The sequence below is a fragment of the Flavobacterium sp. Arc2 genome, assembly GCF_041431385.1.
GTDB lineage: Bacteria > Bacteroidota > Bacteroidia > Flavobacteriales > Flavobacteriaceae > Flavobacterium.
In genome coordinates this window covers 1-57,240 of the sequence record NZ_JASMRH010000027.1, presented here as the reverse complement: position 1 = coordinate 57,240, position 57,240 = coordinate 1, and the positions used below count along the sequence as shown (strand labels likewise).

40 protein-coding genes, 1 tRNA gene and 2 pseudogenes are annotated in these 57,240 nt (G+C 33.9%); 30 read left to right on the top strand and 13 right to left on the bottom strand.

Features of this window, described 5'->3' with window-relative positions; all coding sequences use genetic code 11:
* Positions 1–780: 780 nt before the first annotated feature.
* Both QO182_RS16440 and QO182_RS16435 read right to left on the bottom strand, forming a co-directional pair.
* Entirely contained in the window at positions 781–1,389 is a 609-nt protein-coding gene (locus QO182_RS16440) for a superoxide dismutase (RefSeq protein WP_371562845.1), read from the bottom strand.
* A gap of 299 nt (positions 1,390–1,688) precedes the next feature.
* Positions 1,689–2,372 carry a ComF family protein gene (locus QO182_RS16435; RefSeq protein WP_371562844.1) on the bottom strand — a complete coding sequence of 228 codons (684 nt, stop codon included), beginning with the start codon at positions 2,370–2,372 and terminating at the stop codon, positions 1,689–1,691.
* A gap of 94 nt (positions 2,373–2,466) precedes the next feature.
* Between QO182_RS16435 and QO182_RS16430 the strand changes: the two genes are divergently transcribed.
* The 5 genes from QO182_RS16430 (at position 2,467) to QO182_RS16410 (ending at position 8,516) form a co-directional block, all read left to right on the top strand.
* Positions 2,467–4,008: a glycine--tRNA ligase gene (locus QO182_RS16430; protein ID WP_371562841.1), complete on the top strand. Its 1,542-nt coding sequence runs from the start codon at positions 2,467–2,469 to the stop codon at positions 4,006–4,008.
* Positions 4,009–4,359: 351 nt separating this feature from the next.
* Positions 4,360–5,172, top strand: a complete 813-nt coding sequence (locus tag QO182_RS16425; RefSeq protein WP_371562838.1) for a LytR/AlgR family response regulator transcription factor — start codon at positions 4,360–4,362, stop codon at positions 5,170–5,172.
* 183 nt (positions 5,173–5,355) lie between these two features.
* Complete coding sequence (locus QO182_RS16420; protein WP_371562836.1) at positions 5,356–5,664, top strand: 3-oxoacyl-ACP reductase; 309 nt, start codon at positions 5,356–5,358, stop codon at positions 5,662–5,664.
* A 108-nt stretch (positions 5,665–5,772) separates the two neighbouring features.
* Positions 5,773–7,821 (top strand): sensor histidine kinase, encoded by a 2,049-nt coding sequence (locus QO182_RS16415; RefSeq protein ID WP_371562833.1) that lies wholly within the window; start codon positions 5,773–5,775, stop codon positions 7,819–7,821.
* Between the two features lie 2 nt (positions 7,822–7,823).
* Positions 7,824–8,516, top strand: coding sequence for a response regulator (locus QO182_RS16410; protein WP_371562830.1), 693 nt, complete (start codon positions 7,824–7,826; stop codon positions 8,514–8,516).
* A gap of 60 nt (positions 8,517–8,576) precedes the next feature.
* Here the strand turns inward: QO182_RS16410 and thiL are convergent, their stop codons facing one another.
* On the bottom strand, positions 8,577–9,623 hold the full coding sequence (gene thiL, locus QO182_RS16405; protein WP_371537807.1) for a thiamine-phosphate kinase: 1,047 nt from the start codon (positions 9,621–9,623) through the stop codon (positions 8,577–8,579).
* Positions 9,624–9,758: 135 nt separating this feature from the next.
* Between thiL and QO182_RS16400 the strand changes: the two genes are divergently transcribed.
* The 3 genes from QO182_RS16400 to QO182_RS16390 all read left to right on the top strand — a co-directional run bounded on the left by QO182_RS16400 (position 9,759) and on the right by QO182_RS16390 (position 15,335).
* The gene (locus QO182_RS16400; protein WP_371562828.1) at positions 9,759–10,637 is read left to right on the top strand and encodes an ABC transporter ATP-binding protein; all 879 of its coding nucleotides are present in this window, start codon (positions 9,759–9,761) and stop codon (positions 10,635–10,637) included.
* Positions 10,637–14,287: a M1 family aminopeptidase gene (locus tag QO182_RS16395; RefSeq protein ID WP_371562850.1), complete on the top strand. Its 3,651-nt coding sequence runs from the start codon at positions 10,637–10,639 to the stop codon at positions 14,285–14,287. The genes QO182_RS16400 and QO182_RS16395 overlap by 1 nt, the downstream gene beginning before the upstream one ends.
* 115 nt (positions 14,288–14,402) lie before the next feature.
* A complete protein-coding gene (locus QO182_RS16390) occupies positions 14,403–15,335 on the top strand; it encodes a 1-phosphofructokinase family hexose kinase (protein WP_371562825.1) in 933 nt (310 codons plus the stop codon).
* 128 nt (positions 15,336–15,463) lie between these two features.
* Here QO182_RS16390 and lepA read toward each other — a convergent pair whose 3' ends face one another.
* The gene (gene lepA, locus QO182_RS16385) at positions 15,464–17,260 is read right to left on the bottom strand and encodes a translation elongation factor 4 (protein ID WP_371537492.1); all 1,797 of its coding nucleotides are present in this window, start codon (positions 17,258–17,260) and stop codon (positions 15,464–15,466) included.
* A gap of 273 nt (positions 17,261–17,533) precedes the next feature.
* On the opposite strand from lepA, the gene dusB reads away from it, so the two are divergent.
* Positions 17,534–18,526, top strand: coding sequence for a tRNA dihydrouridine synthase DusB (dusB, locus tag QO182_RS16380; RefSeq protein ID WP_371562823.1), 993 nt, complete (start codon positions 17,534–17,536; stop codon positions 18,524–18,526).
* 73 nt (positions 18,527–18,599) lie between these two features.
* Here the strand turns inward: dusB and QO182_RS16375 are convergent, their stop codons facing one another.
* Complete coding sequence (locus QO182_RS16375) at positions 18,600–19,799, bottom strand: ABC transporter permease (protein WP_371537488.1); 1,200 nt, start codon at positions 19,797–19,799, stop codon at positions 18,600–18,602.
* Position 19,800: 1 nt separating this feature from the next.
* Positions 19,801–20,193 carry a 30S ribosome-binding factor RbfA gene (gene rbfA / locus QO182_RS16370; protein WP_371537486.1) on the bottom strand — a complete coding sequence of 131 codons (393 nt, stop codon included), beginning with the start codon at positions 20,191–20,193 and terminating at the stop codon, positions 19,801–19,803.
* A gap of 204 nt (positions 20,194–20,397) precedes the next feature.
* Between rbfA and QO182_RS16365 the strand changes: the two genes are divergently transcribed.
* The 5 genes from QO182_RS16365 to QO182_RS16345 all read left to right on the top strand — a co-directional run bounded on the left by QO182_RS16365 (position 20,398) and on the right by QO182_RS16345 (position 30,633).
* Entirely contained in the window at positions 20,398–20,994 is a 597-nt protein-coding gene (locus QO182_RS16365; protein ID WP_371537483.1) for a hypothetical protein, read from the top strand.
* A gap of 204 nt (positions 20,995–21,198) precedes the next feature.
* The gene (locus tag QO182_RS16360) at positions 21,199–24,906 is read left to right on the top strand and encodes a UvrD-helicase domain-containing protein (protein ID WP_371562847.1); all 3,708 of its coding nucleotides are present in this window, start codon (positions 21,199–21,201) and stop codon (positions 24,904–24,906) included.
* A 139-nt stretch (positions 24,907–25,045) separates the two neighbouring features.
* Positions 25,046–26,239, top strand: coding sequence for a glycine C-acetyltransferase (kbl, locus tag QO182_RS16355; RefSeq protein ID WP_371562820.1), 1,194 nt, complete (start codon positions 25,046–25,048; stop codon positions 26,237–26,239).
* Positions 26,240–26,372: 133 nt separating this feature from the next.
* Positions 26,373–27,806: an OmpA family protein gene (locus QO182_RS16350; RefSeq protein WP_371537477.1), complete on the top strand. Its 1,434-nt coding sequence runs from the start codon at positions 26,373–26,375 to the stop codon at positions 27,804–27,806.
* A gap of 64 nt (positions 27,807–27,870) precedes the next feature.
* On the top strand, positions 27,871–30,633 hold the full coding sequence (locus QO182_RS16345; protein WP_371562817.1) for a PD-(D/E)XK nuclease family protein: 2,763 nt from the start codon (positions 27,871–27,873) through the stop codon (positions 30,631–30,633).
* A 162-nt stretch (positions 30,634–30,795) separates the two neighbouring features.
* Here QO182_RS16345 and QO182_RS16340 read toward each other — a convergent pair whose 3' ends face one another.
* Positions 30,796–31,194 carry a hypothetical protein gene (locus QO182_RS16340; protein ID WP_371537472.1) on the bottom strand — a complete coding sequence of 133 codons (399 nt, stop codon included), beginning with the start codon at positions 31,192–31,194 and terminating at the stop codon, positions 30,796–30,798.
* A 402-nt stretch (positions 31,195–31,596) separates the two neighbouring features.
* On the opposite strand from QO182_RS16340, the gene QO182_RS16335 reads away from it, so the two are divergent.
* The 7 genes from QO182_RS16335 to QO182_RS16305 are packed head-to-tail and all read left to right on the top strand — an operon-like array spanning position 31,597 to position 39,726.
* Positions 31,597–32,640: a glycosyltransferase family 2 protein gene (locus QO182_RS16335; RefSeq protein WP_371562815.1), complete on the top strand. Its 1,044-nt coding sequence runs from the start codon at positions 31,597–31,599 to the stop codon at positions 32,638–32,640.
* Positions 32,641–32,642: 2 nt separating this feature from the next.
* The gene (locus tag QO182_RS16330; RefSeq protein WP_371562813.1) at positions 32,643–33,509 is read left to right on the top strand and encodes an ABC transporter permease; all 867 of its coding nucleotides are present in this window, start codon (positions 32,643–32,645) and stop codon (positions 33,507–33,509) included.
* Between the two features lie 9 nt (positions 33,510–33,518).
* Entirely contained in the window at positions 33,519–34,802 is a 1,284-nt protein-coding gene (locus QO182_RS16325) for an ABC transporter ATP-binding protein (RefSeq protein ID WP_371562810.1), read from the top strand.
* Between the two features lie 2 nt (positions 34,803–34,804).
* Positions 34,805–35,809, top strand: a complete 1,005-nt coding sequence (locus tag QO182_RS16320) for a glycosyltransferase family 2 protein (RefSeq protein WP_371562807.1) — start codon at positions 34,805–34,807, stop codon at positions 35,807–35,809.
* Positions 35,810–35,818: 9 nt separating this feature from the next.
* Positions 35,819–37,075 (top strand): glycosyltransferase family 2 protein, encoded by a 1,257-nt coding sequence (locus QO182_RS16315; RefSeq protein ID WP_371562804.1) that lies wholly within the window; start codon positions 35,819–35,821, stop codon positions 37,073–37,075.
* 7 nt (positions 37,076–37,082) lie between these two features.
* Positions 37,083–38,714 carry a glycosyltransferase gene (locus QO182_RS16310; protein WP_371562802.1) on the top strand — a complete coding sequence of 544 codons (1,632 nt, stop codon included), beginning with the start codon at positions 37,083–37,085 and terminating at the stop codon, positions 38,712–38,714.
* Positions 38,715–38,721: 7 nt separating this feature from the next.
* A complete protein-coding gene (locus QO182_RS16305) occupies positions 38,722–39,726 on the top strand; it encodes a polysaccharide deacetylase family protein (protein ID WP_371562799.1) in 1,005 nt (334 codons plus the stop codon).
* A 26-nt stretch (positions 39,727–39,752) separates the two neighbouring features.
* Here QO182_RS16305 and QO182_RS16300 read toward each other — a convergent pair.
* Positions 39,753–40,115: pseudogene (locus tag QO182_RS16300) on the bottom strand (bacteriorhodopsin); the annotation flags it as partial.
* A 178-nt stretch (positions 40,116–40,293) separates the two neighbouring features.
* On the opposite strand from QO182_RS16300, the pseudogene QO182_RS16295 reads away from it, so the two are divergent.
* Positions 40,294–41,178 (top strand): annotated as a pseudogene (locus QO182_RS16295) (PD-(D/E)XK nuclease family protein); the annotation flags it as partial.
* Positions 41,179–41,235: 57 nt separating this feature from the next.
* On the opposite strand, the gene QO182_RS16290 reads toward QO182_RS16295, so the two are convergent.
* From QO182_RS16290 to QO182_RS16280, 3 genes are all read right to left on the bottom strand, one after another.
* The gene (locus QO182_RS16290; RefSeq protein ID WP_371562798.1) at positions 41,236–42,018 is read right to left on the bottom strand and encodes an alpha/beta fold hydrolase; all 783 of its coding nucleotides are present in this window, start codon (positions 42,016–42,018) and stop codon (positions 41,236–41,238) included.
* Positions 42,019–42,388: 370 nt separating this feature from the next.
* Positions 42,389–43,189 carry a TIGR00266 family protein gene (locus tag QO182_RS16285; protein WP_371562796.1) on the bottom strand — a complete coding sequence of 267 codons (801 nt, stop codon included), beginning with the start codon at positions 43,187–43,189 and terminating at the stop codon, positions 42,389–42,391.
* A gap of 518 nt (positions 43,190–43,707) precedes the next feature.
* Positions 43,708–45,000 (bottom strand): aminopeptidase P family protein, encoded by a 1,293-nt coding sequence (locus QO182_RS16280; protein ID WP_371537444.1) that lies wholly within the window; start codon positions 44,998–45,000, stop codon positions 43,708–43,710.
* Positions 45,001–45,476: 476 nt separating this feature from the next.
* Between QO182_RS16280 and QO182_RS16275 the strand changes: the two genes are divergently transcribed.
* The 4 genes from QO182_RS16275 (at position 45,477) to QO182_RS16260 (ending at position 50,808) form a co-directional block, all read left to right on the top strand.
* Positions 45,477–46,958, top strand: coding sequence for a helix-turn-helix domain-containing protein (locus tag QO182_RS16275; protein ID WP_371562794.1), 1,482 nt, complete (start codon positions 45,477–45,479; stop codon positions 46,956–46,958).
* Between the two features lie 338 nt (positions 46,959–47,296).
* Positions 47,297–47,965, top strand: a complete 669-nt coding sequence (locus QO182_RS16270; RefSeq protein ID WP_371537438.1) for a succinate dehydrogenase cytochrome b subunit — start codon at positions 47,297–47,299, stop codon at positions 47,963–47,965.
* Between the two features lie 12 nt (positions 47,966–47,977).
* Positions 47,978–49,978, top strand: a complete 2,001-nt coding sequence (locus QO182_RS16265) for a fumarate reductase/succinate dehydrogenase flavoprotein subunit (protein WP_371562792.1) — start codon at positions 47,978–47,980, stop codon at positions 49,976–49,978.
* Positions 49,979–50,061: 83 nt separating this feature from the next.
* Complete coding sequence (locus QO182_RS16260; RefSeq protein WP_371537432.1) at positions 50,062–50,808, top strand: succinate dehydrogenase/fumarate reductase iron-sulfur subunit; 747 nt, start codon at positions 50,062–50,064, stop codon at positions 50,806–50,808.
* A gap of 249 nt (positions 50,809–51,057) precedes the next feature.
* Here the strand turns inward: QO182_RS16260 and QO182_RS16255 are convergent, their stop codons facing one another.
* Positions 51,058–52,506: an IS1182 family transposase gene (locus QO182_RS16255; RefSeq protein WP_371562789.1), complete on the bottom strand. Its 1,449-nt coding sequence runs from the start codon at positions 52,504–52,506 to the stop codon at positions 51,058–51,060.
* Positions 52,507–53,017: 511 nt separating this feature from the next.
* Between QO182_RS16255 and QO182_RS16250 the strand changes: the two genes are divergently transcribed.
* Together QO182_RS16250 and QO182_RS16245 are read left to right on the top strand one after the other, a co-directional pair.
* Entirely contained in the window at positions 53,018–53,527 is a 510-nt protein-coding gene (locus tag QO182_RS16250; protein ID WP_371562788.1) for a hypothetical protein, read from the top strand.
* Positions 53,528–53,689: 162 nt separating this feature from the next.
* A complete protein-coding gene (locus tag QO182_RS16245) occupies positions 53,690–54,460 on the top strand; it encodes an amidohydrolase (RefSeq protein ID WP_371537426.1) in 771 nt (256 codons plus the stop codon).
* A gap of 5 nt (positions 54,461–54,465) precedes the next feature.
* Here the strand turns inward: QO182_RS16245 and QO182_RS16240 are convergent, their stop codons facing one another.
* Positions 54,466–56,145 carry an Ig-like domain-containing protein gene (locus QO182_RS16240; protein ID WP_371562786.1) on the bottom strand — a complete coding sequence of 560 codons (1,680 nt, stop codon included), beginning with the start codon at positions 56,143–56,145 and terminating at the stop codon, positions 54,466–54,468.
* Positions 56,146–56,468: 323 nt separating this feature from the next.
* Between QO182_RS16240 and mce the strand changes: the two genes are divergently transcribed.
* Both mce and QO182_RS16230 read left to right on the top strand, forming a co-directional pair.
* Complete coding sequence (gene mce, locus QO182_RS16235; RefSeq protein WP_371562783.1) at positions 56,469–56,870, top strand: methylmalonyl-CoA epimerase; 402 nt, start codon at positions 56,469–56,471, stop codon at positions 56,868–56,870.
* Between the two features lie 143 nt (positions 56,871–57,013).
* Positions 57,014–57,087: transfer RNA gene (locus QO182_RS16230), tRNA-Ile, on the top strand.
* Positions 57,088–57,240: the final 153 nt, after the last annotated feature.

Sequence of the window (57,240 nt, the reverse complement as noted above, 5' to 3'; positions counted from 1 at the left end):
TAAGAAAAAGCCTTGCGTTTCATAAGTTGAAATGCGAGGCTTTTTGATTTAGTTGTAAGAGCGCTATTGTATTCTGGTAGCTAACATTAAAAATGAAGTATTTAGGATGTTATTTGTCTTAATTCAGAGGGTAAGAGTCTAATTTTTAGCATTTTATCGTTTTTATAGGTTGTTGGTCTTAAATAGTTGCAGACGGTGTTTTTTTGGATTAAGTTTATATCACTATAGAATTAGTAGGTTAAGTTTATGGTAGATTTGGGGCAAAAAAGGTGGAAGTAATTCCATCTTTTTTATTGGAATAAAATGAAGTAAGAAAAAGCCTTGCGTTTCATAAGTTGAAATGCGAGGCTTTTTGATTTAGTTGTAAGAGCGCTATTGTATTCTGGCAGCTAACATTAAAAACGAAGTATTTAGTATGTTATTTGTCTTAATTTAGAGAGTAAGAGTCTAATTTTTAGCATTTTATCGTTTTTATATGTTGTTGGTCTTAAATAGTTGCAGACGGTGTTTTTTTGGATTAAGTTTATATCACCATAAAATTAGTAGGTTAAGTTTATGGTAGATTTGGGGCAAAAAAGGTGGAAGCAATTCCGCCTTTTTTATGTAATAAACCTATGAAAAGGTTAGAAAGGTGAATTGGGAAGTAAAAGAAATAAAAACAAATAAAAAAGACGGATGAACTTAGTAAGTTCATCCGTCTTCTTGTATACTATTTGATGGAGTATTTAGGAATTAACTTTAACTTCAATCCTTCCATCTCGTACTTCTAACCTTTTTTTACTATTTCTCAGATGCAAATCTTCGAGATACTTCTGTCCAGTTAATTACATTAAAGAAAGCTTCAATATAATCAGGTCTTCTATTTTGGTAATGTAAATAATATGCATGTTCCCAAACGTCCATTCCTAAGATTGGAGTTCCACCACATCCTATTCCAGGCATTAATGGATTGTCTTGATTTGGAGTTCCACAAACATCAAGTTTACCACCTTTATGAACACATAGCCAAGCCCAACCTGAACCAAATTGAGTAGCACCCGCTTTGCTGAATTTTGCTTTAAATTCTTCAAAAGATCCAAAAGCAGTTTCAATTGCAGTTAATAAATCTCCTGTTGGAAGTCCGCCTCCGTTTGGAGTCATTACATTCCAATAAAGATTGTGATTGTAAAAACCTCCACCGTTATTACGAACAGCAGTATTTTTCATGTCAAGGTTAATCAAAATGTTTTCGATTGTCTTGCCTTCCATATCTGTACCTGCAATTGCTGCATTAAGATTAGTAGTATAGGCGTTATGATGCTTCGTGTAATGAATCTCCATCGTACGTGCATCAATATGAGGTTCTAATGCGTCGTACGCATAAGGTAATTGAGGTAATTCAAAAGCCATGATATATTTGTTTAATGATTTATAAAAATTTTATTCAAATTTAAACATTTAACTTTGGAATTGGAAATTCTATTTAGCTATTATAACATTTATTTAATTGATAGTGTTCTTATTTCTTCTGATTATCGCCCTTTTAGCGAGATGAAATGTAATTTATTATAAAATATGAATGGTTTAAAATTTCATTTCGAGCTTTGTCTCGACCATTTTACGTCCTGATTTTCTAATTCTTTTTCTAAATTAAAATACCAATCAAAATAGGATATGTTATTTTCATGCTTTCGATTAAAATGCGAATATTAGGACTGTGCCATGGCCATACAAACAATACTAATTCTTGCTCCTGGAATTTTCAACAAAGCTCTGGAGCAGGCTTCTAAGGTTGCGCCTGTTGTGATTACGTCGTCAACAAGAAGATAGTGTTTGTTATGGTCTTTTTCATTAAAGGAAACATCAAAAACGGTTTCAATTCCCTCTGTTCTACCTAATAGATTTTTTTTCGATTGTGTTTTTGAATAAACGGTTCGAAACAATAGAGAGTCATTATAAGGTATTCTTAATTCATCTGAAAGAGCTAATCCAAAACTAGTTACCTGATTATAGCCTCTTTCTTTAAATTTCTTTTTATGCAAAGGAACCGGGATGATAATATCTGCTGTTTTTAGGGCCATATTCTCCTTTAGATCTTCTGCGTACCAGTTTCCTAAAATAGTTCCTATTTCTTCATGCCCTTTATATTTCAATTTATGGATAAGTTCTTGAACGATTCCTTTTTTATGAAAATAAAGAAAAGCAGAAGCATATTCTAAATGAATTCTGCCGTAAAATTTTTTGAAAGCTTCATTTTCTGGAATTAAATGATGATTTGTTAAAGGAATATGATGTCTGCACAACGTACATATTACTTTTTCATTTGTCAGTAAAAATGAGTTGCATCCACTGCATACGGGAGGAAAGAATAGATTTAAAAGATATTTAACCATTTAATTGCTAATTTATTTATAAAAATATGAAAATGAATGCTTCAAACTTCTGCTATTTTTCTTTTTTTTAGTTCACTTTTTATATTTTTGCAGTATGGCAAAACAAGAAGACATATTTAAGAATGTAATTTCGCATGCAAAAGAGTACGGATTTATTTTTCCGTCAAGCGAAATATACGATGGTTTAAGTGCGGTATATGATTATGCGCAAAACGGAGTAGAGTTAAAAAAGAACATCCGTGAGTACTGGTGGAAAGCAATGGTCCAGTTGAATGATAATATTGTAGGTCTTGATGCCTCGATATTAATGCATCCAACAACTTGGAAAGCTTCGGGCCACGTAGATGCCTTTAATGACCCATTAATTGATAATAAAGATTCGAAAAGAAGATATAGAGCCGATGTTTTAATTGAAGATTATGCTGAAAAGCTTAATATTAAAGCAATTAAAGAGGTTGAAAAGGCAAAAGTACGTTTTGGCGATGCTTTTGATGAAGCTGAATTTGTATCTACTAACACTAGAGTTGTTGAGTACAAGGCTAGGGAAAGAGAAATCCTAGAGCGTTTAGGGCGTTCTTTAGGAAATGAAGATTTAGAAGATGTAAAAGCATTAATTGAAGAGTTAGAAATAGCTTGTCCTGAAACGGGTTCTCGTAACTGGACAGAAGTAAGACAGTTTAACTTGATGTTTGGAACAAAATTAGGGGCATCCGCAGATACTGCAATGGATTTATATTTGCGTCCTGAAACTGCTCAAGGTATTTTTGTAAATTTTCTGAATGTTCAAAAATCGGGAAGAATGAAAGTTCCTTTTGGTATTGCTCAAACCGGTAAGGCTTTTAGAAATGAAATTGTTGCTAGACAGTTTATCTTCCGTATGCGTGAATTTGAACAAATGGAAATGCAATTTTTTGTTCGTCCTGGAGATGAAATGAGACATTATGAATTCTGGAAAGAAGCGCGATTGAAATGGCATTTATCTCTTGGTTTAGGGAAAGAAAATTATCGTTTTCATGACCATGAAAAACTAGCCCATTATGCTAATGCAGCGGCAGATATAGAATTTAATTTTCCTTTTGGATTTAAAGAATTAGAAGGAATTCACTCTCGTACTGATTTTGATTTAAAAGCACACGAAAAATTCTCAGGTAGAAAATTACAATATTTTGATGCAGAGTTGAATCAGAATTATGTGCCTTACGTAGTGGAAACATCTGTTGGATTAGACAGAATGTTCTTGGCTGTTTTTGCGACTTCATTAAAAGAAGAAACTTTAGAAGATGGTTCAACAAGAACAGTACTGAAATTACCGTCGGTATTAGCGCCTACGAAAGCAGTAGTATTACCATTAGTTAAAAAAGATGGTTTACCTGAAATAGCCCATAAAATTGTTGAAGATTTAAAATGGGATTTCAATGTGGGCTATGATGAGAAAGATGCGGTAGGTCGTCGCTATAGAAGACAAGATGCATTAGGAACTCCGTTTTGTATTACAGTAGATCATCAAACTATAGAGGATCAAACAGTAACGATTCGTCATCGTGATACGATGAAACAAGATCGAGTTAAAATATCCGAATTGAATTCGATAATTGAAAATGAAGTGTCGATGAAAAATTGGTTAATGAAAATGTAATCAGTTACTTTATAATGTATACAAAGGCTTTCCAAATTTGGAAAGCCTTTTGTTTTTTAGTAGTTAAATATGTATAGTGTTTAAAATGAGGTCATTTCGGGTCGCGACAATTGCGTACTTAATCGGATTTATATGCATTTCATCATAATCTATGAACATTTGTTAACAACATATTAACAACACACATGAATACTCAATGAATCATGTATTTTTATTTTGTTAAAAAATGAAAAATAATTGATTTTTTTACTTAAAGAGTTTCCCAAAACTACCATAGATTTTGCTATTATTTGAAGTGTAAGCTGGGTTATACCGCAAATAATACGCCTAACAATTTAGGAACAGCCATAAATGAACTATTCGTACATTATTATTGATGATGATCAAGAAAGTGTTTTGAAAACAAAGGCCATGGCTGATAGTTTTTCGGAGCTAGCCTTCGTCGCTTCGGCAAATAGTTATGAAGAAGGTTTGAACCTTATATTAGAACATACTCCCCAATTAATTTTTCTCGAGATTGATCCTTCAAATAAAAAGAGCAAGCTATCATTGTTGCTTATCAATGAACTGCACCGCTATTTGAAAATAATTCCTAAAATTATTGTTACCACTTCTAAGAAGGATTTAGCCTATGAAGCAATTCAATATAATGTTACAGATTATATTTTGAAGCCTTTGGCGCGCATCGATTTTGTAAAATCAATCTTAAAGTTGAATAAATTCAACGCTGATAGTGGCACTGTTATAGATCAATCATATGTTTTAGATGAGAGACCAACAGTTGTAGTGCAGCATGAGACTATTGCGACTGACAAACCTCTAATATTGTGTATAAAATCGTATGGTGATCATAGGTATATTGATGCCAGAGATATTTGTTATTTACAGGCCGACAACAATTCTACAGATATTCACCTAAATGGTGGCGAAATGATTACTGCGTTCAAAACATTAAAACACTTTGAAGCTATCTTATCGTATCCTTTTGTCCGGATTCATAATAGTTATATTGTTAATGCGCGTTATATTTCAAGGATTCATACGGGGAATGCCGTGTGTTTTATCAAAAACAATGCGACGAAAATTCCTTTTTCGAAGTCATATAAGGCTAACATCGACCTTATAATTTCTGAAATTTCCAACGGAAATTACTTAGAAATTTAAAAAAACAGCCATCTACCAAGATTTGGGTACCGTTCACTATCAAACGAGTACATCCTACCATTTACTCTTTTTCTTGTAGGAAATAGCGAAAGCTCTTGTGTACTTTTACATTGTAATGACAGAGAAATCAGGTCGTTATATAAATGTAAAAACAAACAAATAACATAAAAAATCCCCACAATTATGAAAAAATCTATCTTAACAATCGGACTGTTCTCTTTAGTAATGACTCTAACATCTTTTACTACGTCTGAAACTAATAGTATTATAGGACAAGGTTCAACTTCTGCAGGAAATATGAAATTAGACATTATAGGACAAGGTTCAACTTCTGCGGGAAATATGAAATTAGATATTATAGGACAAGGTTCAACTTCTGCAGGAAATATGAAATTAGATATTATAGGACAAGGTTCAACTTCTGCAGGAAATATGAAATTAGATATTATAGGGCAAGGTTCAACTTCTGCAGGAAATATGAAATTAGACTGATTTTAATCTAATTTTCACGAATAATTCTTAGGCTATCAATTAATTGATAGCCTTTTTTTATGACAATAGTTTTATTTTAGTATTTTTGATAAAAATCACAAACTACTATTGAAAAATAAATACTCTATATATCTTTTTGTACTATTGTTTGTTTTTTTTGGTTGTTCCCAAAAAAAAGCAGAAAAAACAGCTGTTAATTCTACAGCCGATAGTCTTTCTACTTATTTTTTATTGGCTAATAATTTAAATTTAACAAGAGAAGAAAGACAGATATATACTGAAAAATCTTTTGAAATAGTTATAAATCAGGAAGACGATTCTTTAAATCGTGTGAATTTATTCAAAGTAGCCAATCGATATTATAATTTAAGTGATTGGAAAGGCTTTAATAAAACAGTTCAACTTGTTTTAAAAAAATCAGATTTTGCTAAAGACACTTTACATTTAACAAAAGCGTACACCTATTTAGGCGATTATTATGATTCTCAAGCAATTTCAGATAGTGCTTTTATGTTTTATAATAAAGCAGCAAAGTTGTATGTAAAGACTACTGACAATATTGTTTTAAGCAAAATCTTAATTAACAAAGCAAATTTACAGTATAAAATCGGGGCTTTTTTAGGGGCTCAGAATACAGTTTTTAATGTCTTAAGAAAAATTAAAGGTGTAAAAAACGCGAATAATGTTTTGTATGATGCTTTTAATCTTTTAGGATTAATATACAACGAGCTTGGAGAGTATGACAATGCATTGATTTATTCTAATAAAGCATTGTTAATTAGTGATGATCAATCAATCCCTGAGGAATATCAATCAAAAGCTAGTTCGTTTAATAATATTGGTTTTTTATATTTAAACGCTAAAAAGTATTCATTGGCTAAAAGTTATTTTCAACAAGGATTAGATCAAAATAACTTACTTAAACATAAACCAACTTTATTTGCTGTTCTATCGGATAATCTGGCCTATGCCAAATTTAAATTAAATGAAACCGATGGTCTTCCTGAATTGTTTTACAGTTCATTGAAACTGAGTGAGAATTTAAAGCTGACTTCTGGTATATTTGTCAATAAAATTCATTTGTCGGAGTACTTTGCGTCAAAAAAGGATACTGTGAGTGCATTGAAATATTCAAATGAAGCTTTGTTGTTAGCTAAATCGAGCAATGTTTCTCGAGATGTTTTAGTAGCTTTAAAGCAATTATCAATTGTCGAGCCCGAAAAGGCAGCAGTTTATAATAGGGAATACATTCATATCAATGAGGAGTTACAAAACGCTGAGCGTAAAATGGGAGATAAATTCTCTCGTATCGAGTATGAAACGGATGTGATCAGAGGTGAGAATTCAGATTTAACAATTCAAAACAGAAATTTAGTATATACTTTTAGTTTTATTGCGATTTTAGGGTTGCTTACCTATATTATTAAGGACCAGAAAACAAGAAATAGGGTGCTTTTGTATAAGCAACAACAACAGAAAGCTAATGAGGATATTTATAATTTAATGATATCTCAGCAAAATACAATAGAAACGAATAGAGTTGAAGAGAAAAGAAGAGTCGCGCAGGAACTACATGATGGTGTTTTAGGGAGGATGTTTGGTGTCCGTATGAATTTAGATGGTCTAAATGGATTCCAAGATGAGATGGCGGTCAGCCAAAGAAGTGCTTACTTATCCGAGTTAAAGAATATAGAACAAGATATTCGTGAAATTTCACATGATTTAAATAGGGAAAAATCAGAATTAATTAATAACTTCGTTGCCATCGTCGACAATCTGTTTGAAGAACAAAGAAAAACATATCCGTCTAAACTGATTTCAAATATTGATAGCACTATAAAATGGGAGTTATTAGTTAACTCGGTAAAGATTAATTTGTACCGTATCATGCAAGAGTCGCTTCAAAATATTAATAAGTATGCCAATGCGAGTACTATTAAAATTGAATTGAAAAAGAAGGATAATAATTTATCGTTAATAATCAGCGATAACGGAATTGGATTTAATGCAACAGTGAAAAAGAAAGGTATAGGTATTCAAAATATGCTTTCTCGAACGAAAGAATGTCACGGAGAATTTCATATAAAATCAAAAAAAGGAGACGGTACAATTATTACCATTATAATTCCAATCGAACAAAAACAAATACCTACATAGAAATGACAATCGATTCAGCTGCCCCAACAACTGCAAAAAGTAACATACTAATTGTGGATGATCATCCGTTTATTATACAAGGATATAAGAATGCAATTACAAGATATAATCCAACGCATCATGAGTTTTTTATAACAGAAGCAAAGGATTGTGAATCAGCATATGATGTTATCACAAACCCAAAATCTCAAGCTTTTGATATTGCTTTTTTGGACATAAGTATGCCTCCTTATGAAGATAAGGGTATTTATTCAGGTGAAGATGTGGCCAAATTGATTTTGGAACATATGCCGAATTGCAAAATCATTTTACTTACAATGTTCACGGAGTTTTTAAAGATAAAAACAATCATAAAAAATATAAATCCGAATGGATTGGTTATAAAAAATGATTTAACATTTGATGAGCTACTATTTGCCTTTGATAAAGTGATAAAGAACGAAACATATTACAGCCAATCGGTTATTAAAATGTTAGAGTCACAAAATCATAGTATTGAAATTGATTTGTTTGATAAGCAGATTTTATTTCATTTGTCTAAAGGAACAAAAGCCAAAGAGATGCCTCAATACATACCAATATCTTTAAATGCAATCGAAGTTAGAAAGTTAAATCTTAAAGAATTGTTGAATGTAATTGATGGAAGTGACGTCGATCTAGTTCGTGAAGCAAGAAATATTGGATTGTTATTTTAACGATCTAACAAGTATAAAAAAAACGGCATTTATAAATTTATAAATGCCGTTTTTGGTTTTTTATTCAGTCATAGCGTCCCAGCCACGTGCTTTTAGAGGAATTTTAGTATCCGCTCTGGTGATTAAATGTATTCCTTCGCTTTCTTGGGTCATGTGGCCAATGATAGAGAAATTAGGGTTTCCTTTAATTTTTTCAAAATCTTCCATGGCAATGGTGAAAAGCAATTCATAATCTTCACCACCGTTTATGGCTACTGTAGTAGAATCAATATCAAATTCCTCACATACATTTATCAACTGCGGGTCAAGTGGTAGTTTATCTTCGTATAAATTACAGCCTACATTTGACTGCTTGCATAAATGCATGATTTCCGAGGATAATCCATCTGAAATGTCAATCATTGATGTTGGTTTTATTTCTAAGGCATGCAATAAGGTACGAACGTCTTTTCTAGCTTCCGGTTTTAGTTGGCGCTCAATCAAATAAGTATAAGCATCTAAATCAGGTTGTGAGTTTGGATTTACTTGAAAAACTTGCTTCTCACGCTCTAAAACTTGTAGTCCCATATAAGCTGCTCCAATGTCACCTGTAACTACTAATAAGTCGGTTTGTTTAGCGCCATTTCTATAGACAATCTCTTCTTCATCTGCTTCGCCAATTACGGTTATGCTGATGATTAATCCTTTTTGTGACGAAGTAGTATCTCCACCAATAACGTCAACTTTATATTCATTTGAAGCATGTGTGATTCCTGCAAATAATTCGTCTAATGCTTCTAGAGGGAAACGATTAGAAACTGCAATAGAAACTGTTATTTGCGTAGCCTTTGCATTCATTGCGCAAATATCAGAAATATTTGTAGTCACCGCTTTATAGCCTAAATGTTTTAAGGGCATGTAAGCCAAATCAAAATGGACTCCTTCAACTAATATATCTGTAGAAATAACGACTTTCTTGTCCTTAAAGTCCAGTACTGCTGCATCATCACCAATTCCTTTTAAAGTCGAAGGCTGGATGATTTCAAAGTTTTTTGTTAAGTGATCAATTAATGCAAATTCTCCTAATTGAGCAATACTTGTACGTTGTGGGGTTTTATCTTCAATCATCATGTTTATTTTAAAAGACAAAGGTACGAAGATAATTAGGTTGTAAATTTTGATCTTTATAAAGTTTTATAATTTATTATTGTAACGTTTTTAACAAGGTGATACTTATTATATAAACCATAAAAACCTTTTAGAATGAAGCTTAAAATAACTAATCTTAGTAAGACGTATAAAAACGGTGTAAAAGCCTTGGATAATTTGAATCTCGAAATAGGAACTGGGATGTTTGGGCTTTTGGGTCCTAACGGGGCTGGGAAATCATCTTTAATGCGTACAATATCTACATTACAAAAACCGGATTCTGGTACAATTGAATTTGAGGGTATTAATGTATTGGAAGATCAAATGGGTTTACGCAAGGTCTTAGGTTATTTGCCTCAAGAATTTGGAGTCTATCCTAATATGTCTGCCGAAAAATTGTTAGACTATTTTGCTCAGTTAAAAGGAATTGCTTCAAAAGTAGATAGAGTTGCAATTGTAAAGCAAGTTTTGGAAGTTACCAATTTATATGAAGTTCGAATGAAAGATGTAAATGGTTATTCAGGTGGGATGAAGCAACGCTTTGGAATTGCGCAATTGTTGTTAAATAATCCGAAACTAATTATTGTCGATGAACCAACGGCTGGTTTAGACCCTGCCGAAAGACATCGTTTTTTAAATGTATTACGTGAAATAGGAACAAATCACACTGTAATTTTTTCCACACACATTGTAGATGATGTAAAAGAACTTTGCAATGAAATGGCAATTTTAAATGGGGGAAAAATTTTAACTCAGGGAACGCCAAAAGCGGTTACAGATGCGCTAAGTGGTAAAATTTGGACCAAAATCATAGAACGGGAGACATTAGAAGAAAATGAAAATGAGTTCAATGTTATTTCTTCTAATTACAACGAGGATAATACTCTAAACATTAGAGTTCACAGTTCAAATAAACCAAATGAAAGTTTTGCTTCTTCTCTGCCTCAACTTGAAGATGTATATTTTGTTGCACTAAAAAATGATTCAATATGATGTTAGGAACTATATTTACTTTTGAGTTAAAAAGGTGGTTCAAAAATCCATCTTTCTACATATATATTGCTATTTTCTTTATTCTTTCGATGTTGATGATGGCGAGTAGTTTGGGTGTTTTTGACAATGTTACTGTCACAACATCCTCCAATGCTTTAGCTAATTCGCCAATAGCATTGAACGAAATTATCAACGTACTCTCTGTGTTTACTTATTTCCTGTTGCCTTCGATAATCGGGGCATCAGTATACAGGGATTTTAAGTATAACATGCATACGATTCTGTTTTCTTATCCATTTACAAAAACGGATTATTTATTAGGGAAGTTTTTGAGTTCGTTGACAGTAGTAATATTAATCGTTTTGGCTATCGGTTTGGGGGCTTTTTGTGCAAGTTTTCTACCATATGTAAATCAAGATTTGTTAGGGCCAGTTAATATTATGGCTTATTTGCAGATTTATTTTATTTTCGTAATTCCGAATTTATTTTTTTACGGTGTAATTGTCTTTGCAGTTGTAACTATCACCAGAAATATTTCCGTTGGGTTTATAACCGTGATTTTATTATTGTTTGTTCAAAGTATGGTTAGTAGTTTTACAAATGATGCTGACAATCGTTTTATTGCAGGACTTCTAAATCCTTTTGGTGGTGATGCATTGCGATACTATACTCAGTATTGGACCGTTTCAGAAAAAAACGTAAACTTACTTCCTTTTGAAGGAGTAGTCATATATAATAGAATGATTTGGCTGGGGGTTTCACTTCTGATTTTTGGTTTTTTGTATCGTTATTTTTCGTTTACCCAAAATGCCTTAACCATTGGAAGAAGTAAAAAAGAAGAGCGAATTACAAAAAATAATTTTGGAGGAATTACAAGAATCAATTTACCCCAGGTAAAGCTCAATTTTTCGACTAAACAAAATTTAAAAACCGCCTGGAATTTATCCAAAGTGGATTTTAAATTCATTGTGAAAAACTGGATTTTTATTAGCATTGTACTAGTTGGATTAATGTTTATTTTAATTGTATCATTGACTGCGGGTGAAATTTTTGGGACACAAACCTATCCTGTGACCTGGCAAATGCTATTGATCCCTGGAAGTACATTTAGTCTTTTTATAAATGTTTTGACTTTTCTTTTTGCTGGAATTTTAATTCATCGTGGTGTAGCTGCCAGAATGAACCATTTGATTGACGTAACTCCAATTCCGAACTGGGTTTTGTTATTTTCCAAATTTCTGGCATTATTTAAAATGCAAATGGTGCTTTTGGCGGTCATAATGATTGGCGGAATAGCAATTCAATGTTATAAGGGGTATTTTAATTTTGAAATCGGACACTATCTATTTGAACTGTATGCGGTGAAACTAGTAGACTTTGTGATTTGGGCTTTTTTGGCGCTTTTTATTCAAACATTGTTCAAAAATTACCTGCTTGGGTTTTTTGTGCTGCTTATTCTTGTCATAGGTTTGGTTTTTCTTCCGAAAATTGGAGTAGAACAAAGGATTTACCGATTCAATAGCGACACAGGGTTTCAATATTCTGACATGAATGGATATGGAAGCAATTTAGCATTGTATTATTTGTACAAAGGATATTGGTTGCTGCTGGGGCTTGTTCTTTTTGGGATAACACTTCTGTTCTGGACAAGAGGAATAGGACAGTCGGCAATGGCACGGTTTTCAGATGCTAAAGCAAGATGGAATAGAAATACCGCAATTTTAGTAGTTCTTCCATTAATTGGGTTTTTTGCTCTTGGTAGTATAATTTACTATCAGGATAACATTGTAAACGAATACAGGACAAACCAAGAGTCTGAAAATTTGGCGGTCGCTTGGGAAAAGAAGTATAAAAAGTATCAAAATTACGCACAGCCTAGAATCACCGATATTAAAGTTGCTATGGATTTATTTCCGGAAGAGAGAAATTTTACAGCTAAAGGAACTTATTTGTTGAAGAATAAAAGCAAAGAAAACATCGATTCTGTTTTTGTGAATTATAACGACTATGAAACGCAGATTACGTTTTCAAAACGGGTAGAGCTGGTATCTAAAGACACTGTTTTTAATTTCAACATCTATAAGTTGGTTAAAGCCATAGCTCCCGGAGATTCTATTGAGATGTCTTTTGAAGTAAAAAATAAAGCAAATAGTTTATTTAAGAATAATTCGCCAGTGATTTATAACGGAACCTTTATTAACAACAGTTCTTTTCCGTCTATTGGTTATAGTGAAAACGGAGAACTGAGTGACGATGATGTTAGAAAGAAACACGGCTTGAAGGCAAAAGAAAGAATGGCCAGTCCAATGGATTCAATTGCAAGGAAAAACAACTACATCAGCAGTGATGCTGACTGGGTTACTTTTGAAACTACTGTAAGTACTTCTGGTGACCAGACGGCAATTGCTCCAGGTTATTTGCAAAAGCAATGGAACAAGGACGGAAGGAATTATTTTCATTACAAAATGGACCAAAAAATGCTTAATTTCTATGCTTATAATTCGGCTAAATATGAAGTTAAACGTGATAAGTGGAAAAATGTAAATATTGAAATTTATTACCATAAAGGACATGAATACAATTTGGACAGAATGGTTTCTGGGATAAAAAAATCCTTTGACTATTATACTGCTAATTTTAGTCCATACCAGCACAAGCAAGTTCGAATTATGGAATATCCTAGGACGGTAGGAACTTTTGCGCAGTCTTATGCTAATACAATTCCTTTTTCTGAAGCCATAGGTTTTATAGCAGCTGTGAATGATGATGATAAAGTTGCGGTAGATTATCCATTTGCAGTAACATCTCACGAAGTAGCTCATCAATGGTGGGCACACCAGGTTATTGGGGCAAATGTTCAAGGTGCTACCATGTTATCCGAAAGTTTATCTGAATACAGTTCTTTAAAGGTTTTAGAACATAAATATGGTAAATCGCAAATGCGAAAATTCTTGAAAGTATCTCTAGACAATTATTTAAGGGGAAGAACGATGGAGAAGAAAAAGGAGAAACCATTGATGTATAATGAAAATCAACAATACATTCATTATGAAAAAGGTTCTCATGTGTTTTATGCTTTAAGTGATTTTATAGGAGAAGAAAAATTAAATGGAGTTTTGAAATCATACATTCAAAAAGTAGGTTGTCAAGAGGCTCCATATACCAATTCTGTGGAACTTGTCGAGCTTTTAAAACAAGCCACTCCAGATTCTTTAAAATATGTAATTAATGACATGTTTGAAACAATTACCTTATATGACAACAGAATTAAAAAAGCGACTTCGAAAAAATTAGCCAATGGAAAATACCAAGTAGATATTGAGTTTGAAGTTGTAAAATACCGAGCTGATGATCAAGGGAAGCGAATTTTTAAAGATGCAAAGGGAAAAACTTTATCTTACAAGAAAAAGGGCGATAGAATCGCAACAACATCCTTTCCTCTAAAGGATTATATTGAGATTGGTGTTTTTAACGAAGAGCAGGTTAAAGGTAAAAGTGCCGAAAAGGAATTGCATTTAAAGAAATATAAAATCGATAAAATTGATAATAAAATAACCATAGTTGTTAATGAAAAACCCTCGGAAGTAGGAGTTGATCCCTACAATAAATTAATTGATGCGAATTCAGATGATAACCGAAAGAAATTGTAATTTATTAAATTAACCCAAAGGCGAAGATTTAAATCTTCGCCTTTTTATTTTTTAGAATTTTTAAATATCAGAGGTAAGTAGGAGAACTTATTTCATTTATCATTAAATTTATAGAATGAAAAAACACGAAATCATAACCCTAACTGTAAATCCTGCACTTGATAAAAGTGCTCATTTTTCTGGACTAGTGCCAGAGCAGAAGATTAGATGTGAAGCTCCCTTGTATGATGCGGGCGGAGGAGGAATTAACGTCTCTAAAGCAATATCTCGCCTTGAAGGAACATCATTAGCGGTGATGGCTTCTGGCGGACCATCAGGCGAAATGATAAAAGAAATTTTAAATAAGGAATCAATTTCATTTCAGAGCATTGAAACTAAAAACTGGACTCGAGAAAGTTTTGTAGCTGTTGATGACAATACCAATTCGCAATACCGTTTCAATTTTCCAGGAACTTCAATTACGGATGCTGAAAAAAACGAAATTATTAAAACTGTTGAAAGTATTGATTCGAAATTTATCGTTGTAAGCGGGAGTTTAAGGGAAGGATTGCCTGTACATTTTTATCAGGAGATTGCCGAAATAGCAAAAAATTCAAATTCAAAACTGATTGTTGACACTTCGGGAGAAGCGTTAAAAAAAGTTTTAGAGATAGGAGTGTATTTAATTAAACCTAATGTAGGTGAATTGGCCAAACTAATTGGTGTCGAACGTCTGGAAATGGAAGAGGTAAATGCTGCTGCTAAGCAAATCATTGCAAAGGGTGGAGCTAAAATTGTGGTTGTTTCTCTTGGGCCTCAAGGTGCAGTATTAGTTACTGAAGGTTCCTATGACTATGTTCCTGCACCAAATGTCGCTAAAAAAAGTACCGTAGGTGCTGGAGATAGCATGGTAGGAGGAATGGTTTGGGCTCTTTCACAAAATAAAACGCTGAAAGAAGTAATCCGTTGGGGAGTGGCTTGTGGATCGGCAGCAACGATGAATGAAGGTACTCAGCTATTTAAATTGGAAGATGCTAAAAGACTTTTCGAATGGTTGAAGGATAAATAAGATTCGCCACACGAGAGTAAGCGAACCGACGAAGTAAAAGCAAGCTTGAAAAGCATAAAAAACCCTGATGATTTTTACATCATCAGGGTTCTTAATATTGTAGTTCCCCCTTGGGGGGTTAGGGGGCTTTAGTCATTCAACTTCAAAACAGCCATAAAAGCTTCTTGAGGGATCTCTACATTTCCAACTTGTCTCATACGTTTCTTTCCTTTTTTCTGTTTTTCCAATAATTTACGTTTACGGGAAATATCACCACCATAACATTTTGCGGTAACGTCCTTACGTAACGCTTTAATGGTTTCACGGGAAATCACTTTCACACCAATAGCGGCCTGAATCGGAATATCAAACTGCTGACGCGGAATTAATTCTTTTAATTTTTCACACATTTTTTTACCAATGTGGTAAGCATTGTCTACGTGAATTAATAAGGATAAGGCATCTACGATAGTTGCATTTAATAATATGTCAACTTTCACTAAGTTTGAAGTTCGCATTCCAATAGGAGCATAATCAAAAGAAGCATATCCTTTAGAAACGGTTTTTAAACGGTCATAAAAATCAAATACAATCTCAGCGAGTGGCATATCAAAAGTCAATTCAACACGATCCGTAGTTAAATAGGTTTGATTCGTAATCAAGCCTCTTTTTTCGATACATAATGACATTACGTTACCCACAAAATCAGATTTCGTAATAATGGTTGCTTTTATGAAAGGTTCTTCTACGTGATCCAATTTAGAAGGCTCCGGTAAATCAGTTGGATTGTTTACTACTAATGCAGTTTCAGGATTTTTTTTGGTGTAAGCAAAATACGAAACGTTGGGAACTGTAGTAATTACAGTCATGTTGAACTCACGTTCTAAACGTTCCTGGATAATTTCCATGTGTAACATTCCTAAGAATCCACAACGGAAACCAAATCCTAAAGCGGCGGAACTTTCAGGTAAAAAGACAAGTGAAGCATCGTTCAATTGTAGTTTTTCCATAGAGTTTCTAAGGTCTTCATAATCTTCGGTGTCAACAGGATATATCCCTGCAAATACCATTGGTTTAACATCTTCAAAACCTTTAACCATCTTGGTCGTTGGTGTTTTTGCGTCTGTAACTGTATCTCCAACTTTTACTTCTTTGGCCTCTTTAATTCCTGAAATTAAATAACCAACATCACCAGTGGAAATAACTTTTTTCGGAACTTGGTTCAGTTTTAATGTTCCAATTTCGTCTGCGAAATATTCATTTCCAGTAGCCATGAATTTAATCTTCTGACCCTTTTTAATTTCTCCATTTATAACACGGAAAATAACTTCAATTCCTCGAAATGGGTTGTAATGAGAGTCAAAAATCAAAGCTTGTAACGGCTCATCAACATTTCCTTTTGGAGGTGGAATTCTTTCGATAATAGCAGCCAAGATGTTTTCTACTCCTAAACCGGTTTTCCCAGAGGCGTGAATAATTTCTTCGAGTCTACAGCCCAATAAATCAACAATATCATCACTTACTTCTTCGGGATTGGCACTTGGTAAATCTACTTTATTCAGAATAGGAATAATTTCCAAGTCATTTTCTAAAGCTAAGTATAGATTTGAAATGGTTTGAGCTTGTATACTTTGCGCTGCATCCACAATCAAAAGCGCCCCTTCACAGGCAGCAATAGATCGGGAAACTTCATAAGAAAAATCTACGTGCCCAGGAGTATCAATCAGATTCAAGATGTATTCTTCGCCTTTATACGTATACTCCATCTGGATCGCATGACTTTTTATCGTGATACCACGTTCTCGTTCCAAGTCCATGCTGTCAAGTAATTGTGCTTTCTCTTCACGTGCCGTAACGGTTTGGGTAGCGGCAAGTAAACGGTCGGCAAGTGTGCTTTTACCGTGATCAATATGTGCAATAATGCAAAAATTCCTTATATGTTTCATATTCTGTTTGTGTCAATTTTATTAAGGGCTTGTTCGCCGCGACGAACGGGCTTTTTATTGTAATCTTATCACTGCAATCTCACAACCACAAGTGTTTTTGCTGCAACCCCTGACGCAATCTGCTAAAGTGCGACCATTAATCTGCAAATATAGTTTAAATTCAACAGTTTCAAAGTCCCAAATCGCAAACTAATGAGTTAAGTAATAAGTCTTTCATCGTCGCTATTTCATCCTTTGATCAAAAAAGCGTAATTTTGCACAAAATTTAAGCAGATGATTAAGATTGGCAACATAGAATTACCGGATTTTCCTTTACTTCTTGCTCCTATGGAGGACGTGAGCGACCCACCTTTTCGCAGGTTGTGTAAGATGCACGGAGCCGATATGATGTACTCAGAATTTATTTCTTCCGAAGGACTAATTCGTGATGCCATTAAAAGCCGAATGAAATTAGATATCTTCGATTATGAAAGACCTGTTGGTATTCAGATTTTTGGAGGTGACGAAGAGGCAATGGCCTTGTCTTCTAAAATTGTTTCTACAGTAAATCCAGATATCATTGATATTAACTTTGGTTGTCCTGTAAAAAAAGTAGTTTGTAAAGGTGCGGGTGCTGGAGTATTAAAAGATGTTGACTTAATGATTCGCTTAACGCAAGCTGTTATTGATAGTACCCATTTACCTGTAACGGTAAAAACCCGTTTGGGTTGGGATGATAATTCCATTAATATTGATGAGGTTGCAGAGCGTCTTCAAGATATTGGAGTTGCTGCCTTGAGTATTCACGCCAGAACGCGTGCGCAAATGTATAAAGGTCATTCAGACTGGTCGCACATAGCCCGAGTAAAAAATAACCCAAGAATTACGATGCCTATTTTTGGTAACGGAGATATCGACAGCCCTGAAAAAGCATTGCAATATAAAAATGAATATGGTATCGACGGAATAATGATTGGTCGTGCCGCGATAGGATATCCTTGGATTTTTAACGAAATCAAACATTTCTTTGAAACGGGTGAGCATTTGGCTAAACCTACAGTTGTCGATAGAGTAGAAGCGGTGTGCAATCACTTAGCATGGGCAATGGAATGGAAAGGAGAGCGATTAGGAATTGTGGAAACTCGTCCTCATTATACTAACTATTTTAAAGGAATTCATTCGTTTAAACCGTTCAAACAAAAATTAGTTACCCAAGATAATCCTGTTGAATTGTTTGCTATTTTAAACGAAATAGAACAAGCATACGCAGGTTATGAGGTAGTATAGATAAGTCGTAAAACACAAACCCCACTAATTTAGAAATATTAATTAGTGGGTTTTGTGTTTTATTTTTAGAAATTTAATCTAATAACTTCTTACTTACTCGGCTACTCGCTATCAATGAAGCGATGAAACCTAAAGTAACAATCGTTCCCATAACAATCAATACGTTTTCAAGTGTGAAAACCACTGGATAGGCAAGTGTTGGGGTAATCATTACCAGTTGAAAATGCTGTTGCAGTAACACAATTGCAATTCCTAAAAGAAGTCCAATAATTCCGCCAAAGATACTCAGTAGCGTTCCTTGAAGTAAAAATATTTTACGTAAATCCTTGATTTCTGTTCCCAGATTAAAAAGTGTTTTTAAGTTTCCTTTTTTGTCCAGAATCATCATAATCAATGCCCCGATGAGGTTGAAAAGGGCCACGACTATCACCAAGGTAAATATTAAATACACGGCAATATTCTCCGTGTTCAGCATTTTGTATAGTGCTTCATTGAGCTGAGCCCTGTTTTTTACAGTGATTTTGTTTTTGAAAATGGTTTGCAGTTTCTGGATGATTGCAGCTTCATCAGCGTCCTTTTTTTCTTTGATTTCAATTCCTGAAATCTGATTGGTTTTATATTCCAATAATTGTTGGGCCAGACCTAAATCTGCAAAAACGTATTTAGAGTCAAGGTCTTCGCTGATGGCATAAATACCTACGGGGAAAACATCGGTTTTGTTAAAAGCTTGTTCGGGGTTTGTAATTGCTCCTCTTCCAGGTTTAGGAACTAGAACTTCCAGCTGTTTAGTAAAATCCAGTAATCCCATTGAGAATTTCTGAGCAATTCCATAGCCCACAACAACCTGATAGGTGTCAGGTTCAATCCACTGTCCGTTGTACAATGTTTTCTTAATGTCGTTCACTTTACTGAAGTTGGTGTCAACTCCTTTCAAATACGTAACGACCTGCTTATCATCAAAAACAAATAAAACGCGTTCCTCTATAATTTTGCTGTAGGAAGCCACGCCGTCAATTTTCTTTATTTGTTGTTCTTGCGATGGAGAAACGAGAAATGATTTTCCTAAAGTGCTGCTTATTTTTATGTCGGGATCAATATCGTTCGTGAATGAAAGGCTAAAAACTTTCAATCCGCTAAAAACAGATAATACCACAAATAAAGCCATGGCGCCAACAATGATTCCCATACTCGCAATGCGATTGATGATATTTATGGCATTGTTTTTACTGTTACTTAAAATGTAACGTTTGGCTATGTAAAGGGGGAAATTCAAATTATATCAGCTTGCGTTTCTCTAGAAGATCTCTGTTTTCAATAGGATTATCTTTACTGGCTAAAGCATTGTCAATTTTTTCAATGTAGTCTAAAGAGTCATCAATAAAGAAAACCAAATTAGGTACTTTTCTCAATTGCAAACGTACTCTTTGTGATAAATCATGTTTTATTGTTTTAGCATTCGACTTAACAGCCTCTAAAATCTCTTTTGCTTTATCCTGAGGAAAAACACTTAAATGAACCGTCGCCACAGATAAATCTGAAGTTACAACAACCTTGGATACCGAAATAATTAAATTACTTACTCCGTTTTTTCTCACTTCACCTTGTAGGATATCAACCAAATCTTTTTGGATCACCCCACCTATTTTTTTCTGTCTATTTGTTTCCATAGTGCAAAAATACTACTTTTAAACATTAAACAAACAATTTTTAAAAGCAACCTATTATTAAAGCTGTTTTTTAGAAGCTTTTTCCTGCTGTACACTATATCTTTCCTGTCAAACCCTGGCAAGAAAGGATGCCGTTTCCATCAGGGCTAGGGATTTTTTTACCTAAGAATGTTACGTTTAAATCAAGAATCTAAATCCAATTTTATGAATAGAGTGTTGATTTTTCTTCTGCTATTTTTTTTAAGTTGTTCGCCAAGTGGTAGTGGGGTAAGGTCAATTGAAATTATGTCTTACAGGTATATTTCATCATATGAGAATTATGGATTACAAATTTATCCTCTACTGTATGCTAATGTTGATAAATTCGGCAATGTTCAAATGGAAAAAAATAGTAACAAACTCACATATTATAATTTTAGTATAGAAAAAGAGTACTTAAAGAATATTGAAGATGACACAAAAAATCCTTCGGTAGAAACATATCAAAAAAATCCAGATTCCGTAAAAATGTGTGTATGCGACTACCCTGTAATTAGAATTAAAATTGATTATGAGAACGGACGGTCGCTCTCTTTTAATTTTGACGAAAATACTCTTTCTGAAAAATTTAAATCATCAAAGTATTTATCCAATGAATTATTACGAAAGAGTAAAAGTCATGATAATACCACAAAGGAAATTAAAAATGTTGTCGACAAAAGAAAAGCGTTTGTAAATTACACAATGAATAAGGATACTTTAGAATTACCTTTACCAGTAAGACCAAAAAAATCTGATAAAATAAAATTTATAAAGCCATAAATTCAATAATTATATTTGAACTTAGGTTCACTTTCAAGAAAAGAGGATTTTAGTATTCAACATAAAAAAAATAGTAGCTACGATAATGAAAAGCATTTTTGCTAAAAAAAGCTTTTCAGACACAAGATCACCATGGAAAATAATAGCAATTCAAAACATACAGTAAATCCAGTTTCGGCTCCCTTCCCTCCGGGGAGGGTTGGGGTGGGGCGCCCTTCCTTCTCCATATACGACGCTTCTGCAGGTTCTGGAAAAACCTACGCGCTTGTCAAAGAATACTTAAAAATTATTCTTACAGCGCATAAAAATGATGCCTATAGAAATATTCTGGCCATTACGTTTACCAATAAAGCGGTGCACGAAATGAAAAGCCGAATCGTAGGAAGTTTGTCTGAATTTGCCAAAGACGAGCCTTCTAAAAAAGCATTCGATTTGATGCAGGATTTAGCCACGGATACGGGACTTTCGATTATCGCAATCAAAAGTAAATCGCAACAAATTATCAAGCATATTATTCATAACTATGCCGCTTTCGATATTTCGACCATTGATAAGTTTACCCATAAAGTAATTCGTGCCTTTGCCCACGATTTAAAGTTGCCTATGACTTTTGAGGTGACCTTGGATACAGAAAATTTATTAATAGAGGCGGTAGACGCCATCATCGCGCAAGCTGGGGAGGATGAAACGCTGACTAAGTTATTGATCGATTTCACTATGGAAAAAACCGATGATGATAAATCTTGGGACATCTCGCGTGAAATTCTGGATACGGGTCGCTTGGTTCTCAATGAAAATCACCGGAATGAAATCACCCATTTTCATGATAAGTCCATTGCCGATTTTGTCGAAATCAAAAAGAAATTAATTGAGTCCTGTAAAGTCTTAGAAAAAGACAACGCCGAATTTGCGCAAGCGGCTTTGACACTGATAGAAAATAACGGAATAGACCTGAAATCGTTTTCTAGAGGAACGTTTCCGAATCATTTAATCAGCATTCGAGACGGAAAATTTAATCCGAAAAACAAAACCTTTCACGAGTTTGATGATATTGCCATCAATAAAACCGCCAAAGACCGTGCTTTAATAGAAAATCTGATTCCGGAGTTAATTCAGATTTTGGCAACGATTTATAAAAATTTCGAAAAAAGAGATTTCTATAAAGCCTTCCTTAAAAACATCACGCCGCTATCTTTACTGAATACGGTCAGCAATGAATTAGCTAAGATTCAAGAAGAGCAAAATGTGCTTTCGATTACCGAATTCAACTCGCTTATTCATCGCGAAATCCAAAATCAACCGGCACCATTTATATATGAACGATTAGGAGAACGTTACCGTCATTTCTTTATTGACGAATTTCAGGATACGTCAGAGATGCAATGGCAAAACTTAATTCCGTTGATTGATAATGCGCTTGCTGGTCAAGACGATTATGGAGAGAAAGGAACTTTAATGATTGTGGGCGATCCCAAACAATCTATTTACCGCTGGCGCGGAGGTAAAGCCGAGCAGTTTATTGAGTTGAGTAAAGACAATAATCCGTTTAATAATCCAGATAAAAAATTAGAGCATTTAGATAAAAATTACCGTTCTTATTCGCAGGTAATTGAGTTTAATAATGAATTTTTCAAGCTGTTGTCATCAGAGTTTGAACAGCCTGATTACAAAGATTTATATGAAAATCACAGCCACCAGAAATCAAATGATAAAACGGGTGGTTACGTTAATATTTCCTTTATTCCAAAGGTGGAAAGCACAGAAGAGGACGAAGACGCTCTTGATAAAAGCGAGTTGTTTGTTTTAGCAACTTTGAGTACGATTCAAAAAGTACTTCAAGAAGGATTTGAATACAAAGACATCGTTATTTTAACGCGTAAAAGAAGTCAAGGAATTGCGATTGCTAATTATTTGACAGAACAAAATATTCCACTCTTGTCTTCAGAAACGTTGATGATTCAGAACGCAACCGAAGTCAGACTGATTATTCACCTTCTAAAATACCTGAAAAACAATGCCGATTTAGAGGCGAAAGCTCATTTTCTCCACTATATCGCCGAAAATATTCAGGATCAGTTGTCGGTTCATGATTTCATTGCAAAAGGAATGGAACAAAAACTAGAAGCCGATTTTGAGAAATGGCTAATGAGTTATGATATTTCGCTGTCTTTTCAAAATATTAGGAAAAAATCATTGTATGAGGCGGTTGAAGTGATAGTGTCGAAATTTATCCTCCCCCCAGCCCCCTCCAAAAGAGGGGGAGACAGTGTTGATATGCTGACTGTTGAAAGTTTGGGTAGAAAAGATGCGGTTCTTGAGTCAAATAAAAAGGGTTACAAGACTGGTGGTAATTATTCTCATCTGTTATTAGAAAAAGCAATAGGACATCGAAAACAACCTACTGTTGCCGAAAAAATACTTTGGGATGAACTTAAAACTCAATCTTTGGGGAGTAAATTTAGGCAACAACATTTAATCGATAATTACATTGTTGATTTTGTTTCTTTGTCAAAAAAACTTATAGTTGAGGTGGATGGTGGCTACCATTTTACGCCGGAGCAAATTGCATTAGATGAAGAACGAACTAAAGTTTTAACCGAATTAGGTTATAAAGTAATTCGCTTTCGAAATGAAGAGGTAGTAGGTTCGATTTCGCAAGTTTTAAATGCGATCAAAGGTGCATTGAAAAATCAAGAACAAATGTTAGAATTAAATAATGACAAATTATTTAATTCGGCTAATGAATCAAAAGACAATGTAGCCAGTAAGTCTCCCTCCCTCTCGGGGAGGGCTGGGGTGGGGAATGCGTACGTTCAATATTTTCTTGATATTGTTCTCGAACGGGATGTGCGAAATCAAGCAGGAATATCCGACTTCTTGAATTTTTGGGATAAAAATGCAGAGAAGTTTAGTATTCCGTCACCAGAAGGAAATAATGCGGTTCGTATTATGACTATTCACAAGTCCAAAGGATTGGAATTTCCTGTGGTAATCATGCCTTTCGCCGAAGAAGATTACAATAGGAAGCCAAAAGATAAATTATGGCTTGACGGCGAAGAGATGGGTTTTGGTCTGCCAAAGGTGTTAGTGGATAACAGTAGTGCGGTAGAAGGTTTTGGTGTTGAAGCAAAATCCGTCTATGATCAAAAGAAGCAAGAAGAGTTATTAGATAATGTAAATGTTTTATATGTGGCATTAACTCGAGCCGAGGAACAACTGTATGTTATTTCGAATATGAATTTGTCTAGTAAAGGAGAAGTTCCTAAAAACAATATGTGTACTTTTTTTATTAATTATTTAACGAGCAAAGGAGTTTTTGACGAAAATATATTGGAGTATGAATTTGGGGGCGCTACAAAACTATCAAACAAGGCAAAGCATATTGATACTTCAAAAGCAATCCGCGTAGTTGCTGAAGTTTTAAATCCAAAGAATATTAAAATAGCCCAGCGAGAAGCTTTAATGTGGGGAACGCATCAGCAAGAGTCTATAGAGTATGGGAATGTGGTACACGAAATTTTATCTTTTGTAAAGACAAAAAATGACATTGATTTAGCGGTCACTAAGTCTATTGAAAGCGGATTGATTACTTTCAATCAAAAGGAATTGGTACACAAGACAATTCAAGATATTGTAAATCATGAAGAGTTGGAATTCTTTTTTTCTGAAGAGCATGAAGTGCTGAATGAACAGACCATAATTCAAAAGGAAGGGAAAACGATAAAACCAGATAGAATGGTTGTGACAAAAAACAAAGAAGTTTATTTATTGGATTATAAAACAGGAGTTCACAATGCTAAATATCAGAAGCAATTAGAGAATTATCAATCTGCAATTGAATTAATGGGTTATAAAGTCGTAAAAAAAGCGCTGATTTATATCGGAAAAGAAATCGATGTAGTAAATTTGTAGCGTAAAAATGAATTATTCGCAAAATTGAGTTCTAGAACTAAATAGAGTTTAATGATAAACGAATGCTTATTTTAATGCTGTTATTTTATTCAGAATAACTTGAAACAATTTAAACTTTAAACAAAATACACCATAAATTATGTACGGAAAAATAAAAGAACATCTTCAAAACGAATTGCAAACAATAGAAGATAACGGAATTTTTAAAAAAGAAAGAATCATCACTTCGCCACAAGATGCTGAAATTACGATTTCGACAGGAGAAACAGTTTTGAATTTTTGTGCTAATAATTATTTGGGATTGTCATCGCACCCAGAGGTTATTCAAGCGGCAAAAGACACAATGGATACACATGGTTTCGGAATGTCATCGGTGCGTTTTATTTGTGGGACACAAGATATTCATAAAACATTAGAAAGAAAAATTTCTGAGTTTTACGGAACGGAAGATACTATTTTATATGCAGCGGCTTTTGATGCTAACGGAGGTGTTTTCGAACCTTTATTTGGAGAAGGAGATGCTATAATTTCAGACAGTTTGAATCATGCTTCTATTATTGATGGGGTTCGTTTGTGTAAAGCAGCACGTTACCGTTATGCAAATAGCGACATGGCTGATTTAGAACAACAATTAATCAAAGCAAATGAAGCGGGAAGCCGTTTTAAAATTATTGTGACGGATGGTGTTTTTTCGATGGATGGGGTTGTAGCGCCTTTAGATAAAATTTGTGACCTAGCTGATAAATATGACGCTATGGTAATGGTAGACGAATGCCACGCAGCTGGTTTTATTGGAGCAACAGGAAAAGGTACGCTTGAGGCTAAAGGAGTAATGGGAAGAGTGGATATCATTACTGGAACTCTTGGGAAAGCCTTGGGTGGAGCTATGGGTGGATATACAACTGCCAAAAAAGAAATTATTGAATTGCTACGTCAGCGTTCAAGACCCTATTTGTTTTCTAACTCTTTAGCGCCTGCAATTGTGGGAGCATCGATTAAAGTTTTTGAACTATTAGAAAAAGACACTACGTTAAGAGATAAACTGGAATGGAATACTAATTATTTCAAAGCAGGAATGAAAAAAGCGGGATTTGATATCGTTGATGGAGATTCGGCTATTGTACCAGTAATGTTATATGATGCCAAATTATCACAAACTATGGCGGATAAATTGTTAAAAAAAGGCATTTATGTAATAGGTTTTTTCTTCCCAGTTGTACCAAAAGATAAGGCGAGAATAAGGGTTCAACTCTCTGCAGCGCATACAAAAGAGCATTTAGATAAAGCAATTTCAGCATTTATTGAGGTTGGTAAGGCTTTAAAAGTTGTGTAATTATAATCTAAAGTTATATAATTGCCATTTTTTCTGATTTTAATAGGTTTTTTTTAACATTTCCTTTTGTGGTTCGAGATTTACGTGTTACTTTTGTTTGTAATTAACTAAATTGTAATTAAAAAAAATAAGTATGAAACATCTTAACAAAATTTTTGTTGCTGCGATGATGGTGATGGGGTTAACCTCTCACGCACAAGACAGTAATAATCCATGGGCTATCTCTTTTGGAGTTAATGCCGTAGACACTAGAACTAGTGCAGATGGTGGAAATGGTTGGTTAGACCAACATTTTTCTCAACCATTCGCTGTAAAAGATAATTGGAATATTCTTCCTTCTGTATCTTACATCAGTGTATCTAAATATTTAGGAGATAATTTCTCTTTTGGAGTGCAAGGTTCTGTAAACAAAATCGATAATTATGTAAAATTTGCTCCAACAGCAACTGGACATGATTCAAGAGGAATGGTAGTTTCTAACCCTGGAGACTTGATGTATTACGGTATTGATGCTAGTGTAAAATATAGCTTCATGACTCTTATTAATTCAAAAGTAATTGATCCTTCATTACATGTTGGTGGTGGTTATACTTTCTTTGGAGATAGTAGTTATGGTACATTAAACCCAGGTGCAGGATTGACATTTTGGTTTACTGATCAAGTTGGTTTCTCTCTTGAGACTTCTTACAAAAAATCTTTTGGAGATAGAGAAGATGCTTCAGGAACTCCTGATGCTCCATCTCATTTCCAACATACTGCTGGTCTTACTTTCAAATTTGGAGGAAAAGATACTGACGGAGACGGAATCTATGATAAAGATGATGCGTGTCCAGATGTTGCAGGTTTAAAAGAATTTAATGGTTGTCCTGATACTGATGGAGATGGAATCCAAGATAGTGCTGATGCTTGTCCAGATGTATTTGGTTTAGCTGCATTAAACGGTTGTCCTGATACTGATGGAGATGGTATTGCTGATAAAGATGATGCTTGTCCAGATGTATTTGGTTTAGCTGCATTGAAAGGTTGTCCTGATGCTGATGGAGATGGAGTAGCTGATAAAGATGACAAATGTCCTACTGTTGCAGGACCAAAAGAAAATGCTGGTTGTCCTTGGCCTGATACTGACGGAGACGGAGTTTTAGACAAAGATGACAAATGTCCAGAAGTAAAAGGTACTGTTGCTAACAAAGGTTGTCCTGAAGTATCAGAAGCTGTTATGATGAAATTGAATGAGTATAGTAGAACTATCTTGTTTGATTCTGGAAAAGCGTCTTTCAAAAAACAAACTTACCCAACTTTAGTATCAATCACTGAAATCTTAAAAGAATATCCTTATTCAAGATTCTTAGTTGAAGGTCATACTGATAGCGATGGAAGTAACGAAATGAACCAAACTTTATCTGAAAACAGATCTGCAGCGGTTAAAAATTACTTAATCGAAAATGGTATCAAAGCAGATAGATTGAACTCTACTGGTTTCGGTGAAACTAAACCAATGGATACTAACAAAACTGCTGCAGGAAAAGCACACAACAGAAGAGTTGAAATTTCTTTAATCAAAGAATAAATTTTTCTAAAATATTTATTGAAAACGCCTCGATTTATCGGGGCGTTTTTTTTATTTTTATGAAATGATAAACACTTCTTTTTTAGATAAAATTGCACAAGTTTTAATAGAAAATTACTCGGATAAACTACCTAATACAATAGTGGTTTTGCCAAATAAGAGAGCTAAGATTTTCCTTATTGAAGCCCTGAAAAAGCAAGTCGAAGGTAACATACTTTCTCCTGAAATAATTAGTATCGAGGATTTTATCCAAGATATTGCCGGAATTCGTACTGTGGATCCCATCGAATTGTTATTTGAATTTTATGATGTGTATTTATCAGTTACTGAAAAAACAAACCAACAGTCATTTGAATTGTTTGCAAATTGGGCTAAAACGCTCTTGCAAGATTTTAATGAAATTGATCGTTATCTGTTAGACCCTTCTTATGTTTTGTCTTACTTAAAGGACATTGAAGATATTAAGAAATGGGGAATCGAAGTCGAAAATAAAACACAACTGCTCGAAAATTACATCGACTTTTGGAAATTATTGCCTAATTACTACCAAACATTATATGCACATCTACTTAAAAAAGGGATTGGTTACCAAGGATTAATTTACCGGGAAGCGGTAGGGAATCTGAATCAGTTTTCGAAGTCAATTACTGATAAGAAGTATCTTTTTGCAGGTTTTAATGCTTTAAATGCCTCCGAAGAAAAAATCATCCAACACCTCATAGCTTCTGATAAGGCCAAAATATACTGGGATGCTGACCAAACTTTTCTCAACGATCCCTATCATGACGCAGGCTTGTTTGTAAGGCGGTTTAAAAAAGGATGGAAGGAGTACAAGTCAGATCCTTTTGAATGGATTGTAGATGATTTTTCGCAAACAAAAAACATTCAAGTTATAGGTACTCCAAAGACAATTGGTCAGGCGAAAATTGCCGGAGGAATTATTGAAAATATAATTAAAGAAAATCCCAATACAACATTAGATAAAGTTGCTGTAGTTCTTGGTGAAGAAAACCTTTTAGTGCCGCTTTTATATTCGTTGCCCAGCACTGTTGGCGCTTTAAATATCACAATGGGGTATCCTAGTAAAAATAATCCTGCCCAAATTTTGATCGCCAAGTTGTTCAAGATGCATACCAATGCATTGGCCAGAAATGCTAAAAATTATGTGATCTATTATAAAGATGTACTAGATATTTTAACACATCCGTTGGTCGAGCCTTATGCACAAACAGGTCCATTAGTTAATCTTATCAATAAAAATAATTACACTTTTATTACCCATCATAAATTGATGGAATTGAATGCGAATTCTACTGATTTATTTCTGCTGTTGTTCCAAAAATGGGAAAACGGTTCGATTGTCGTTTTGGAAACCGTGTCCAAGTTGTTGCTTACCATTAAAAATAATTTAAGCAATGACAGTGAAGAGGAAAAAATCACAAAAGCTTTTGTTTTTTCTATTTTTAAAGTGATCAATAAGTTGATTAACTATTACTCCCAACACCAACACATTGATAAGATAGAGACGCTTTATGCCATATACAAACAAGTGATTGATCTTGCTTCCGTTTCTTTTGAAGGAGAGCCGCTTAATGGATTACAAATTATGGGTGTTTTAGAAAGTCGCGTACTTGATTTTGATACCGTTATTGTGACTTCCATGAATGAAGGGAAGTTTCCTGCTGGAAAATCGCAGAATTCATTTATTCCGTATGATGTGAAGCGAGAATTAGGTTTACCTACATTTAAAGAGAAAGATGCTATTTATACCTATCATTTTTATCATTTATTACAACGTGCAAAAAATATCTATTTGCTTTATAATACAGAAAGTGATGGACTAGACGCTGGTGAAAAAAGTAGGTTTATCACTCAATTAGAAGTCGAAAAACAGCCAAAGCATACTTTGACGCATGAGATTTATAATGCCGTCTTACCGGAAACAGCATATACACCAATGGTTATTGAGAAATCGGAATCGGTGATGAGTAGATTAAAGGAAATTGCCGAAAAAGGTTTTTCACCCTCGGCGTTGACGAGTTATATTCGCAATCCAATTCAATTTTATTTTCAAAAGATATTACGAATCAGGGAAGTGGAAGAGGTAGAAGAGAATATCGCGTTGAACACTTTGGGAACGATTATTCATGAGACCTTGAAATCTCTGTATGACCCATTTGTTGGAAGATTTGTTTCAGAATCCGACATTCAGAACTGCTTTAAGCAAATCGATGATGAAGTTCTCAAACAGTTCAAAGTGGTGTATAAAGAAGGCGAAATTAAGAAAGGTCGTAATTTATTGGCGTTTGAAGTAGCCAAGCGTAATGTGTCAAACTTCTTAAAGGTAGAGTTAGAAAGTATAAAAGGAGGCGATGCAATCAAAATTATTGCATTAGAGCAAACATTTGAACGTGTTTTAAATCACCCAACTTTACCGTTTCCGGTATTGATAAAAGGAAATGTCGATAGAATCGAAGAACGCAACGGAACCATCCGAATTATCGATTATAAAACGGGTAAGGTAGAGAAAGCAAGTGTGACTTTGAAAACCTGGAAAGGACTGATAGAAGAGATCAAGAATGATAAAATTATTCAGGTTTTGGCTTATGCTTTCATGTACGAAGAAAACGCAAAATCAAAGCCCATTGAAGCTGGAATTATTTCTTTCAAAAACTTAAAATCGGGGTTCTTGCCCTTTAATTTTAAAGAAGAGAAAGAAGCAAACATGATTATTAATGAGGAGGTAATGACTAATTATCTCGAGCAAATTGTTTTGCTTTTAAATGAGATTTTGGATGTTAGTGTTCCGTTTGAAGAGAAAGTATGAAATTTTTATCCGCAAAGTACGCAGAGGAATTTTCGCAAAGAGCGCAAAGTAATTTAATTAAACCTTCTTAAAAAACTGTAATAATATTTTAGTCAATGCTTCTTGATTTTCAATATGACTCATATGACCTTCAGGAAACGTAACTAACTGCACTTATGTGTTTTAAATTTGTTCTTTTGTTTCTTCGAATGGTAAAATGGGATCTTTTTCTCCAAGAACTAGTAATTTTAGGAAATCCGTTAAATGCAGTAATACTTCACGATCATTTCTGATTTTCATTCCTTCTAGTGAAGCGACAACGCCTTGCAAGGGAGTTTTCAACGCTTCGATTTTCACTTTTTCGATTTCGTCTATTAATCGTTGGCGATTGTCTGGACTAAAAAGATTGCCAATAGAAAGTCGAATAAAAGTAGTGTAATCTTTCTTCACGGCTTTGATGGCGCGATCCCGATTGTGTTTTCGTTCTTCGCTGTCAGCTTTGGAAGTTGAATTCATCAAAACCAAAGTTCTCACATTTTCAGAATACAATTCGTCGAAAGCCAAAGCCACATAACCGCCCATGGAATGCCCGACGAAAACCGCTTTTCGGATGCGTAATTCAAAGCAGGAATACAAGCTGCAATACCACTTTTCATACCTTCCTTTACCATGGCGGTATTCGATACTAAAAACATGGGTGCTTAAATAATTGGGTGCTTTATATTTAAAAGTTGTGTGAGTTTGGTTTCCCTTGATGTTATTATAGATGCCGCTCACTTACATATAATCTAAATTATTTTAAATTTAAAAATACATTTTTATGGTGTCATCAATTTCCGAAAGATTTAAGGATATATATATATATATATATATATATAAATTACACTTTATTAGTAAAATGTTTAATTTTAAACATAATATTATTTATATTTGATTGTAAAGTTAAACTATTTAAAATTGTTTAATTCTAATCTCTACTGTTTAATGTTAAACAAAACACCTGACAACCCTCCGAAAATAAAACCTTACAATGGTAACGACTTTATTTCATGGTCAGTAATGATACCCGTTTACAATTGTTTTAATTACATTGAAATCACATTGAACAGCGTTCTTCAACAAGCTCCTAGTAGCGAATTAATGCAAATCGAAGTAGTTGATGATTGCAGTACAGATGGTGACGTTGAAAAACTAGTTAATGAGGTTGGAAAAAGTCGAGTTACATATTACAGGCAACAAAAAAATGTTGGGAGTTTAAGGAATTTTGAAACGTGTATAAATCGTTCCAAAGGAAAATATATACACCTTTTACATGGGGACGATAAAATAGATTTTGGGTTCTATAATGAAATAGAAATTTTATTTCACAATTTCCCACAAGCTGGGGCTGCTTTTACTAATTTTAAATATATTGATAGCAAGAATAATTTAGTTGGCATTGAAAACAAAAAAATTCTTGATTCTCCAGGTGAGATACTTAATTTTATTGATATGATTGCTTTACAACAATTAATACAACCACCAGCAATTGTTGTGAAGCGCACTACATACGAGACTTTAGGCAGTTTTTTTGCCGTTCATTTTGGTGAAGATTGGGAAATGTGGACTAGAATAGCATCAAAATTTCCAATAGCTTACTCACCTAAATATCTAGCTTTTTATAGAGTATGTCACGGTATAGGAATAAGCCATAACAGTTTTATTACTGGCCAAAATATTTTGGATATGAAAAAGGTTATCAACATAATACAAAACTATATACCAGTTAATAAACAATCCAAAATAAAAAAAGCATCCTTAGAATATTATGCAATATATTGTGCTAAAGTTGCTAATAGTTTATTACTTGATAACAAAGATGCTGCATTTAGGCAAATTAGGGGAGCTTGGAGTCTAAGTAAGGATTATAAAACGCTTTTTTTGATAGTTCGATTTTATTCTATGTACATTTTAAGATATAAGCAAATTGAAAATTTATGGTACAGCACTAAAAAGAATGCATCTAAGATAAAATTAAATAATTTTTGATAATGAGTAAAAAAGAAATTGATCATGAACTATTAAATTGGGAATGGGAAATTAAGCCCGAGACATCTTGGTGGAATATAAGCTTAAGTGAACTTTATTCCTATAAGGATTTAATATTGCAATTAACAAGAAAAGAATTTTTAGGACTATATCAACAAACGCTTTTGGGTCCATTTTGGGTTTTATTACAACCTCTGCTTACTGTACTTGTTTATGTATTTGTGTTTAACAATGTTATTGGTATTTCCACGGGGAGCGTGCCACCCTTTTTATTTAACCTTATTGGAATTACATTGTGGAGCCTTTTTTCAGAAACATTTCTGCAGACCTCAAAAGCATTTTCTCAAAACGCTGATATCTTTAATAAAGTATATTTTCCCAGAATTATAGTTGCCATTTCTACTCTTTGGCTTCAATTGATATTATTTAGTATTCAACTTCTTTTATTGTTTGCTACATATTTGTACTTTTCTATAATAGGTGATTTACATTTCGATATTTCTAGAATCTTTTTAATTTTCCCTATAATAATAATAACAACAGGTATTGGGTTTGGTGGCGGTTTAATTTTCTCGGTACTTACAGCAAAATACAGAGATCTTACAGCTTTAATCCAACTTATTATACGATTGCTAATGTTTGTGTGCCCAATATTTTACACATTAAGTATGGTGCCTGAAAACATGCAATGGTTGGTAATTATTAATCCGTTGTCATCACTCTTTGAATATTTTAGATTTGCATTTTTAGGAACTGGTACTTTAGACACATTCTTACTAATGTATAGTGCCGTTTTTATGGTAATTATTGTATGTTTTGGAATTATGCTATTTAATAAAATGAGTGATAAATTAATAGATATTTTATAAAAAAAATATATGTCGGATATTGTAATACAGGCTGAAAATATTTCAAAAATGTACCAACTTGGAAGCATAGGTTCAGGGTCTTTACGACGTGATATGCAATATTGGTGGGAACGCGAAATTCTTAAAAAGGAAAATCCAAATCAATATATCAATGGAAGTAAGAAGATTGATAACGCAGATATGATCTGGGCACTCAAAAATATTAATTTTGAATTAAAACAAGGTGAAGCATTAGGAATCATTGGAAGCAATGGGGCTGGAAAATCGACCTTATTAAAAGTGCTATCTAGAATTGTTAAACCTACTGAAGGTATTGTTCGTGGTCGTGGTCGTATAAGTAGCCTATTGGAGGTGGGAACCGGTTTTCATGCTGAACTTACTGGTAGAGAGAATATTTTTATTAGCGGTCATATATTGGGAATGAAAAAAACTGAAATACTTGCTAAGTTTGATGAAATAGTTGATTTTTCGGGTGTTGAAGCATTTATTGATACACCCGTAAAAAGATATTCATCTGGTATGTATGTTCGTTTAGCCTTTGCTGTCGCAGCACATTTAGAGCCAGATATTCTCATTGTTGATGAAGTTTTGGCTGTTGGAGATGCTGATTTTCAGAAGAAATGTCTAGGTAAAATGAATGATGCCTCAAATAAAAGTGGGCGTACTATTATATTTGTAAGTCATAATTTGCAGGCTGTAAACAATCTTTGTACAAATGCGTTATGGCTAGAAAAAGGTAGTGTTCGTTCAATAGGAAATACAAAATCAGTTGTCAATGAATATTTAAGCACCCTACACAAAAAAAGTTCGATAAAAGAATTTTCTACACTTAACGAAGCGCCGGGTAATGATTTTATTAGGGTGATGTATATAGAACTTATTCCTGATCTTTTAGACCCAAATGAGGTCCTAGATATTAGAACTCCACTAACTGTGAAGTTTAGATTTTATAATGCCAGTGATGATATAGTGATATCTACCGATTTATTACTTTTTACATTAGCTGGTGAGTGTATTTTTGATATCCCTTCAAAGCCTGCCAAATATAAAAAAGGATTTATTGAAGGTGAATGTAAAATTCCAGGGAATTTTCTAAATGATGGCTCTTATACATTTACGCTACATTTTGCAAAAGATACTTCTTCTGAGTTATTTTCATATGAAGAATGTTTAATGTTTGATATAGCAGATTATCGTGAAAATAGTAATTGGTATGACAAGTGGTGGGGGTATGTTCGCCCAGATTTTCCTTTGTTATTAACACCGACAGGAAATAACCTAAAAAGTTTATAACATTGAGAATACCAAAATCACCCCCAATTATATACCCCCTAGATGATGATTTACACCGTCCTCTGTGGTCGGTAATGATTCCCACTTACAATTGTTCAAACTATTTAATTGAGACTATAAAAAGTGTTTTACTTCAGGATATTGGGGAAGATAACATGCAGATTGAAGTTGTAGATGATTGTAGCACAGACGCCAATGTACAAGAACTTATTCAAAAAATTGGGCAAGGAAGAGTTAAGTATTATAGGCAGAAACAAAATGTTGGCAGTCTCAGGAATTTCGAAACTTGTATTAGTAGATCTCGAGGGAAATACATCCATTTATTGCATGGCGATGATAGGATTAAAAAAGGATATTACGTAGCTATAACAGAAGTTTTTGATAAATTTCCTACTGCTGGAGCGGCTTTTTGTGCATGGGAACATATTGATAACCATGGAGTCTTTTTACATCAATCTCGTTTAGAAGCTAATACACCTTGCATATTAGAAAATTGGTTATATAAACTTGCCGAACATCCTCGTTTGCAGTATGTAGCAATGACAGTAAAGCGGGAAGTGTATGAGAAAGTAGGGAGTTATTATCTTGCCAATTATGGAGAAGACTGGGAAATGTGGGCTCGCATAGCCAAAGACTATGATACGGTCTACATACCTGAATTTTTGGCGGAATACAGAGAGCATGAAAACTCCATTACTTGGCGCAGTTATCAAACTGGTCAAAACATTAAGGATATTGATAAGGTTATCAAAATAATAGGGAGTTATCTTCCTAAAAAAAATCAACGTGCAAGTCTTAAAAATGCAAAAAAAAATTATGCTCTTTGGGTATTGAATGAGACTTTTAGAGTTTGGTTAATCAATAAAAACAATAAAACAGTTTATAATCAAATAAAGAGTATTTTGGTCACTTACACAGATAAGGATATCCTATCAAGAATAGTATATTTATTACTTTACATTTGGAGTGCAAAATTCCGCAAAACGTTAAAAAAAATATTTAATTGATTTATGTCTATGTCTGAAATAACTCCCTACCAAATATGTCATGTTCAATTAAAAACACAGGGCATCTCTGTAATTACTACATTAGAAGTCGATAAGAGTTATTATTTTGTTTTTTGGTGGCTAAAAATACCATTAGGCGATTTATATATTGATAAAGGAGACGATGTTGATTTTACAAAAAAAATGTTTGAAGCGATTATTCCAACTTTAAAAAAGTATGGCAATAGCGATCATGACATAAATGATATAGCTAAAGCATATAATAATAAGGATTTTTTGAATTTCTCAGAATTCATTGAAAAAATATTATCTCCATACTTATTAATAGAAATACCTGAAAAAGTGGAAGTTTCTGTTGTTGTATGCACTCGTAATCGTAGCGAAAGCTTGAAAAATTGTCTTGAAAGTTTGAACAGTCAAACCTGTATGCCTAGTGAAATAATAGTAGTAGATAATGCACCATCTGATGATAGTACGAGATTAGTTGTGGAATCTTATGAAAACGTTACCTACTACAAAGAATCACTCCCTGGATTAGATATCGCTAGAAATAGTGGTGCAAGAGTTGCTAATTGCCCCATAGTAGCTTATACAGATGATGATGTTATGGTTGATACTTTGTGGTCTTATCGAATTTGGGAAACTTTTTTAAACAAAACTATTCACGCAATGACGGGATTGGTAATAGCCTCTTCTCTTGAAACCGAAAGTCAGCAAATTTTTGAAAAAAATTGGGGATTCAATAAGGGTTATCAAGATATCTATTTTAGTAAAGAATTTATTAGTAATATTTCAACAATACCAAAAGTATGGGAAATAGGAGCTGGGGCCAATATGGCTTTTAGGAAAAGTGCTATTGAAAGCGTTAATTATTTTGATGATAGACTAGATGTTGGTGCAGCAGGATGCAGTGGTGACTCCGAAATATGGTTTAGGATTCTATCTAAAAATATGTCTATTCATTACAATCCAAGAGTGTTTGTATATCATGATCACCGAAATGAAATGAAGCAACTTCAGAAACAACTTTTTGGCTATATGCGTGGCCATGCAGCTTCGGTATTAATTCAACATAATCAAAATAAAAAAATTGGATATAAGAAATACTTGTATTATGATCTACCTCGTTATTATTTCTTCTTGATTCGTGCAGGATTCCCAAATTATAATTTTCGTTACCAAACATTATGGAGTGAAATAAGAGGTCTAATTTCTGGAGTGAGATTTTATAATAAAAATAAACACAAGCCACCATTAACTTTTTAAAACACCAATGGTAAAATCTACAAACTCGATATCGCCTTTAGTTTCTATTATTATTCCTTGCTATAATCATGGGAAGTATTTAGCAAATGCAATTCAAAGCGTTTTATCACAAAATTATCCATTAGTTGAAGTTATAGTTGTTGACGACGGGTCTATTGATGATACAAAAACAGTATGTTTAGAATATCCTACGGTTAAGTACATATATCAAACAAATTTTGGTGTATCTGCTGCAAGAAATATAGGTATAAAATACGCTAATGGGGAGTTCTTGCTTTTTTTAGATGCTGACGATTGGCTTTTAGATAATGCTATAAAAACCAATCTTGATTATTTGTTAAACTATACTGATGCTGCATTTGTATCTGGAGGATATGAGCTGTATTATGAACCTAAAGATAAAACGTGGACTATTCAGCAGGAAATAACAGATGATCCTTATTGTAAGCTATTAGAAGGTAATTTTATAGGCATGCATGCTACGGTTATGTACCGTAGCTGGGTATTTGAAAAATTTGCATATAATGAATCTTTATCTTATTGCGAGGATTATGTTTTATATCTTCAAATAACAAGATTATATCCAATTATTCACCATGCCAAATTAATTGCTGTCTATAGAAAACATGACAATAATTCGTCAGCAAATTATGTTGGTATGATGAAGTCTGCGTTAATGGTATTATCTTCTCAAAAGAAAAATATTAGAACTAAAAATGAAAACGAATCTTATAGAAAAGGCCTTCTATATTGGAAAACTTATTATTCAACAAAAATTTATGATAAATTGATTGGGAAATTATATGCTGGAGAGGTAAAATTTGATAAAAATGAACTGACTATTTTGAAAAGTAATAACAAAGAACTTTTTAAATCGTTTACCAACCAACCTTTTGAAGCCTATGATGGTAAAAGAAAAAAATTAAAGGACATTATGAAAAATATATTAAGAAAAATATATCACAAAATCAAGAAGCGAACAAAAATCCCTAAAATTGGTAAAATAAAATTAGGCGATTTTAAAAGAACAACTCCATTCAGCACTCAATTTGGCTATGATCGCGGGGGGCCAGTAGATCGCTATTACATTGAAAATTTTCTTAGCGAAAACGCTTCATTAATTAAAGGGCGCATTTTAGAAATAGGTGATAACGAATATACATTAAAATATGGCGGTGACAAACTTACACAAAGTGACATTTTACATATTGATGATTCCAATAAACAAGCGACATTTATTGGCGATTTAAGCAATGCGCCTCAACTACCCTCCAATACCTTTGATTGTATAATACTAACGCAAACACTACATCTAATTTACGATTATAAAGCAGCTATTGAAACATGTTATAGGGTTTTAAAAAAAGGAGGCGTATTATTATTAACAGTGCCTGGTATTAGCCATATTGCCCAGGATCAATGGCGAAAATATTGGCTTTGGTCTTTCACTAATGCTTCTATGGAAAAAATAATGCAAGAGCATTTCTCCGAAGAGAATATTACCATCAAAACTTATGGAAATGTACTTGTTGCAAGTGCCTTTTTATACGGAATGGGTTTGCCAGAACTAAAAAAAGAACAAATAGATCATCATGACCCACATTATCAAGTAATCATAACGGTTAAGGCCATAAAATAAATATAGAATGATGTTAAATCGGATAAAAAAATATTTTAGTCAATCAGAACCTAAAGCTATTGTTTTAATGTATCATAGGGTTTGTAATATTAAAACAGATCCCTGGCAAATGGCTGTTAGTCCAAATAATTTTGAAGAACATATCAAAATGATTACCAAAAACTTCAAAGTTTTATCACTTACCGACTTAGAGAGACAATTAGGTCAAGGTAAAATTGATGATAATAGTGTTTATGTAACATTTGATGATGCCTACTATGATAATTTCTTATATGCTAAACTTATATTAGAAAAATATAATTGTCCAGCAACTTTCTTTGTGCCCTCGCATTTTATAGACAAACAAGAATTATTTTGGTGGGATGAATTAGAAAGTATCATCCTTTACTCTAGAATTTTACCTGGAAAACTTACAATGAACATCAATGATACTATTCATCATTTTGAGTTTGAAATAGAAAAATTAACCGATGAAATTCAAAAAAAGCATGAATCATGGAATTACCAATTAGAACCACCAACAAATCGTTGCAAATTATACCTTAATATATCTGAACTTTTAAAACCACTACCCTATGAAAAAATAGTTGCTGCCTTGAATTATATAAAAAAATGGAGCGATTTTACTTCAAATAAATCGGTTGAAAATTTACTAATGAGTTCCAAACATTTAAAAGATTTGTCAAATAATAAATTATTCAGTTTAGGAATACACACCAAAACACATCCTGCCTTGGCAAACCATTCATTTGAATTTCAATTAGATGAAATTTGTGGATCTAAACAATATCTCTCAAATATTAACCATTCTGATATTAATACTATAGCATATCCTCATGGCGACTATAATAATGAAACTCTTATAGCTGCTAGGCAAAATGGGGTTACTTTAGGTTTTACTACCGAAGAGCATATAATTACAAGAAGTTCTTCGCCACTTACCTTAGGCCGTCTTTGGGTGGTTAATTCTGATGAATTAGTGCTCAAAAATAAAATTATTAAAATGCTATAAATACCTAAATTAAATGTTTTGTATCGTAACTTTTTGGCACTTCCCAACCAAATATCATAAACTATTACAAAATAAGCAGCACTTGAAATTGGTCCCCATAACGCTGCTTGGTCTGTAAATAAGGCTTCGCCAAAGTAACCATTTACCAACATCACCACTGATAATCCGATTAATCGCCACATTAAGGAGGATTTAGCAATAGCAACTTTTAGAATAAGATAAAACGCTACACACATTAATGGCACTGTTAAAATCCAATCTACATATCTAAAAAATGTAGGTGATTCCATATTAGCAGCCCAATAATCTCTCATGTAGAAATAATGAAGTGCAGCAATAAATGTTATTAGTCCTGAGACTAAAACAGAAGTCCTCCATTTTTTATCCAATTGATTCAACGCTAGAAAATCAACGTGTAAAGCTTTCACTTTTAGGAATTAGCAACTATAAACACTTATTAGAAATTGCCAAACAACCTATTTGGTGCACTAATCGCCTAGTAAAATTGATACGCCCGAAGATTTAAAAACCTATATTCAAACGGCCATTGACGATTATTACCATAAAACGGCTTACCAACCGATTGTGATTCCAAAATCGGAATCGGTGATGAGTAGATTAAAGGAAATTGCCGAAAAAGGTTTTTCTCCTTCCGCATTCCCAAGTTATATTCGGAATCCCATTGATTTTTATTTTCAAAAGATTTTGCGCATTAGCGAAGTCGAAGAAGTTGAGTAAAATATTGCGTTGAACACTTTGGGAACGATTATTCATGAGACCTTGAAATCTCAGTATGACCCATTTGTTGGAAAATTTATTTCAGAATCCGACATTCAAAACTGCTTCAAGTAAATCGATGATGAGGTTCTGAAACAATTTAAAGTGGTTTATAAAGAAGGCGAAATTAAGAAAGGTCGTAATTTATTGGCGTTTGAAGTAGCCAAGCGTAATGTGTCAAACTTCTTAAAGGTAGAGTTAGAAAGTATAAAAGGAGGCGATGCAATCAAAATTATTGCATTAGAGCAAACATTTGAACGTGTTTTAAATCACCCAACTTTACCGTTTCCGGTATTGATAAAAGGAAATGTCGATAGAATCGAAGAACGCAACGGAACCATCCGAATTATCGATTATAAAACGGGTAAGGTAGAGAAAGCAAGTGTGACTTTGAAAACCTGGAAAGGACTGATAGAAGAGATCAAGAATGATAAAATTATTCAGGTTTTGGCTTATGCTTTCATGTACGAAGAAAACGCAAAATCAAAGCCCATTGAAGCTGGAATTATTTCTTTCAAAAACTTAAAATCGGGGTTCTTGCCCTTTAATTTTAAAGAAGAGAAAGAAGCAAACATGATTATTAATGAGGAGGTAATGACTAATTATCTCGAGCAAATTGTTTTGCTTTTAAATGAGATTTTGGATGTTAGTGTTCCGTTTGAAGAGAAAGTATGAAATTTTTATCCGCAAAGTACGCAGAGGAATTTTCGCAAAGAGCGCAAAGTAATTTAATTAAACCTTCTTAAAAAAATGTAATAAGACTTTTGTCAATTCTTCTTGATTCTCTATATAAGACATATGACCATCAGGGAAAGTGACTAACTCTACTTCGGTATTTTCAATTTGTTCTTTTGTTTCTTCGAATGGTAAAATGGGATCTTTTTCTCCAAGAACTAGTAATTTTGGGAAATTCGTTAAATGCAGTAATACTTCACGATCATTTCTGATTTTCATTCCTTCGAGTGAAGCTACAATTGCTTGCAGTGGTGTTTTTAAAGCTTCTTTTTTTGTGTACTCAATTTCTGCCGCCAGTCTTTCTCGGTTGTTTTCGCTGAATAAATTGGCTACGGCTAAACTAACAAAACCAATATAACTTTGTTTCACGGCTCTAATAGCACGATCTCGGTTTAATTTTCTTTCTTCGCTGTCTGCTCTTGCCGTTGAATTCAATAAAGCCACGCCTTTTACATTTTCAGGGTATAATTCGGCGAAAGCTAGTGCTACATAACCACCCATAGAATGGCCAACGAGAATCGCTTTGCGGATACGCAATTCAGCTAGTACGGCGTGAACCGCATCAGCATTGTCTTCCATGGAGTGAACATAGCCCAAACATTCCGTTTCGCCATGACCTAGTAAGTCGATGGTGATGACGCGGTTTTTTTTAGAAAAAGGTACTATATAGTTGTCCCACATTTTTTGGTTTTCGAGAAAACCGTGGAGTAAAACTATTACAGTTCCTTTACCTGTGTCCGTGTAGGCAATGCTTGTATTTTTAAATTGTATGTGATTCACTTTTTTGTTTCAGTTTTTAGCAAATGCAAAATTAAGGATTTTTTTTTTTAAACATATAAGTAATATAAGTTGATATAAGTTTTTAGGATAGTTGGAGGTGGAGACTTTTTTAAACATATAAGTCATGTAATTTTTTAGGATAGTACGGGTATGATTTGTAAAACATATAAGTCATATGAGTTTTTTGATATAAGCTTGGATGGTTTCTAAAATAACGACAGCTCCCATATCCGGGAGCTGTCGTTATTTTGTCATTTCGAGGCAGGAGAAATCATACAATCTGAAAAACTAGTGAGATTGCTTCGCCTATTCGGCTGCGCCTCGGGTCCTCCTTCGTCGGGATGACAAGTATGTGTAAAAGGTTTGTTTGTTAGAATCGATTATCGCCATCCAATAAATTCCCTAAACCTCCTAATACACTGCCTTCTCCGCGGCTATTTCCACCTGCTTTTGGTGCTGATGCAATGATTCGATCGGCTAGGCGGCTGAAGGGCAATGATTGTACATACACGGTTCCAGGACCACGAAGGGTTGCATAGAACAAACCTTCTCCTCCAAAAATGGAATTCTTGATTCCGCCGATGAATTCGATATCATAATCAACCTCTTTTGTGAATCCTACAATGCAGCCCGTGTCTACTTTTAGTACTTCGCCTGCTCTTAGTTCTTTTTTGGCTAATGTTCCTCCTGAATGTACAAATGCCATTCCGTCTCCTTCAATTTTTTGCATGATGAAACCTTCACCGCCAAAGAATCCGCGGCCTAATTTTTTAGAGAATTCAATGCCAACAGATACACCTTTGGCAGCGCAAAGAAAGGAGCTTTTTTGGCAGATGAACTTCCCTTGGAATTCAGTTAAATCGATAGGGAGGATTTTTCCAGGATAGGGCGAGGCAAAAGATACTTTTCCTTTCGAACTGGCTTGATTAATAAAAGCGGTCATAAATAAGCTTTCCCCAGTAAGAACTCTTTTTCCAGCATTTAAAAGTTGGCCAAAGATTCCTGATTTTTGTTCTGAGCCATCTCCAAAAATGGTTTCCATCTGGATGTTGTTGTCCATCATCATAAAACTTCCTGCCTCAGCAATGACGATTTCTTGCGGATCTAGTTCAATCTCTACATATTGCATTTCTTCGCCAAATATCTGGTAATCTATTTCGTGTGCTGTCATAATTTTGATTTTATTGATTTTTAAAAGATGATTTTTTTAATTGGGTCGTTTTTTTTTTGCCACACAGAATCGTAGTTTTTATGAGACTAAAAAGTCATTTTACTTTTTGTTAAAACACATTGTTTTGTGAGTCTTGCGTTTAGCTTGCTACTTTTTAATGTGGGTATTCAGTAATTTTAAAACTTGTTCAATACTACTATCAATGCAACTTTTTTTATAAGACGTAAATGGAATTATAAAGTTACAGAATTAGGATTGTTTTGGGAATGTTGTTTTGGAATAATTAACGTTGTTCTATGTGCGCAAGGGATAGTAGCGGAAAGCCCACAGTCCCGATTTTTAGGGACGAGGACTTGTAGTGAATAGCCCGACCGCGCTGGAGTTTACGGAAGCGGGGATGTGCCCAAAGAATCGTTTAATCGTTTAATTGTTGATTTAGTTAAGCTAGTTTTGGCATAAAAAAAACAGCCTAGATTGCTCTAGACTGTTTGCTTTAAACTTGAAACTTGAAACGAATTTTAGTTGTTCATCAAACTCTCAATTTCATCCACTTCAATAGGAATGTTACGCATCAGGTTAAACGGTTCTCCCGTTTCTTGAATCACGACATCATCCTCAAGACGGATTCCGAAACCTTCGGCAGGGATATAAATCCCTGGCTCTACTGTGAAAACCATATTGGCTTGCATTGGTTCGGTTAGGATTCCGTAATCATGTGTGTCTAGTCCCATGTGGTGCGATGTCCCGTGCATGAAATATTTTTTGTAAGCTGGCCAATCTGGGTTTTCGTTTTGTACATCGGCTTTGTCAATAAGTCCTAGGCCAAGTAATTCAGAAGTCATTAATTTACCCACTTCAAGATGGTATTGTTTCCAGAGAGTTCCTGGAAGCAGCATTTTAGTCGCTTCATTTTTAACGCGTAAAACGGCGTTGTAAACTGCTTTTTGTCGGTCGTTGTATTTTCCTGAAACCGGAATGGTTCGGGTCATGTCACTGGAGTAATTTGCGTATTCTGCGCCAGCATCAATTAAGATTAAATCACCGGCTTTACATTGTTGGTTGTTTTCAATGTAATGCAATACATTAGCATTGTTACCTGAACCAATAATTGGCGTGTAAGCAAAACCTTTGGAGCGATTGCGAACGAATTCATGAATAAATTCAGCTTCGATTTCGTATTCCATTACATTTGGTTTCACGAAAGACAGCACTCTTCGGAATCCTTTTTCGGTGATGTTACAAGCTTGTTGAATCAAGTCAATTTCTTCACTTTCTTTTACGGAACGAATGCGTTGTAAAATCGGGTTGCTTTTTGCAACCGCATGTGCGGGATATTTATCTTTCCACCATTTTACAAAACGGGCTTCACGTGTTTCTGTTTCTACAGTTGCTCTGTAATGCTCATTAGTATTGATGTAAATCGTATCTGAATGTGTCATTAATTCGAACAATATTTTTTCGAATTCTTGTAGCCAATACACCGTTTTTATTCCTGAAACTGCTGTTGCACGTTCTTTAGTCAGTTTTTCACCTTCCCAAACAGCGATATGGTCGTTAGTTTCTTTTAAGAATAACATTTCTCTTTGATGCTCGTAAGGGGCGTCTGGAAATAATAGTAAGATGCTTTCTTCCTGATCCACGCCGCTTAAATAAAAGATGTCGCGGTGTTGTGCAAATGGCATGGTGCTGTCAGCACTTATTGGGTAAATATCATTAGAGTTAAAAACGGCAACGCTATTAGGCTTCATTTGAGCCATAAATTTGGAGCGGTTTTTTATAAATAAGTCACGGTCAATTTGATGGTATTTCATGTTCTTTCTATTTAATCTTTATAATTACTCAAAAATACTAAGATTAAATTGTTTCTGGTTATGAATTCAATAATTTTATGGAAAAAACAACACAAAAACAGATTGGCTAAAAAGTATACTTTTTAAAGTAATGTGTTATGGGTTTAATAAAGAATAATTTTATTTAGAACTTTGTAGCTTCTGTAGCGTCTTTAATTTGGGTTATAGATTATGTTCAGGTGGTAAAATAGGATGTTTGTGGTAAACATTAATGATTAAGTATATTTATCGCCCTTTTACAGTACAATGGCATGATACTATTTTGTTTAAAACAAGCGAACGTTCGAGAAAGATGAAAAAGCCTTTTTTAAGTCGTTTTTGTTTTTTAGCGTATCTTTGAAAAAAATGAAAGTCGCTTAAGTTAATAGTGATGTGGTTTTAGATGATTTTTTTTTTTGAATTAATGGCTTCTTTGCGAAGATAAATAGTATCTCAATATGGTTGTAGAAAAAGAATATATAAAGTTAATTTTTGGGTTGAAACTCAAACAAGCCCGTACGAATAAGAATTTGTCGTTATTTGGCTTGGCCAAAATCACCGATCTTTCAAAGTCGTATTTGAACGAAATTGAAAAAGGTAAAAAATACCCAAAGACTGATAAGATTATTCTTTTATCAGAAAAACTAGATGTTTCGTATGATAATATGGTATCATTGAAACTGGATAATAATCTGGCTCCCATCGGCGAAATATTGAAGTCTGGGATTCTAAAAGAAATCCCGCTAGATATTTTCGGAATCCAAGAAAATGACCTTATTGATATCATTGCAAATGCTCCAGCAAAAGTAAATGCGTTTATTAGTACGATTATTGAGATTGCACAGCACTATAATTTAACGCGCGAAAGTTTCTTCTTGGCCGCTTTGCGTTCCTATCAAGAAGCGCATAATAATTATTTTGAGGATTTAGAACAAAAAGTGTTGGACTTCTCCAAAGCATTTCAAATAAATATAGATAATAAAATAGCTATAGAAGATCTGACTGCAGTATTGACTGAAGAGTATGGCTATACGATTCAAGAAATTGTCTTTTCAGAACAAGAGGAATTGGGGGATTTACGATCTATATATGTTCCAAAAAGTAAAACGTTATTGCTTTCATTAGATATCGATGAACAGCAAAAGGCGTTTATTTTGGCTAAAGAGATTGCTTATAATTATTTAGAAATAACAGAAAGGTTGTTTACGTTCAGTTGGATTAAATTCAAGAATTTTGACGAGGTTCTTAATAATTTCTATGCGTCCTACTTTGCCGGAGCTTTGTTGATACCTAGAAAACAATTGGTAAATGAGTTGAATTTGTTCTTAGCTAAGACAGATCCTAAGCCGCAGGAAATGATTGAGTTGATGGGCAAATTTAATGTGTCTCCAGAATCATTTTACCAGCGATTAACTAATATTTTACCAAAAGACTTCCAGTTAAAAAACATATTTTTCCTTCGATTGTCTCATAAAAGAGGAGCAAATACGTATCAGATTAAAAAAGAGCTGCATATCACTAATCAGCAGGAACCACATGCTAATGAAATGAATGAGCATTATTGTCGCAGGTGGATTTCTGTAAAAACGATCGAACAAGCAATAGTACAGAATAGTAGTCACTATTTTGACGCACAAATTTCGCGTTATGAAAACAGTGGAAATGAATTTTTTGTTTTCTCATCTGCAACGGAAGATCCTTTTAAAAAGTACTGTTTAAGAAGTATATCGGTGGGTATTTTGATTACGGCAAGTATGAAGAAAAAAATCAAATTTATGGACAATAAGTCTATCAAAAAACAAGTCGTCGGAGTAACTTGTGAAACCTGTGCTGTGAAAAACTGTGAAGTAAGGGCTTCGGCTCCCACTCAATTAGAGCTAAAAACTCGGAATGAAAATACAGATTTGATTGTTCAAAAATACATGGCTAAATTTAGTTGATTGCGTCTTGAGAAGGTAGTTTATATCCAGTTTTTAGTAGCTATTATTTCGATTATAGATGATCAAATAAGTTTTGGTTTTGGGTAAATTAGAGTGTGAGTAATTAACTAAAAGGTATAATAATTATATTTTTGTTATATTCTGATATTTGCAAAATAATTTAACAGAAACAATATTTTTGTTAACTAGTTGTATCATAGTCTTTAATGGTTTGTTTTCAAGGTATAATCTATAGGAAAAAGACACTTTAAAATCATTATAAATAAGAACGAAAAGGTTGTAGTTGAGGCCAATTTGCTCTATTTTTGTGTTATTCTTAAAACAAATTATTAAATCTTATGGCACAATCTGCATTATTGAAGTCGTCGATAGCAAAAAAAGTGGCTATGGCGCTTTCAGGAATTTTTTTAATGCTGTTCTTAGCACAGCATTTTTTTATTAATATGACTTCGGTTTTTAGTCCTGACACTTTTAATTCACTATCACATTTTATGGGTAACAACGCTTTAGTTCAGTTTGTCATCCAACCAATTTTAATCGTTGGGGTGGTTTTTCACTTTATTATGGGTTTTGTTTTAGAAATTAAAAATAGAAGCGCAAGACCAATTGCTTATGTAAAAAACAACGGTGGTGCAAATTCTTCTTGGGCATCTAGAAACATGATTTATTCAGGATTAGTTATCTTGGCTTTTTTAGGTCTACACTTTTATGACTTCTGGGTACCAGAAATGGTCTACAAATATGTTGAAGTAAATCCTTTGGAAGCTACAAGATATTACCACGAATTAGCGGAGAAATTTGAAAGTCCAGTTCGTACTGCATTGTACTGCTTGTCATTTGTATTGTTGTCTTTACACTTGAAACACGGATTTAGTTCTTCTTTCCAATCGGTTGGTTTCAATAATAAATATTCTAAAGGATTAAAGAATTTCGGATTAGCATTTGCTTTCGTTGTTCCTTTCGGATTCATTTTTATTGCATTATTTCATTATTTCATTCAACATTAATATTCAATTATAATGGCATTAGATTCAAAAATTCCAAATGGTCCAATTTCGGATAAATGGACAGATTATAAAGATCATATTAATTTAGTGAACCCTGCTAACAAGCGTAATTTAGATATTATCGTTGTTGGGACAGGATTAGCTGGAGGTTCCGCTGCTGCAACATTAGCAGAATTAGGATATAACGTAAAAGCATTTTGTTTTCAAGATTCACCTCGTCGTGCGCACTCTATTGCAGCACAAGGAGGAATCAATGCGGCAAAAAACTATCAGGGAGACGGAGATTCTGTTTTTAGATTATTTTATGACACCGTAAAAGGTGGAGATTACCGCTCTCGCGAAGCAAACGTTCATCGTTTGGCTGAAGTCTCTACTAATATTATTGACCAGTGCGTAGCTCAAGGTGTGCCTTTTGCGCGTGAGTACGGCGGGTTACTTGACAACCGTTCTTTTGGAGGAACCTTAGTATCGCGTACTTTTTATGCTAAAGGACAAACAGGACAACAATTGCTGCTAGGTGCTTATTCAGCAATGAATCGCCAAATAGGACGTGGTAAAATAACAATGCACAACCGTCACGAAATGCTAGATTTAGTAATAGTAGATGGGAAAGCAAGAGGAATTATTGCCCGTAACTTAATCACAGGTGATATCGAAAGACATTCAGCGCATGCGGTTGTAATAGCTTCTGGAGGATATGGAAACGTTTTCTTTTTGTCTACCAATGCAATGGGATCTAATGCTACTGCAGCTTGGAAAATACATAAAAAAGGAGCCTTTTTTGCTAATCCTTGTTACACACAGATTCACCCAACTTGTATCCCAGTATCTGGAGATCATCAGGCCAAATTAACGTTGATGTCGGAGTCTCTTCGTAATGATGGACGTATTTGGGTTCCTGTAAAATTAGAAGATGCGAAAGCGATTCGTGAAGGAAAATTAAAACCAACGCAGATTGTTGAAGCAGACCGCGATTATTATTTGGAAAGAAGATATCCGGCATTTGGAAACCTTGTTCCTCGTGATGTAGCTTCTCGTGCGTCTAAAGAAAGATGTGATGCTGGTTTTGGAGTTAATAAAACAGGTGAAGCTGTATATTTAGATTTTGCTGCGGCGATTCAACGTTACGGAAAAGAACAAGCACACATAAAAGGTTTAGATGAAAAAGATGCTGAATTAATTATCAAATTAGGTACTGATGTAGTCGCTAATAAATATGGTAACTTATTTCAGATGTATGAGAAAATTGTAGATGAGAATCCATATGCTACTCCTATGATGATTTATCCTGCGGTACATTACACAATGGGAGGTACTTGGGTTGATTATAACTTACAAACGACTATTCCAGGATGTTTCTCTATTGGGGAATCAAACTTTTCGGATCATGGTGCAAATCGTTTAGGTGCCTCTGCTTTAATGCAAGGATTGGCTGATGGATATTTTGTATTGCCTTATACTATCGGAGATTATTTGTCACCAGATATTAAAATGGGATCAATCTCTACTGATTTACCAGAATTTGCTGCTGCAGAAAAAGGAGTAAAGGATCAGATCGAAAAATTCATGAACAATAACGGAACACATTCTGTTGATCACTTTCATAGAAGATTGGGTAAAATTATGTGGGACAAAGTTGGAATGGCCAGAAATGCTAAAGGTCTTAATGAGGCTATCACAGAAATTGCTGCTTTGCGCGAAGAGTTTTATAAAGATGTTAGGGTTCCAGGAACAGATAAAGGATTCAACCAAGAATTAGAAAAAGCAACTCGTGTTGCGGATTTCTTAGAATTGGGAGAATTGTTCGCTAAAGATGCATTGCATCGTAATGAATCTTGTGGAGGTCACTTCCGTGAGGAATATCAATCTGCTGATGGTGAAGCACAACGTGATGACGAGAATTTTGCTTACGTAGCTGCATGGGAATACAAAGGCAAGCCAAGTGATGCTGTATTGCATAAAGAGGAATTAATTTTCGATAATGTTAAATTGGTAACTCGTAGTTATAAATAGTAATTTGTCGAAAGTTTAAAGTTAAGAGTCACAATAAAATTGGACTTTTGACTTGCGACTTTAAGACTTTCAAACTTAAAAAGATGAAACTTACATTAAAAATATGGCGTCAGAAAAACGCCCAAGATAAAGGAGCAATGGTCGATTATCAAATCGACGGAATTGAGCCAGATATGTCATTCCTTGAAATGCTAGACGTGTTTAATCAAGACTTGATGAATAAAGGTGGAGAGCCAGTAGCATTTGACCACGATTGTCGCGAAGGAATTTGCGGAATGTGTTCTTTATATATTAATGGTGAAGCACACGGTCCAGATAGAAAAGTAACTACTTGCCAATTGCACATGCGTATGTTCAAGGATGGGGATACTATTACAATCGAGCCTTTTCGTGCAGCTGCTTTTCCAGTAGTAAAAGATTTAGTAGTTGATAGAAGTGCTTTTGATAGAATCCAACATGCAGGAGGATTTATTTCAGTAAATACTTCAGGAAACACTATCGATGCCAATACAATTCCAATTAACAAGCAAGATGCTGATGATGCTTTTGATGCAGCTACTTGTATTGGTTGTGGTGCTTGTGTGGCTTCTTGTAAAAACTCATCTGCTATGTTATTTGTAGCAGCCAAAGTTTCTCAATATGCCTTGTTACCACAAGGAAAAATTGAAGCGGTAGATCGTGTATTAAACATGGTACATCAAATGGATGCTGAAGGTTTTGGTAACTGTACTAACACTGGCGCATGTGAAGTAGAATGTCCTAAAGGAATTTCTTTAGAGAACATCGCTCGTATGAACAGAGAGTATATGTCAGCAAGTATGAAAGGATAATACCTTACTAGCTAAAAGGCAAAATTAAATAGTTTAAAAAACGCATTCATTTATTTGAGGGCACTGAAAAACTTCACTTATATTGATTAGAGTCGTTTTTTAGACAATAAAAAAACGCTTATAACAGGATTTTAAAGATCTTTTATGAGCGTTTTAATTTTTACAACTGTTTTTTATTATAGGTTATATGATTCGATTTTTGACTTTTATAGGCTCATTGAGTGTACTGCGCATGTAGCTTTGATTTTCCTACATTAATTTGAGTATTCTTTTTAAGTTGACTGCGAAAATTGCTATTGCACCTTGCATTTGCATATTGGCAATACCATATGATATTGCTCTATCATAACCATGTACATTTTTCAACTCACTATTTTTCGCTTCTATTTTATATCGGTGTTTTGCTTTTTCTTTGTAATAGTCAGTTTCTTGAAAGCTGATTTGTTCTTGGTGTAAGTCCGATTTTATCGACACCGAATATGTTTTTGTCTTGGCTCCTTCTTTATAACAACCCTCTTTTAAAGAGCAGGTCTTACATTTTTCGACATCAAAAAAGTAGGTTTGTTTTTGATTGGTTCCAACATTTTTTTTGCCTTGGCGAGCCTTTCGTATAGCCATGTGACCAGCAGGACAAACAAATCTATTGGCATCTTTATTGTAATCAAACTTATCTTCGTCTTTTCTAGCCCCTTGTGCTATTGTAACATTTAGTCTTGCTACCACTTTAATATTTTGCTCACTTGTGAGTTTGAGATTTTCTTTTCCTGTATAGGCTCCATCGCCAATAATTGTATCAACATCGATTCCGTTTTCCTGACTAATTTCTAAAAGTTTAGGTAACTCGGGGCCATCTCCTTTTTCGCCTGATGTGACTACAGCTGCTGTAATGATGCGCTCTTCGGTCATCGCTAAATGAGTCTTATAGCCGAAGAAGGAACTATCAGCGGATTTATGCCCCATTTTAGCATCTGGATCTTTTGATAACGTAAAATTTTCCTGAGTGTCTTCTATCGTTTCTTTAAGCAAGTTTAATTTTTCTTTCACCGCAGGTATAGAACTCAAAGATTGTTCTTTTTCTAGACGTCTCTCCAACTCTTTACAATAGGCCAATTCCTTTTCTAATTCATTGGTATTGTTCTTCTCTGGCATACGTTCTTTCCATTGGTTATCAAATAAATAAACCGTTTTTCGCAGTAGTTTAGAACGCTCTCTTAACACTTCAATTGCCGAAAATGGATTTGATCTCGATAAAGTATGTGTGGCATCAACTATAATAGACTTAGAACGGATAATGCCCTTTTCAACGGCTATAGTCACCGTTTTACTAATCAATAGATTTAATAAGTCGGTGTCCTTCAAACGTAGTTTTCTATATTTTGTTAACGTACTAGAATTGATAACATCTTCTTCTGGTGCCATTTCCAAAAAATACTTAAAGGACATATCAAAACGGGAACGCTCCACTACATCAACATCTGAAACGGTATAAATTGTTTTCAGAAGTAAATACTTGAACATACGCACAGGACTTTCTGCTGTGCGACCATTATTTGTACAGTATTTATTTAGCAACTCATCATAGATAAATGAAAAATCTATCAACTCATTGATTTTTCTTAGCATATTGTCCTTGGGAACGATTAAATCATATAACAAAGAGTACGGACTGAATTGAATTTTTTGTTGTTGAACTAACATCTAAAAGCCTTTTGGGTACCATTAAAAATACGAAAAAAGGAGCAAAAAACTATAGTTTTCTACTCCTTTTTATTAATAATTAATTCTTAAAAAGACTTTTTCAGTGCCCTCATTTATTTGGATGCGTTTTTTGTTTTTGGGGTGCCCTACGGTCGGGCTATGCGTTGCAATCTTTTATTCCATTGCATTGCATAAAAGGATTTTCACTGCTATCCCTCACCCGAAGAAAGAGTTGTGATAGTATAGAATAGAGAGAAAATAGAAAATAGAAAATAGAAAATAGAAAAGAAGAAAGAAAAAAGAGTAAGGAACAGAGATGACAACGGGAGAAACGAGCAGCCGGATAGGAATTTACAGGAGTTGCTTGTGGTAATTTATTATATTTGATATGGATAATGTTGTTAAAGGAGAAGCGAGCCTATGTTTATACTACCACATTTTGGTTTATACCTTAGGGAGTTGTTTCGCTTCTATACAAGTCATTCAATGACCAAATTAAAGCCTCATTAAAATGAAACAATCTTTTATTGTCGTATCGGATATATCGGAATCTGTATTTATGAATGGTATTATGGATTTTGCTAATCAATATTCAGGTGAGGATTTTGTAAACGACATAATATTGTACAAAGAAAAAGAAAGAAATAAGTTTTTAGTTCTCTTTTCAAATATTCCTAGTTTTGATCATTTCTGCTTTGCGGTTAACTTTATCCGTTACATAAAAACACCAAATAATAAATTGCCATTAGTTTTTGGTTATTATTTAAATGAATCGGATGGTTCTTTATTTCTGACAAAAGGTTTTGTGAAAATTTATGTATCGTCAAATGACGAAGAATATGACAACGTAAATGTTGTGAATAGTAATAATGAAACGTTTCTTTTTGATTTTGGAGGGAGTGAAAAAAAATTATCTATAATAGAAGAGTGTTTTGAGATTCCTGTAATAAACATTGCGGGTTATAATCATATTTTAAATATTATTCCTGCTAAAGTTAAATCATGGTGGGAATTTTGGTAATAGTGTAAGACCAGATAGCGCGGATTTGAAATCCGTGTCCGCAAAGTAATTTTCTAATATTTTTAAATCTGCTCAATCCGCGTCATCCGCGTTCTTATTTCACGCATAATATTCACACTAAAACACCATCATCTGTATTCCATTTTTTAGTAATTTTATAAAATGAAAGTAGCTTTAATTCAGTCCGCCTTAGTTTGGGAAAACCCAGAAGCAAACAGAACGTATTTCGAAGAAAAAATCAATACGATTACAGAGGAAATAAATCTAATTGTACTTCCCGAAATGTTTACAACGGGTTTTACCATGCAGCCAGCTAAAGTTGCTGAGAAGATGAACGGCAAAACGGTGTTGTGGTTGCAAGCTTTGGCGAAAACCAAAAACACTGCAATAACAGGAAGCGTGGTAATTGAAGAAAACTTCAATTTTTATAACCGCATGTTATTTGTTTTTCCTTCAGGAGAAGTTCAGTGTTATGACAAAAGGCATTTGTTTACACTCGCAGGGGAAGATAAAGTCTACTCCAGAGGCACTCAAAAATTGATTGTAGAGTACTTAGGCTGGAAGATTTGTCCGTTTGTATGTTATGACTTGCGATTTCCGGTTTTCTCTCGTAATGTTGAGAATTATGACTTGTTGATTTATGTGGCGAGTTGGCCTAAAACAAGAATTAAAGCTTGGGATACTTTACTTGCAGCACGTGCCATTGAGAATATGAGTTATACTATTGGTGTCAATAGAATAGGTCGAGACTCTAACGGTTATGGATACATTGGTCATTCACAAGTGTTAGATTGCTTGGGAGATTGTGTGCTCCCTCCAGAAGAATCTGAAGGAGTTTTTATCACTACTCTTAATAAATCGTATTTGACAGAAGTTCGTGAAAAATTGAATTTTTTGAACGATAAAGATTCTTTTGAAATCAATAAAGGATAAATTAATTAAGGTCTATTTTCGGGTTTTCCACCTTGAGATTTTCCTTTCTCTTTTTTCTTTGGTTCAGGAGAGTAGGGTAGGCTAACATCAAATGCTTGGTCCACATCCCAGTTCGCGCGAACGTCAATTTCTTTAGAAAAATAAATAACCTCTTCAGAATATCTTTTCTCTAAAAAGTTACCGGAATCATATATTTTGTTTTTGTTCTCATCATAAATAATACGAAGATTATAAACTGCTGGATTAAGTAAGTTGAAGTCAACAATAGTTTTAAAATCGGTGTATTCTGATGCTAATACATCACCTTTTGCATCTGTCAGTTCTACAATTACAGGGAAGTATTTTACATTTTGCAATTGAATGCGCAGGTTACCATAGTCGGCAGCTGCTTTTGTCTCTAATTTATAACTTAGAGTGTCATTGGATTTTTCATAAAAATCAGTTAATGCTCCTGGTAATAATTTAAAGTTGTACTTTTTATTGGGTTCTTTATCAAAGTCTAAATATAACTTTTGATTAAAAACATCGTACTCTCTTTTAAAAGGAAGCTCAGTACTGTCGTTTACTATTAATTTTATTTTTGAATCATCAAACTTTACTAAAGGAGTAGATGCGTCTAATGAAAAACGATCTCTAAAGTTCAATGTTCCGTTTATGGAAGTAGAGATGTTTAAAGTGTCCTTTTTTTGGTCTTTAATTTTTACGATAAAATCTTGTAAATATTTGTCTTTAGATACGCTAACCGCTAATGAATCTATTTTTAAAGGTTTATACCAAATTTGGAGCGAATCTTTCTTTGGTATTTGTGTAATGATCGTTTCAAGAACTTGTGAGTTGCTTTTTACTACTATTTTAGGTTGCTTTTCTTTTAGGTTTTGGGTGCCGTTATACCCTAGAAACAATCTGTTTCCAGAAGCTTGAGTTGGTTTAAACGATTTGAAATCTAATGTTTCTTTAAATAATTCTATTTCGTATACAGTGTCATTCGGGATTGTAATAAATTCTTTTCTAAAACCTATTTTGTCTTCTTTAGGATTAAATTTATTATTGCTATTTTGGTCTTTCATAGCGACTAATAAGTACTTTCCGGCTTTTAAATTCTCTAGTCTAAATGTTTTTAAACTGTCTAAAGTATTCGTGATGTATCGTGGCGAATCATTAAAAACGATAGAGTCGTTATAGCTTTTATTTACCTCATAAAGCATTACAGAAACAAAAGATTCTGCTTCGATGTCGTGGGCGTCTTTTATTCTTCCACCTATGGCCAGCGAGTCGATATAATCCCCTGTTGAAAAAATATACTTAAATTGATTGTATGCATTACCCTCGTTATTGTCGGCAATACTTTGACCAAAATTGAAGCTGTAAGTTGTGTTAGCTTGTAATGTGTCTTTGATTTTAATAGTCAAATATTTACTCGCAGAAGTGGGTAAAATTAATAGCTCCTGTTTCATAGGAGGCGAAATAATTAACTGCTTATTCAAGTTTTTTAATTTGATGTATTCGTCAAAAACTAATTTGATTTCATCACCTTTAAAATTAGTACTATAATTTTTAGGAAAACTTGCCTTTAAGGTTGGCGCAATAGTGTCTTTTAGACCACCGGTAATCGTTCCTCTTTTTGCGCAACTTACTATAAGGACAAGCAATAGTATGGAAATATATCTTAAATTATTTTTCAACATATCAAATTAGTATTAGAGGTTACAAAATAACAATTATAATTACTGGAATAGAAGTTTTTTATAAAATTATTATGGGTGTTCAATGAGGTGTACTTTTGTTGCTCTTTCGAGGCTTTTTAGTTTTTAATGTTTAATTTTACGTACGGCACAAGAGTGTAGTTATAAATAATTTGTAGTTAAGCTTTCGGTTTTACAGTTAATACTGTTGCGTAATTCATTTATTGCAATAGAAAATGGTTAAAATGAATTAAACAATACCATTACAAGGGGGTATTTAGACTAGAATTATAACTGAGTTTAACAAAATATAGAATAGTAAGAAAATGGAAAAAATAGAACATATAGGAATTGCCGTTAAAGACTTAGCCGTTTCGAATTTAATTTTCGAAAAATTGTTTGGTGCGCCGCCTTATAAATCTGAAGAAGTAGAAAGTGAAGGGGTAGCAACTTCGTTTTTTAAAAGCGGACCTAATAAAATCGAACTTTTAGCAGCCACAAGCCCTGATAGTCCTATAGCTAAGTTTATAGATAAAAAGGGGGAGGGGATTCACCATATCGCATTTGCTGTAGAAGATATTGTGTCAGAAATTGCGCGTTTGAAGAAAGAAGGCTTCGTTGTTTTGAATGAAGTTCCTAAAAAAGGTGCGGATAACAAATTAGTTGCTTTTCTACATCCTAAAAGTACAAATGGAGTTTTGATAGAATTATGTCAAGAAATAAATTAATTTTGTTTGTCAATAAAAATTTATAAATCTAATAATCAGTTGTTTTCGATTTCAAGTATTTTAATATTGCTGTTTAGTGAAAATCTAAGGTAAAAATATTTGGAGTAAACGAAAAATAGTAGTAATATTGCAAACTCTTAACCGGTCCTATAGCTCAGCTGGTTAGAGCACCTGACTCATAATCAGGTGGTCCCTGGTTCGAGCCCAGGTGGGACCACTCTCTAAATCAAGCCTTTACAGAAATGTAAAGGCTTTTTTATTTTGTTCCGACGAGCATTTGACGAGCATTAAGTGGATCAGGAACAAAACCTGGGGAGAAGTTTTGCAAAAATGAATATTTTTGCATAATTAACTTTGAGATATGACTTCT

Bases quoted from the DNA above. Each gene is read 5' to 3' on its own strand.
- QO182_RS16350 (WP_371537477.1), top strand. From the start codon at position 26,373: ATGAAACATCTTAACAAAATTTTTGTTGCTGCGATGATGGTGATGGGG.
- lepA (WP_371537492.1), bottom strand. From the start codon at position 17,260: ATGAAACATATAAGGAATTTTTGCATTATTGCACATATTGATCACGGT.
- QO182_RS16395 (WP_371562850.1), top strand. From the start codon at position 10,637: ATGTTAGGAACTATATTTACTTTTGAGTTAAAAAGGTGGTTCAAAAAT.
- QO182_RS16260 (WP_371537432.1), top strand. From the start codon at position 50,062: ATGAAACTTACATTAAAAATATGGCGTCAGAAAAACGCCCAAGATAAA.
- QO182_RS16330 (WP_371562813.1), top strand. From the start codon at position 32,643: ATGAGTAAAAAAGAAATTGATCATGAACTATTAAATTGGGAATGGGAA.
- QO182_RS16240 (WP_371562786.1), bottom strand. From the start codon at position 56,145: ATGTTGAAAAATAATTTAAGATATATTTCCATACTATTGCTTGTCCTT.
- QO182_RS16310 (WP_371562802.1), top strand. From the start codon at position 37,083: ATGGTAAAATCTACAAACTCGATATCGCCTTTAGTTTCTATTATTATT.
- QO182_RS16270 (WP_371537438.1), top strand. From the start codon at position 47,297: ATGGCACAATCTGCATTATTGAAGTCGTCGATAGCAAAAAAAGTGGCT.
- QO182_RS16410 (WP_371562830.1), top strand. From the start codon at position 7,824: ATGACAATCGATTCAGCTGCCCCAACAACTGCAAAAAGTAACATACTA.
- QO182_RS16430 (WP_371562841.1), top strand. From the start codon at position 2,467: ATGGCAAAACAAGAAGACATATTTAAGAATGTAATTTCGCATGCAAAA.
- dusB (WP_371562823.1), top strand. From the start codon at position 17,534: ATGATTAAGATTGGCAACATAGAATTACCGGATTTTCCTTTACTTCTT.
- QO182_RS16345 (WP_371562817.1), top strand. From the start codon at position 27,871: ATGATAAACACTTCTTTTTTAGATAAAATTGCACAAGTTTTAATAGAA.
- QO182_RS16325 (WP_371562810.1), top strand. From the start codon at position 33,519: ATGTCGGATATTGTAATACAGGCTGAAAATATTTCAAAAATGTACCAA.
- QO182_RS16250 (WP_371562788.1), top strand. From the start codon at position 53,018: ATGAAACAATCTTTTATTGTCGTATCGGATATATCGGAATCTGTATTT.
- QO182_RS16335 (WP_371562815.1), top strand. From the start codon at position 31,597: ATGTTAAACAAAACACCTGACAACCCTCCGAAAATAAAACCTTACAAT.
- QO182_RS16275 (WP_371562794.1), top strand. From the start codon at position 45,477: ATGGTTGTAGAAAAAGAATATATAAAGTTAATTTTTGGGTTGAAACTC.
- rbfA (WP_371537486.1), bottom strand. From the start codon at position 20,193: ATGGAAACAAATAGACAGAAAAAAATAGGTGGGGTGATCCAAAAAGAT.
- kbl (WP_371562820.1), top strand. From the start codon at position 25,046: ATGTACGGAAAAATAAAAGAACATCTTCAAAACGAATTGCAAACAATA.
- QO182_RS16265 (WP_371562792.1), top strand. From the start codon at position 47,978: ATGGCATTAGATTCAAAAATTCCAAATGGTCCAATTTCGGATAAATGG.
- QO182_RS16440 (WP_371562845.1), bottom strand. From the start codon at position 1,389: ATGGCTTTTGAATTACCTCAATTACCTTATGCGTACGACGCATTAGAA.
- QO182_RS16285 (WP_371562796.1), bottom strand. From the start codon at position 43,189: ATGACAGCACACGAAATAGATTACCAGATATTTGGCGAAGAAATGCAA.
- QO182_RS16255 (WP_371562789.1), bottom strand. From the start codon at position 52,506: ATGTTAGTTCAACAACAAAAAATTCAATTCAGTCCGTACTCTTTGTTA.
- QO182_RS16315 (WP_371562804.1), top strand. From the start codon at position 35,819: ATGTCTGAAATAACTCCCTACCAAATATGTCATGTTCAATTAAAAACA.
- QO182_RS16305 (WP_371562799.1), top strand. From the start codon at position 38,722: ATGATGTTAAATCGGATAAAAAAATATTTTAGTCAATCAGAACCTAAA.
- thiL (WP_371537807.1), bottom strand. From the start codon at position 9,623: ATGATTGAAGATAAAACCCCACAACGTACAAGTATTGCTCAATTAGGA.
- QO182_RS16400 (WP_371562828.1), top strand. From the start codon at position 9,759: ATGAAGCTTAAAATAACTAATCTTAGTAAGACGTATAAAAACGGTGTA.
- QO182_RS16280 (WP_371537444.1), bottom strand. From the start codon at position 45,000: ATGAAATACCATCAAATTGACCGTGACTTATTTATAAAAAACCGCTCC.
- QO182_RS16420 (WP_371562836.1), top strand. From the start codon at position 5,356: ATGAAAAAATCTATCTTAACAATCGGACTGTTCTCTTTAGTAATGACT.
- QO182_RS16245 (WP_371537426.1), top strand. From the start codon at position 53,690: ATGAAAGTAGCTTTAATTCAGTCCGCCTTAGTTTGGGAAAACCCAGAA.
- QO182_RS16340 (WP_371537472.1), bottom strand. From the start codon at position 31,194: ATGGGCGGTTATGTGGCTTTGGCTTTCGACGAATTGTATTCTGAAAAT.
- QO182_RS16390 (WP_371562825.1), top strand. From the start codon at position 14,403: ATGAAAAAACACGAAATCATAACCCTAACTGTAAATCCTGCACTTGAT.
- QO182_RS16365 (WP_371537483.1), top strand. From the start codon at position 20,398: ATGAATAGAGTGTTGATTTTTCTTCTGCTATTTTTTTTAAGTTGTTCG.
- QO182_RS16425 (WP_371562838.1), top strand. From the start codon at position 4,360: ATGAACTATTCGTACATTATTATTGATGATGATCAAGAAAGTGTTTTG.
- QO182_RS16435 (WP_371562844.1), bottom strand. From the start codon at position 2,372: ATGGTTAAATATCTTTTAAATCTATTCTTTCCTCCCGTATGCAGTGGA.
- mce (WP_371562783.1), top strand. From the start codon at position 56,469: ATGGAAAAAATAGAACATATAGGAATTGCCGTTAAAGACTTAGCCGTT.